The sequence below is a fragment of the Streptomyces sp. NPDC028289 genome (genome assembly GCF_055565975.1).
In genome coordinates this window covers 483287-540957 of record NZ_JBVHTI010000005.1, presented here as the reverse complement: position 1 = coordinate 540957, position 57671 = coordinate 483287, and the positions used below count along the sequence as shown (strand labels likewise).

The following is a 57671-nucleotide window of genomic DNA, read 5'->3' as shown; positions in this document are numbered from 1 at the left end:
AGCGGTCGGCGACGACCACGGCGTCGGTGCCCAGGCCGCTGACCTTCGACCAGCTCGCTCCCTTGTCGGTCGAGCGGTACGGGGCCTGGCCGGCCTCGGTCCACACGATGGTGGAGCCGTCCGCCGCGAGCGCGACATGGCCGCTGTTCGCGCTGCCCACCGGCTCTGCCGTGAAGCCGTTCCAGCTGCTGCCGCCGTCGGTGGAGTAGGCGCCGTCCTGCGCGCCGCCCGTGCCGACGCGGACCATCACCGCGGGGGCCGACTGGGCGAAATCGATGTCGGTGCTACTGCTCATCAGCGGGTTCTTCAGCCGTCCGGCGGGCACCTCGGTCAGGGAGTCGTGGCGGAAGCCGCCTTGGTCGCCCATGGAGGTGATGACGGTGGCGCCGCCGGGAGGGGCGATCGCGTCCGCCAGCGAGGTCTCCTCCAGCCCGCGGGCCCCGGAGGTCCAGTGGCTGGTGCCGCCGCTGTCGGAGGCGCTCGCGTCCTTGCTGCGCCAGATGCCGTTGCCGGTGCCGTACAGCACGTGCCCGGAGTCGAAGGGATCGATGGCCAGCGCGGTCATCCAGTGTCCGATGCCGGTACCGACGTAAGGAGCGGCGGAGGCGTCCCGCACCGACTTGTCGGCCAGCGCCTTCCAGGTCGTACCGCCGTCGGTGGTCCGGTAGAGCTCGTCCCGGGGCCACCAGCGGTCGAGGGTGGTGACCATCACCGTGGACGGCTTCTGCGGGTCGACGGCCAGACCGGAGAACCCGTAACTGCCCTGGGACGGGGAGATGTTCTTCCACGCTCCGCCGGACGGCGTGTACTTCCACACCGAGCCCGCCGTCGCGTCGTTGGGGCCGATGTCGTTGCTGTACGTCAGGTACAGCGAGCCGTCACCGGAGACGACACCGTGCTGCGGCATCTGGCCGGTGGGCCGCCCGGAGACGGCCTGCCAGCTGTTGCCGCCGTCGGTGGAGCGGTACAGGGAGGTGTCCTTGTCGTTGACGCCGACGTAGACCGTGTTGCTGCCGGCCGGGCCGTACGTCACGAAGGAGATGCCCGCGCCGCTGCTCGCCCCGTCCTTGACGGGGAACGAGGAGACCTGACGCCATGTCACACCGTAGTCGGTGCTGCGCCACAGGCCGTTCTTGCGGGTGCCCAGCAGCAGGGTGCCGTGGTTCGCGGGGTCGATCACGAGCCGCTCGCCCGCCCCCCGGCCGGGTTCGTTGCCGCCCACCTTGAACGGCAGATCGGTCCGCTGGAAGGTACGGCCCCGGTCGGTGGAACGCAGGATCGCGCCGTTGCCCGCCCACTCGTTGGTGTAGGTGCCCGTCGAGAGGTAGAGCCGGCCCGGGTCGACGGGGTCGGTGGCCAGCGCGTCGATGCCCAGCAGGTTCCAGTCCTTCTCACCGAGCCAGTCGGTCAGCGGGATCCACTGCTCGGCCGCGGTGTCCCAGCGGTAGGCGCCGCCCATGTCGGTGCGCGCGTACAGCAGACCCTTCTCCCCCTGGTTGAACACCAGCCCGGTGACGTAACCGCCGCCCACCACCTGGGCGTTCTTCCACACATACGGTCCGGCCGCGGCCGTGGTCTGAGTGCTGCCGGTCCCGGACGCCTGGGTCTCGGCCGTTTGCACCAGCTTCCACTGCTGGTTGGTGCTGCCCCTGCCGGGATACTGGATGATCGGCGCGCCCTCGGCCGTGGAGCCTCCGGAGACGTCCAGGACCTGGCCGCTCCTGCGAGAGGTGAAAGTGACGGCGTCGGAACCGCTCACCTCGTCGATCCGCCACTCCTGGGAAGTGGAGGAGCTGTCGGTCTGCTGCTCGGCGGCGGCCGCCTGGGCGGTCGAACCGCCCACTATGCCCAGCACCTTGCCGCTGTTGCGGTTCACCAGCTCGTAGTAGCCGTCCCCGGTGGGTCTCAGTTTCCACTGCTGGTTGGCGGTGTTCTGGTCGGTCCACTGCTGGATGCGGGTGCCGTCGGCGGTGGAGAAGGCGTTGACGTCCATCACCTTCCCACTGCGTACGGAAACCAGCCGGTAGTAGGCATTGCCGTCGATCGTCGCGGCCTGCGAGTCCTCCTGCGCGAACAGGAGATACGGCACGACGATGGCGGGCACGCCGAGCAGCAGAGCGGTGGCGGTCCAGCGACGGCGGTGACGCCCGCGGCGTCCGCCGGTCGTGGGGTTGTTCATGGGGAGGTGTTCTCCTTGCATGCCGTTCACCAGAAGAGGAGTGAATCCAGGCACGGGGGATGACCGGATCCGACGCCTAGTGGTCACAGACTCCGCACAGGGTTGCCGCGAGCCGGGAACTTCTTCCGGTCACCTCGTGGTGCGGTAGGTGTTGATCAGCGTCCAGGGTGGCGTTGGTGCCCTTGGCGTCGATGGCCTTGGCCCGGAAGGACACCGAGCCTGGCGTCCCGGGCTGGTCCAGCGTCACGGACCGCTTGGCGTCCTCAGGATCCGGGTTCGTCTCGCCGAATGGGAGCGGATGAACGGGCGACACGTCCAGGGCGACAAAAGAGCGAGGCAGGAACACGGACTGTGATTCTTCCCGCGTTCCTCCGCCGGGAGCTCCGCCGGCACCTGGAGTCGTACGCCGAGCCTGGCCTTGACGGGTTGCTCTTCTTGGGAGAGAAGGGGGCGCCCTTCCGGCGCAGCACCTTCGGCCGGAAGTGGCGGAAGGCCCGTGAGATCGTCGGCATGCCTGAGGGCTTCCCGTTCTACGACCACCTCCGCCACACCGGACACACCCTGTCCACCCGATCCGGTGCCACCCTCAAGGCACGATGGCCCGCGCCGGCCAGTCCTCCGAGAAAGCCGCGCTGATCTATCAGCACCCCCGAGACGACGGAGAGTGGGAAGTCGCAGACGGTCGTCCCCGACGATCACCGTTCTGGCACGAATCTGGCACGCGGCAATAGATCACCGCGCACAGCAAAGAGGCCCGGGTCGATGACCTGGGCCTTCTCCATGGAGCGGGTGACGAGAATCGAACTCGCGCTCTCAGCTTGGGAAGCGACGGCGCTTGGAAGGTCATGCAATCGTTGACCTGCGCTTATGTGGCGTAGCGGCCGCCTCGCGAGGACTGGTTCGCACCGCTGTTGACCGTGGTTGTCCGCTCTTATGGGCACGCTGTGGGCACGGCTTTGAAGCGCGGCAGGCCGAGTGCCAAAGGGAACGGGCGCCTTTCTCGGCTCGATTGGCTCGCATGTCCAGCCCGGGGAGCGCTTCGCGAGTGCGGAGCCATCCGGGGAAGCGTCCCGCCAGCACCTGGCTCACTTGCCGGCTTCAGGGCCGTACCACTGGAGTGCCTGGCCGGTGACGGCGGCGATGCACTCGAAGTCCCGGTCGTGGTGCAGCAGAGTGAGCCCCTGCAGCTCGGCTGCGGCGGCCACCACCAAATCAACCGCCCCGGTGACCTGTGCGACGGCTGTGACGTGTCTCACGGGAACTCGCCCGCACCATAAGTCAGTTCAAGACGTGACCACAGATATGCGAACCCGGGTGCGAAACGGAGATCCGGACGCCTTCGCGGAACTCTTCGACGCGTGCGCCCGCGCGGTGTACAACCACGCCTTCCGGCTGACCGCCGACTGGTCGCTGGCCGAGGACGTGATGTCGACGACCTTCATGGAGGCGTGGCGGCGCCGGGCCTCGGTTGAGGCCGAAGGCGGCTCGCTGCGGCCGTGGCTGCTGGGCATCGCTACCAACGTCGCCCGCTCCCACCACCGCAGCAACCGCCGCTACCGCAACGCGGCGAGCGCCGCGGCAGCCGCGCACGCCGCAGAGGAACGGGTCGAGGACCACGCCGAGGAGACCGCCGGACGCCTGGACGACCGGCGCCGTATCAACGCCACGCTCGCCGCCCTCAGCCTGCTCAAGCGTCCCGAGCGTGAGGTCCTGACGCTGTGCCTGTGGGAGGGGATGGAGTACGCCGAGGCGGCCCGCGCCCTGGGTATCCCGGTCGGCACCGTCCGCTCCCGCCTCTCCCGCGCCCGCGCCAAGCTGCGCAAGCTCACCGACGCGCAACTACTCGGAGAAAAAAGGGAACCCACCCGCACGAACCGGCAGATAACAGGTGATCGCGGATACGCGGTCCGGTCCGCACAGGAAGGAAACCGATGAACGCCAGCCCCTCCCACCGGCCCCACCCGGCCGAGTGGACGGAGACGCAGAGTCTGCTGCCCTCCGCCGAGCGGGAACTGCCGGCGGGCCGCCACCAGTTCCACAAGGAGCAGATGATGGCCCAGATCCACGAAGACCTCCGCACCTCCTCCCGTACGTCCGCCACCTCTCCGGTCGCGTCCCTGAAGCGCCCCAACCCGTTCCTGCGCCGTACGGTCCTGCTGCCCGCCGCGGCCTTCGCCCTGGCCGGCGCGGTCGTGGGCGGCCTCGCCCTCACCGGCGGCGGGACCGACGGCGGCAAGACCGCCCTGGCCACTGGCCCCGCACTGACCACCAGCATCGGCGTCGCCGACCCCAAGGGCGCCCCCCAGCTCCTCGAACGCATCTCCCTGGCCGCCGCCGACACCTCCGCGCCCACCCCGCGCAAGGGCCAGTACATCTACATCGCCTCGAAGGTGGCCGACACCTACATCAAGACCGTCGGCGACAAGAGCGAGGCGGTCAGCAACGAGCTGCACTCCCGCCAGGTCTGGAACTCCCTCGACGGCAGGGACGGCTGGCTGATCGAGGCCGGCGAGACCAGCGACAAGGGCATCACCCTGAAGAGCGACGTCCCGTTCAGCGGCGCCTACAACGCCTTGGCCGAGCTGCCGACCGACCCCGACACGCTGCTCCAGCGGATCTACCGCGAGTCGGACGCCGTCCGGGACCCCGAAGTCCCGCGCGACCAGGCCGCCTTCGTCGCGATCGGCGATCTGCTGTTCGAGAGCTACCCGCCCGCCGAGGTCGGCGCCGCCCTCTACAAGGCCGCGGCCAAGATCCCCGGCGTCGTCTCGGTGGATGACGCGGTCGACGCCACGGGTCGGCACGGGGTCGCGATCGCGCGGGAGAACGACGGCGAGCGCACCGAGTGGATCTTCGACAAGAAGACCCTGCGGTTCCTCGGCCAGCGCATCGTGGTGGTCAAGGCCACGGCGGGCGATCCCCTCAAGGTCGGTACCGTCACGCACACCAGCGCGATCACCGAGCGCGCGGTCGTCGACGCCGCCAAGCAGGTGCCCGGGCAGGTGAGCTGAATGCGCGACAGAACCACAAGCGCCTCGCTGGCCGCCCTGCTGGTGGCGGGGCTGATGACGGGCGTCTCGGTGGCGGCCACGGGCTCCGGCCTCGGCGTGCGCGCGCAGGACACCGCCACCGTCGCGGCGCCCGGCGGCTCCGCCCTCGGCGCGCGGACCGCCGGCTCCGCCTCCGCGGCCGGCCGGTACGTCACCCTCCTCACCGGCGACCGGGTCCGGCTGGACGCCCGGGGCCGGGTGACGGGCGTACGGCGGGCACCGGGCCGTGAGCACGTCCCGGTGTCCGTGCGCGGCGTCGGGGGCGATCAGTACGTCGTTCCCGCCGACGCCGCCGCCCTGATCGGCCAAGGCGTCCTGGACATGCGGCTGTTCGACGTCAGCGGCCTGATACGCGCCGGCTACGACGACACCCGGCGTCGCACGCTCCCGCTGATCGTGTCGTACGAGGGCAAGTCCGCCCAGCGCAGGAGCACCCAGAAGTCACTGGTCGCGGAGGCGGACGCCACCGTGCGCCGGGAGCTGCCCAGTGTGGCGGGCGCCGCGATCACTGTGCCCAAGGCCGGGGCCGACGACATGTGGCAGGCCCTCACGGAGGAGCAGGGAGTCGCGCGGGTCTGGCTGGACGGCCGGTTCAAGGCGCCGGCGGACGAAGACGGCGCGAAGGCCGAGGAGCTGGGCGGCGGCGTCGCGCAGATCGGCGCCCCGGCCGCCTGGGCGGCCGGATACGACGGCAAGGGCGTCAAGGTCGCCGTCCTGGACACCGGCGTCGACACCTCACACCCGGACCTCGCCTCGGCGGTGACGGCAGCGAAGGACTTCAGCGGCACCGGCAGCACCGACGACATGGCCGGCCACGGCACGCATGTCGCGGCGACGGTGGCGGGCTCGGGAGCCCGCTCCGGCGGGCGCTACAAGGGAGTCGCACCCAGCGCGAAGATCCTCAACGCGAAGGTGCTGAACGACGACGGCGAGGGCACCGACTCGTCCGTCATCGCCGGCCTGGAGTGGGCCGCCGGGCAGGGCGCCAAGGTGGCCAACCTCAGCCTGGGCCAGGCCGACACCCCGGGGGAGGACCCGGTCGAGGCGGCGGTGAACGCCCTCTCGAAGAGCACCGGCATGCTCACCGTCGCCGCGGCCGGCAACGAGGGCCCCGAGGCGGGAACCGTCGGCTCCCCGGGGGCCGCGGAGTCGGCGCTCACCGTGGGCGCCGTCGACGGCGAGGACCGGCTCGCCGACTTCTCCAGCACCGGCCCGACCGCCGACAGCGCGCTGAAACCGGACCTCACGGCGCCGGGCGTGGCCATCGTCTCGGCGAGGGCGGCGCACGGCCACATGGGCGACCCGGCTGCCGACGGATATGTCTCCATGTCCGGTACGTCGATGGCGACGCCGCATGTCGCGGGGGCGGCCGCGATCCTCGCCCAGCGGCACCCCGACTGGACCGGCGCACGGATCAAGCAGGCGCTCACCGCGTCCACCACCCCGACCACCGGCGCGACCGGCTACCAGCAGGGGACGGGCCGGGTCGACGTGTCCAGGGCACTGGAGGGGGCGGTGGCGAGCGAACAGACCTCCGTGTCCTTCGGCAAGCAGCTGTGGCCCCACACCGACGACCGGCCGGTCACCCAGCACATCACCTACCGCAACGACGGCGACCAGCCCGTCACCCTGGACCTGACGGCCACCGCGACCGGCCCCGGAGGCAGCACGTCCCCCGAAGGCATGTTCACGCTGAGCACCACTCAGCTCACCGTCCCGGCGGGCGGCACCGCCGGCGTCGACCTCACCGCGGACACCCGCGTCGAGGCGGCGGACGGCGCCTACTCGGGCACGCTGGTCGCCACCGCGAGGAACGGCGCCGAACCCGCTGCCGTACGGACCGCCTTCGGCGTCGTACGCGAGGCCGAGGTATATGACCTCACCCTGAAGTTCCTCGACCGCGGCGGCAAGCCCGTGAGCGCTCCGCTGACCGAGATCCTCGGGTACTCGGGCACGTACTGGACCACGAACCTCGCGGACTACGAGCAGATCTCCAAGGGCGTGTACCGGGTGCGGGTCCCGCGCGGCGACTACGTCGTGGACACCGTGCTGGAAGACGCCGAGGGAACCTCCGCGCTGGTCCGGCCCCGGCTCTCCCTCACCGGGGAGACCACGGTCGTCTTCGACGCGCGCAAGGCGAGGCCGGTCCGGATCACCGCGCCGCAGGGCGCGAAGATGTCCGACGGCCAGCTCAACCTCGCCGTGGGCACCGGGGACACCGGGAGCGAAGCGCACAACAGCACCCTGTTCTGGGGGACGTTCAAGAACCTGCGCACCGCGACCCTGGGACCGAATGCCCCGGCCGGGAGGCTCAGCACGCAGCTTGGCGGCCTGTGGCAGAAGGGCAGCACCACCTACCACCTGCTCCACAACCTGCCCGACCGCTTCCCCACCGGCTATCGGCACACCACGCGCATGAACGAACTGGCGCTGCTGAAGCGGAACTTCGGCTCGTCCGTCGCGCACCGCAAGGGCATCGTCAACGTCATGTGGAGCGGCCCCACCCTGTCGCTCGGCACAGTGAGCGACCCCTTCCCGCTGCCGACGACCGCGAAGATCTACGTCACCACGCCCAAGGGCTTCCAGTGGACGGCCAACCTGGGCCAGCGAAACCCCTCCGGAGACGACGACGTCTTCTACGGCACGGAGAGCGCGAGGTCGTACCAGGCGGGCCGGACCTACGCGGCCACGTACAACGTCGGTGTCTTCAGCCCGATCACCGGCGGCCCGTACGGCGCACGGCGCGACGGCGACACCCTCGATCTGTGCGTCCCCGACCTCGCCGACGGGGCAGGACACCCCGCCTCCTCCACAGCGAAACGCCACACCACGGTGACCGCGGACGGCAGCACCCTGCTCGACAACGACGGCGACCTCTGCCAGACCGTGGAGAAGCTCCCGTCCGTCCCGGCCCGCTACACGATCCGGACGAACCTGACCCGCCCGCCAGGCGTGGCCACGACCACGAGCCGCCTGACAGCCACCTGGACCTTCACGTCCAGCCCGTCCGACTCCGGCGCGCTGCCCCTCTCCACGGTCCGCTTCCACCCGAAGCTGACCCCGACCGGCACGGCCCCCGCAGGCCGCCGCACCACGATCCCCCTCTCCCTCCAGGGCCCAGCCGCCACCCACCTGAAGTCCCTGACGGTGAAGGTCTCCTACAACGCCGGAAAGTCCTGGTCCCCCGCCCCGGTGACCACGACCCACGGCAAAAGGACCATCACCCTGACCCACCCGGAAAACGCCCGCTCGGTCTCCCTCAAATCCATCCTGACCGACACCATCGGCAACACCTACGCGGTGACGATCCTGAAGGCATACCTCCTGACCTGACGTGGTCCAGACACTCCTCGACGCGGTCACGCATCACCTGGAGCACTTCGCCGCTGCCGACCGAGACACACGCTTTCGTCGATCCGCAGAGGCGGGCAACTGCGGCGGAGGGACGACTGGGTGAAGGCTCGGAAGGCTGCGGTGTCACGGCCGAGTTGCACTTCCACGACCTTCGGCACACGGGCAACACGCTCGCCTCGACGGCGGGAGCCGGCACCCGGGAGCCGATGACGCGCATGGGCCACAGCAGCTCCCGAGCCGCGCTGATCCACCAGCACATGACCAGCGACCGGGACCGGGCCAGCGTGCGAAGTGCCACAGGGACGACCCCGCGCACCACAGCGAGGAGGCTGCTGAGGGCTAATGGTGCGGTTGCGGTGCGCGACCGGGCCACCGGTCTAGACAACAAAGAACCCCCTGGTCTCTGACCTGGGGGTTTCACATGGAGCGGGTGACGAGAATCGAACTCGCGCTCTCAGCTTGGGAAGCGACGGCGCTTGGACGGTCAGATAGCTCCTGAGCTGGATGTATGTGCCCTCGTGCGGCGCCCGAGAGCACAGCCTCGCACCGCTGTTCACCGCGGTTGACCGGTCTTAAGGGCACGCTATGGGCATGCCCTCGGTCCGAATGTGCGCGAGAGCGTCATTCCGGACTCGATCCCGCCCAGGTCATGGAAGCGGCCGACAGCCGGGCGCCTCGTTGCACGAGCACACCGGTCTTCCCCACCCGAACGGGCCCAGGGCGGTACCCGTTCGGGTAGCAGAGGATTCAGAGCTGCGGCGCCACCTCGTGCAGTTGTTCATGCACGGCCCTCAGCATGCCCTGTGACCACGCCTACCGCACGGTGACGTAGTCCCCGCTCGACGACTTCGCCCCAGAAGTGGAGTTCCCCTGATACGTCCACCGCCACGTCCCCGGCTTGGTGGCCTTCACCGTGGTCCTGAGCGCCCCCGTACCACTCGAAGTCACCTTCTTGACCGTTGTGTACGAGGAAGCGCCCGCCGCCTTGAACTGCAGGCTCACCGTGCGGCCCGCGTACCCCTGGTACGTGTGGGTGTTCCAGTTCGCCCGTGTGATCCGTCCGGTCACGGTGAGCGTCTTCCCGGCCGCGACCGGCTCCGGCGAGGCGTTGACGGTGACGCGTGTAGCACGCTTGACCTGCAACGGGAGGTTCACGTCGTCGGTGTCCTGAGCGTCACCGGCGAGAAAGACCTGAGCGGCGGTTTTCCACGTACCGGCGTCCTCGTTCCCGAAGTCGACGTGCCGCGGGTCGATGTACAGCCATTCATCGAAGTCGCAGATTCCCTTCGCCTTGTCCACGACCTCGCAGTCGCTGGTGATGACGGAGCTGTACAGCCTGTCCCCCGAGTCGGGCTTCCCCCGGTAGGGGAACACCTTCGGCCCGAAGTCGAACTTGAGCTTGGTCGTCATCCGGAAGGCGGCCCGCACCTCGACCTCCTCCTTGACCCCGATCACGATCGGCTTCCCGCCGTTCACCGTGACCCGGCTGAACGAGACCCCGCCCTCCGCCGCCCCGGCCGGCACCGTAGCCACCCCTGTGAACACGATCGCCGCTCCACCGGCCACTACCGCGCCCCACATCGTCTTCCCCATCTTCGAACCCGTCCTTCCCCCTGCAGTCTGGACCGAGCGCGTGGTCGCACCGGCCAGAGGCTCATCCCCAGCGGCTAACTGTGGGACAGGAGACAGCTGTTCGCGGTTGTACGCGGCGCAGCAACGATTTGATCACCACGGCACCGTTCCGGCCCGGTGCGCAGGAAGGGACCCCGATGGCTTCAAGGCAGCCGGACTGGACGAGACGGTGCGGGCGGAGAGGCCGAAGAACACGGGCGCAACGCCGCACACCACAAGGAGGGAGTACACCGAAAGCCGGCCGGTCGGTTGTGGCGCGCACACCGTGCACCGGTCTGGTCGACAGGCAACCTCCCGTTCATCGACCCGGGGGTTTGTCATGGAACGGGTGCCACGAATCGCACTCGCGCTCTCAGCTTGGGAAGAAGCCCCCGTGCCCGCTCACCCGCTCGAACAGCCGCGCTCGTCCTGCCCAGGACCGGCGGAAGTCCGCCCACGGCTACGCCTGCACAGTCACCGTCCTGCGTCCTCAGCGAGCCGCTGCGGCCAAGCCGGGCGGTCGGCTTCCTTGTCCGAAGAGAGCGCGCGAGGTAATGGAAAGCTCAAGCGTCTGCCGTGCAATGCCCTTCCGGTGATCAAGTTCTTCCCTCAACGGCGTAGTCGGCAGCGGGACGTTCGTACTTTCGTGATCCGGCCGCCTGATCTGCCGTACTCTTCCGCCAACTCCAGCTGACAGGTGACTGGATCTGAACGGCTGTGCGGGTCGGCGTGCGACGCCTCCTACGGCCCAGGGGGAGCACGTCCATGAGCCGCAGGCGACTGCTGGTGAGATCCGCTGCCGTCGTCTCCGTACTGTTCGGCGGTCTCGGTACCGGCGTCGCCCACGCCACCACCGGCACAGCCCTGTACGTCGACGACGACGCCGCCGGTTGCAGCGACACCGGACCCGGCTCACAGGCGGAGCCCTTCTGCCAGATCCAGCCGGCCGCGGACTCGGCGGGCCCGGGGGACACCGTCCACGTGGCACGGAACACGACCCGGTACGCCCCCGTGACCATCGGGTCGGCCGGCACCGCGGACGCGCCCGTCACCTTCGTCGCGGCTCCCGGCGACAATCCGGCGGCCACCGCCACCGCTCGCGTTCTGGCCGGGGCCTCGACACCGGCGATGACCTTCTCCGGCGCCCGGTACGTCGACGTGTCAGGGTTCAGCCTCTCGTCGAGCGGGCCGAGCACGCTGGTGTTCTCCTTGTCGCAGCACATCTCCTACGACACGGGTTCGGTCAGCACGGCCCAGGCGGCCACCGGTGCCGGCGGGACGATCGCCGTCGACGGTTCCTCCACCGGCATCGCACTCACCCGGCTGCAGATCGCCCCCGAGTCCGGTGCTCCGGCCTTCACGAGTGCGGCCGGAGCACAGGACATCACGCTGGCCGACGACACCACGTCGCTCGGCGGAGGCATATCGGCCACCGGCACCACGGGCATCCGGCTGGCCGGCGACACCATCGTGACGACCTGCGGCAACGGCATCAGCCTGACCGCCGGCACCTCCGGGTCCGTGGAGAACACCGTCGTACGGCCCGACACGACGGCATCCTGCCCGGACACCGGCACCCCCGCCGAGATCACGGTGGACACCACCTCGGCACCGCAGGTCACCGCGGACTACAACGCCGTCAACCCGCAGTCGGCCGGAACCGACTACGACTGGGCCGGCACCGCGTACGGGACCAGCCAGGCGTTCCTGACCGGTACCGGTCAGGGAGCCCACGACCTGGACCAGACGGACGTGACGCTGTCCACGCAGAGCACGCCGCTGATCGATTCCGCGGACGCCGACGCACCCGGCGAACTCGCCACCGATCTCCACGGCGCGCAACGAGTCGACGATCCCCTGGTCGCCGACACCGGCACGGGCGCCGGCGACTACGACCGGGGCGCGACCGAGGTACAGGACCCACTGAGCCTGGAGATGGCGGGCGGCACGTACGAGAACGCCTACGCAGGCATCCCCGTCACCTTCACCGCCGGTTTCGTCAACCCTTGGTCGGACTCCCTCGACGGCTACCGCTACACCTTCGCCTTCGGGGACGGCACCACGGCCACCTCCACCACGCGTTCGGTCACCCACACGTACACGCAGCCCACCACGAGCACCAAGATCTACGCCACCGTCACGGTGTACCGGCCGGACGGCACCACGATGGGCACCGAGCTCAGCTCCTACTTCCCCGTGCGTCCGCTGCCGGAGCTGACCGGGAGCCTCGACTGCCGGAGCGCCTCCATCCAGATCGCCCCCTCCCTGCCGGACACCGCCGGCTGCGCCTTCACCGCCGCCGGCTTCAGCGGCTACCCGATCACCAGTGACCTGATCACCTTCGGCGACGGCTCGAAAGCGGTCTCCGTGACCGGCCCCAAGAGTGTGGTCCGGCACACGTACGCCGCCGCCGGCACGTACACCGTCACCCAGCGGCTCACCGACTCCGGCGGACGCACCGCCACCGACACCACCCTGACCACCGTCGGCCCGTCCTACGTCGCCACCGGCCCGAGCCGCGTCCTGGACACCCGCAACGGCACCGGTGCCGCCAAGCGGCAGGTCGGCCCCGGCGGCGTGGTCCGCCTCAAGGTCCTCGGCGTGGGCGGCGTCCCGGCTTCCGGGGTGACCGCGGTCACCCTGAACGTCACCGACACCGGCGCGACCGCGAGCAGTTACGTCACGGCGTATCCGGACGGCACGACGCGCCCGGCCGCGTCCGACCTCGACTTCACCGCCGGGCGGACCAACCCGAACCTGGTCACGGTCCGGGTGGGCACGGGCGGCTGTGTCGACCTGTACAACGCGCACGGCCACGTCGACCTCATCGCCGACGTAGAGGGCTACTTCACCACTAAGGCCGGCTCCAGCTCCAGCTCCGTCGACGACCGCATGAGCAACCTCGCTCCCGTCACCCCGACGCGCGTCCTGGACACCCGCTACGGCACCGGCGCCGCCAAGGGCAAGGTCGCCTCCGGAAGCACGACGACCGTCACCCTGCCGAAGACAGGACGGGGCTCGGCCACCGTCGGCGCCGTCCTCGACGTCACCGTGACCGGGGGCACCGGCAGTGGGGTGGTCACCGCCTACTGCGGCAGTCGCCCCAGCACGTCGAACCTCAACTACCGCGCTGGGCAGACCGTTTCCAACCTGGTCGTGACGAAGGTGTGCACCGGCGGCAAGATCAAGATCTACAACAGCGGCGGCCACGTCCACCTGATCGCCGACCTCCAGGGCCTCTACACCAACTCCGTCGTCGACGGCACCTCCCCCTGGGGCAGCCCCTACGTGCCTGCCAGTCCCACCCGCTTCCTCGACACCCGCAACGGCACGGGCGCCCCGACCGGGCGGCTCGGCGCGAACCGCACCCTCACCGTGAAGGTCACCGGTGTCCACGGCGTCCCGGCCGGCGCGACCGCCGTACTGGTCAACCTCACCGGCGTCGCCCCGACCACCGCCACCCACCTGACCGCCTACGGCGCCGGCACCCTCCCGAACACATACAACGACAACCTGGGCGCCGGTGAAACCAGGCCGGTCCTGGCCGTGATCCCCCTCGACACCAACGGCTGCCTCCACATCCACAACGCCAACGGCTCCCTCGACATCGTCGCCGACCTCGAGGGCTACATCGGCTGACCGAGCCGATGAGCGCTCGGTCCCCGTGACCTCGCGGCGGGCTCGGATCGGGCCAAGCCCCTGGGGCCGCCCTGGGCGGCACGCCGGCCGAGGGGCGCCACGCGATGCGTCGCAGCCCCCCACCACGCCTTCGCTGCCGAACCACGGTTCAAGGTGCCGGACGCAACTTCCCGGGATCACATGACCCACCGCAGTTCGATATCGACCTGACCCGCCAAGGCGAAGAACGCACACCGCACGAGACGACCGACGGCACGAAGATGCGACGTTCCAGGCCGACGGCTTCGCACAACTCGTTGCGGGGCGGGATGTTCAAGTCGAGCAGTAGCCGCGCTATCCGCCCCAGCAGTTCGGGCTCGCCGCGCAGGGCGATTCTGAGTTCCAGTGCGAGCCGGCCGGTGGCGCCCGTCTCCCGGAGAATCCGCAGCCCGGTCCAGGGGCTGCCGTGCCCTTGGTCGGTACGCAATTCCCACACACCGTCACTGACGAGGTGGTGGAACGGGTAGGTGGGCGTTGTCCTGTTGGGCAGGCCGTACTCGGTCAGCAGACTCTGCAGGTCCTTCTCCACCGCGCTGTAGCGGAGTTCGCTATCGGCGTTCTGCTGGAACCGGCCGAGGGCGTGCAGGAGCGACAGCGGCTTGTGCGGGGCGCGCGTTCCGCCGCTGGTCCACTGCCTGAACTTCGCGATCCGCCCGAGCCAGTCCATGGCCGGTGATCGTAATGAGGTTTTGAGCGGAGTGAGTCGGACTCCCGATCGAGCGTCGCTGGAGCACGTGGGCCGAGGAGGTGGCGGCAGGGGAGGAGGCCAAGCCGGTGTGCTCCTTAAGGGCACGCGGAGGCATGCGGCCCTCGATTTGGTCTAGACAACAAAGAACCCCCGGGTCCACGACCTGGGGGTTTCTGCTGGAGCGGGTGACGAGAATCGAACTCGCGCTCTCAGCTTGGGAAGCGACGGCGCTTGGAGAGCCGGGTAGCTTCTGACCTGCTCTTATGTTCTCTGGCTTGGCTGCCAGAGGCGTGGGATCGCACCGCTGTTGACCGTGGTTTACCGGTCTTATGGGCACGCTATGGGCACGGAGCCGGCTCGGAGCCGCGGATGGCTCCTCCTGGCGGTTCACGAACCGCCCCGACCTTGAGAACGAGCCCCGGCCGGAGGTGCGCGGTTGCGGGAGTACACAGAGCAGATCTCAGCGGCGGCCGAACAACTGGGGGCGGAGGTGACTCGGAGCTGCCCCTGCAATGCGGGCCTGCTCAGGATGGACACCGCCGAGGCGGTAGAGCGGTCCGACGTCGGGGAGAGGGTCCGTGAGGAGGCACCGGTCATCCGGGTGCGCGAAGGCCGTGAAGTACGCCTGGGCCAGGATGCGCTTGTTGACCTCCTCCGCTACCTCCTGGCTCTCTTCCGGAGTCATCCGAAGATGGGAGGGCCTGGCAACGGCGGGGTGGCTGAAGACCAGCAGGGTGCGCCGGCCCACGGGCATGACGATCTCGTCCACTCTGGCCAAGCCTCGATTCCGAGTACTTTGGACCTGGATGAGGGTCTTGGTCTGCCGGAGCGCTCGCTGTCCTCGGCGTCGACGACTACGGGTCCGCGGACGTGCCTGCGGGATCACGGGATCAGGCGTGTCCTCCTCGTCATCGAACGTGACGATGGGCTCGTCGCAGGTGAGCAGGGATCCGTCAGTCAGTTCCATCACGGTCAGGGGCCTCTGGAGCAGGTGATCGGAGAGAGGTTCGGCCAGCTTTCCCAGAAGACTCACGTGTTCGTTGGGATGGCTGGTGACCTCAAGAGTTCTGAAATCCCGGAGCATTTCCCGGTAGGCGGCGGTCTCCTGGCGTCCGGCGCCGACGGGGTCGTTCAGTCGCATGACGCGGACGTAGAAGTCCGACATGAGCTCGATCTCACGACGCTTGCGGGGGCCGCGGACATATTGGAAGGCCACGAAGATGCAGAGGTCTGTCTGGTCCTCGGGCGTGATCGGCCGTCCCCAGGTCACGGACGAGGTCACGCGGCGCAGCGCGCTCGCCGCGCTGCCCTCGATCTTCTGCAGCGCCTGTTCCATACGCCCGTCGGGCTCACCGTGGATGTTTTGGAAGGTGTAGAAGTCGCGAATGGCAAGGTCGCTCTCCTTGCGCAGCCCAGGCAGCGGGGACCTGCGGTCGCGGACCCACAGTTGGTTCTGGGCGTTGGCGAACCTGCGGAGGTAGAAGGCGGGCACCGTGTGGTGCCGCGCTCCTACCTGCTGGCTCGGGTCGGCGTTCTCCGGGTCCCACTCGTCCATGCCACGAGCGTCGCATGAGGCACTGACAATCAGCTGTTGAGCTGGGCGGCGTCGGTCAGGCCGGTGCGGTCGGACGCGGATTGCCGTAAAGGACCTGTCTGGTGTGCCAGTCGCGGTGGTTTGCGGCGACGGAGCGCGACGAAGCGCTGTGAGACCAGGATGCGGTGGTCGCCGACGGACGGGACTGGGTCGCCGACGACGGGGAATGCCGGCCGGCGACGGTTCAGTGCCGGGTTCCTGCGGACCAGAGAGTGGTGCCCTGGTAGACCACGCTGACGTCGCCGTCGGTACCGAAATACAGGTAGGCGCCGTCGTGCCCGGAGGTGACGGAGCTCCAGACACCCCAGGTGTCCTTGTCGTAGACGACGAGGTTGCCGTCGGCCTGCATGATGGCGCGGTATCCGGTGCCCGAGGTGCCCGAGGACCATCGCCGGTGGTGATTCTCGTCGTAGATGACGAGGTTTCCGTCGGTCTGCATCGTCATGGTCGTCCGGTTGGTCTGCCAGGACTCCCCCGGCATCAACTGCTGGTCATGTCGCACGGTCAGCGTGGTCCATTCGGGCGAGGTTGATGCCGCCTCGCTCGGGGCCGGGGCCGCCACCTTGACCGTAGGGGCCGTCGTCTTCGTCCTCCCAGCGCCGAGTCCGGCCGAGGGGGTTGGTGACGGCAGCACGGCGGTCCGTGTGGGTGAAGACGAAGAAGCCGCCGCGGCGGGGGCTCGGTGCGGGGTCGGTGATGTCAAGGCCGCGGAGGACGCGTACGGCTCGGCGATCGCGGTGCTGCCGGCCCCCGCACGGGGCTGCGTGTCGACGGCGGAGTCCGCATCGAAGGCCGCGCGTGTGGCCAACCCCGCGGTCACGAGGACGGCGGTCCCGGCGAGTATGGCTCCCGCTCTCCGGGCGCCGGTGCCCTTGCCGGTTGCGACGGTTCGGAACAGGCGGCTGCGGACGGTCGTGGCACCGGCGGCTTCGAGTGCGTCCGCGAACTCGGCGGCATCGGCCCAGCGCCCCTCCCGCTCGGGATCGAGGGCGCGTCGTGTCACGCGCCGGACTGCCGCCGGCACCTGGGGGCGCGGCGGCCCGGGCCAGTCGAGTTGTTCCGTCGAGCCCGGCAGGCTCCCGGTCAGCAGCTCGTAGGTGAGTACGCCCAGGCCGTAGACGTCGGCCCGCTCGTCGACATCGACCAGTCGGTCCTCCGGAACCTGCTCCGGAGCCATGTAGCCGGGTGAACCCACGCCCTGCGTCAGTCCCGAGGCGTGCGCCAGGCTCTTGGCCAGGCCGAGATCGGCCACCAGTAACCGTTCACGGCCGCCCGACACCGTCTGGAGCAGGATGTTGGACGGCTTGATGTCACGGTGCACGATGCCGACCGCGTGCAGGTCGGCCACGCCCCGTGCGGCCTGCACCGCGAACCGCAGCGCCTGGTCGACGGCCAGGGGCCCCTGGGCCACTCGGTCGGCCAGCGTGCCGCCGTCGGCGTAGGTCATGACGAAGTACGGCCGCCCGTCCGGCAGTTCACCGATGTCGTACACCTGCACCACGCGGTCCGACGCGGCCTGGCGCAGCAGCCGGGCCTCGTCCAGGAAACGCTCCCGGAGGTCCGGCCGGTGCACCCACTTCTCCGCCATGACCTTCACCGCGACCGGGGCATCGAGCAGGTCGTCGTAGGCGAGCCAGACCATGCCGAAACCTCCGCAGCCCAAAAGGCGCTGCAGGCGGTGACGTCCGACAGTGACGAGTGTTGACATGAGGGCGGAACTCCAGCGCAGTTGCCGTTCGACATTCGACCGGACCAAGAGGCGGCGGACTCGGCGCCTGGCTGCCGCGCCGCCCTTGAGCGACGTCCGGTGCCGGTCACCTCCTCGCACCGCGGAGACGGTGAGGGCACCTTGCCGGGCACCCTTCCGGCATACCGGGTCCTGCGACCGCAGCTGCCTGCGTGTCAGTGTCCACGCGTGAGGCAGCCGCGCACAACGTGCACAGGACCAGCATGATCTCCATTTTTTGGGCACCGGCACAACGGCCTGCCGGTAGCGCGATCTCCGATCACGGGCCCTGCGTGCAGGGGACGCCGCACCTCACAACCGGCTGCCCGTACGGATGTCGGTCAGGCCGCACAGTGCGCGGTCGGCGCCGTCGACGGCCCACTCGGTGCACTGATCCTCCAAGCGTTGCTGCCGGGCGTCAGTCCGGACCCGGGCCGAGCATGCGGCGCGAGAGCTCGGCGAACTGGAGCAGTTCGGGCATGGTCCGGTGCTTGGAGTAGGCCAGGGCGACCATGCGCGGTGCGACGCCCTCCAGCGTCAGGTAGACGACGTCGTCACGGCGGTAGAAGCCGGCCATCCCGGCCGGCATGACGTAGCACCCGGACCCGAAGGCGACGGTCTGCAGGCATTCCTCGATCGTCGCCGGGAAGCGTCCGGCGTCCCCCGGCAGCGCCACCGGATCGAGCGGGACACGTCCGCGCCACTCCGGTACGTCCCGCGGATCCTGCAGCAGGGTCATGTCCCGCAGATCCTCGACGTGCACCGCCTTGAGTTCTGCGAACGGATGCTCACTGGACAGCGCCACCACACGGGGCTCCGGGAAGAGCGGGACCACCTCGAACATGCCCTCGGGCAGGGGCAGTCGGACATAGCAGACGTCGACCCGCCCGTCGAGCAGGAAGTCGACCTGGTCGGTGACCGAGGTGTGGACGACATCGATGTCCAGTTGCGGCGCCATCCGGGCGAACTCCCGCACGATGGGGGTGACGATGACACCCGGCATGAAGCCGATGGTGAACTGGTTCACCTCCCGGTTCGCCGTCCGCACCCGCTGCTGCACCGCCTGTGCCATCGCCAGCATCGGCCGGGCGTCCTCCAGCAACTGGTGCCCCGCCCGGGTCAGTACGGTGCCCTGCCGGTCGCGCAGGAAGAGGACCACGTCCAGATCCTCCTCCAGCGCACGGATCTGGCGGCTGAGCGCCGGCTGCGTCATGTAGAGGCGGCTCGCCGCCCGCACGAAGCTGCACTCCTCGGCCACGGCCACGAAGTAGCGCACCCGGCGTATGTCGAGGTCCATGCGGCTCATCGTAGCCACGCCCATCACGGCATATGCCGAAACGGCTTCAGAATCGAACAGATAGGCATTGGCGCGGTCCCCCTCGACCGGTCCACCATGGTCGGACCGAGGGGAGAAGCCACAACGTCCGTCGCTGTCAAAGCAGTTGTGCGGGACGTCGGGCTCGCGGGGACGGCTGGCCACCGTCGTGGGCCGGGGTACACCCACCGTCGAACGGGAGCAGCCGCGGGGCGATGGGCCCTTCGCCCGTCAAGCGTGGACGCGGTCACACGACCGTCTCCCCGCGGGAGCACGCCCGCGCCTTCGGGCACCTGCCCCGCATCCGGCCCGCGGGGCAGATACGCCCCACGAAAGGAATCACCATGGGATCACACCCGCACCGGGGCAGGGCCACGCCGTCCACCGGACACACCCGGAGCGCCGCGGCATACGACGGCACGGCACAGCGGTCGGTTCTCTCCCCGGTACGTGCCTGTCCGTCATGACCGGCAGATCCGAGCGCGCCGCCGCCGCGGCAGCGGCTTTGCGCGACCTCCTGGAACACGTCGACGCCGATGCCGTGGCCCATCGTGTGGAATCCGTACTTCGCCACACGCCCGAATACGTGCGCTCGGCGCGCGATTGCGGGGCCTCCGCTCTTCGTGCCTCGCTGCACCGGCACGCCGGCCTGCTCCTGCACTGGATGGTGCGGGGCACGCCTCCGGACTCGTACGTCCTGTCCGAGATGTACGAGCAGGCGCGAGAGTGCGCCGCCGCCGGACAGCCGTTGGACGGCGGCCTGCTCCTCCATCACCGGGCCGCGAGCGCCTTCTGGGACGCCGTGCTCGGCCTGGCCGCCGAAGAGGAACGCGGACAGCTGGCGGACTGGACCGACCAGGGGCGGCGTCACATCGACAGCTACCTCGACGTGGTCACCCGGACTTTCACGCAGGCATACGCGGACCAGGCCGACCTGCCGTCCACGCAGGGCGACCGCCGGGCGCGCACCCTCTTCGACCGCCTCTGCGCCCGCCTTCCCCTCACGGTGGAGGACCAGGAGCGCGCCGCTCGGCTCGGCTTCGATCCGACACCCCCGTACGTGCCCTTCGTCGCGCTGCTCGACAGGTCCGCCCCTGCCGAACGCGCCGAGCTGGCGGCCCGCCTGCGCACCGCCGGAGCCCTGGCCTTCGTCGAGGACGCCCGCGTCACCGGACTCACCGGGCCCGCGTTCGACTGGTCTTCGTTCATGGCCGACCGACGTCTGCTCCTGGCGCAGGACCCGGCGACCGGGCGAACCGGCCTCCAGACTGCCGTCGACAACCTGCGTCTGCTGGTCGTCGTCGCATCGCGGTCCCATCGGCGTGGGCATGTCCGGGCCGAGGATTTCCTGCCTCAGCTGCTCCTGGCGCGCTCTCCCGAACTCGCCGACGCGGTGACTCGCCGTGTCTTCGGCCCGCTGGCGGGCGGGGACCACGCCGAACTGACGACGACCCTCGCCTGCCTGGCCGAGAACCAGTTCGACAGTGCCTCCACCACGGCTGACCTTCACCTGCACCGCAACACCCTGCTGTACCGGATCAAGCAGATCGAGAAGCTCACCGGCCTCGACCTGCAGAGGCACGGCGACCGCGCGCTGGTGTGGCTCGCGGTCGTCTGGGCGCAGGTCTCCTCCCGACCGGTCGGATCGCGATCCGTGCGGAACCACTGGCTGTCGGCCGCATCCAACGGCGCTGACCCAACAGGCACGTTCACTTCAGGAAGCGAGCAGCGATGAGAAGCCGCCCGACGGAGGCTCCGGCAGGGTTGGTGCCGATCCAGCGCCAGGTCGAATCGGACCCGCGTCTTGCGATCAGTCCGGCAGCCACCGATTCGCCGCGTAGCAAGCGTCCGCACCATGCGGCCAGACCGGGCCCGCGACCGCACGCCGACGTCATGAGACGGCTCCCCACGGCCTCGATATCGGTGGCCGTGGACGCCGCGGACCCGGTGACACACGCCGGGCTGGCGGCCGGGCTGAGCCGCGGACCGAGAGTGGCGCTCACCGCGGTGGGGGAGGCGGACGTCGTGGTGGCCGCGGTCCAGACCGCCGACAACTCCACGTTGGAAGCGCTGCGCGGTCTGCCCATGCCGCCGCCGGCCCGGATCGTGCTCGTCGTCAGCGACGGCTGGTACGCCGACCTGACAGTGGCGGCCCACAGCGGCATACGGGCCGTGCTCTGGCGGGCCGAGGCCCAGCCGCAGTCCCTGATCCGCGCCGTGCTGGCGGTCGCCGCCGGCGAAGCGCTGCTGCCTTCCGCGGTACAGGGCGAACTGCTCGACCAGGCGGACCGCCTCCAGCGCAACGTGCTGGTACCCAAGGGCCTGACGCCGTCCGGCCTGAACACACGCGAGATCGACGTGCTCCGGCTGGTCGCGCAGGGCCTGGACCTCGCCGAGATAGCCGACACCATGTGCTACTCCGAACGCAACATCAAGAAGATCCTCTACGGAGTCATCAACCGCCTCGGACTGCGCAACCGCGTCCACGCCGTGTCCTACGCCATCCGCAACAAACTCATATGAGCCGGCCCAGTGGGCCGTGATGGCCCGCGGGAACCGGCCTACGAGCTCTGATCGGGTGGCGTGATCCCGAGGTCGACGCGCATGGTGTGGCGCATTTTCCAGAGGGAGTCCCACAGCCGATTCATGCTCTCCCGGGCGGCTTCGACGCTCTCTCCCGGTTCGGCGATACCTCTGTCGAGCCGCATCAGCAGGCCGTAAAGATCTCCAAAATGACGGTTGGCGGTGCTGGCTGCCGCCATGACAGCGTCAGGCAGCACCATCTGGGCCTCCGCGTGACGCAAGCGATGGTCCCGGCGTGATCGGTCCAGTTCTGCGCGCAGTTCCTCGGTCACCTCGTCCCTGTCGAGAGCGTGGACGAGCTTCGTCATCACGTTGACGAAGTCGCGAGTACCGGCGTTGAGAGCTGCGTAGCAGGTGCGCCGCGCTTCGAGCTGAGCCTGGCGAGTGACGTATTCGCGCTCATCTGCCTGGAGTTGTCTCGCATGCTGCAGCTCACGATCCCTGGCGCGGTTGGCGCTGCGCTGGGTGAGCAAGGCGGATGCGAGGGTGCCACCGATACCCACTATCGCGACCATGATCTGGCTGATTGAGCTGCCCATACCGCCCCCGGCTCCGTTCGGCTCGCCGGGACTTTACCCACCCAGGTCAGGCGTGCCGCCCGTCCTGGGGGTCTCCACCTCATTGCGCGAGAGCGGGGGCGCCTTCCGGCTGCTCGGGCAGGTCGTCCTGGCCGCGGAACGACAGCAGGCGTGAGGGAAGGAGCCAGAGGCAGGCGAGGGTTCCGCCGATCGCGCCGACCCACAGGGCCACGGGGATTCCTGCTGTCGCGGCGATGAGGGCGCCGGCGACCGAGCCCAGCGGCCGGAGGCCGAAGCTCACGGTCTGGTACGCGCCCCGGGTCTGTGAGCGGAGGTGAGGGGGCACCACCAGCGCGAACACCGAGCCGACGGAGATGTCCTGAACGGACTCACCGACGCCGCCCAGCAGTGTCGAGGCCAGGACCAGGGCGAAGACGAGGCTTCCGGTGGCGCCGACGGCGGGGATCAGGAGAAGCGGAGCGTGCGACAGCACGCAACCGACCAGGAGCATCCGCCCCAGACCGATGCGGCGGGCGAGCCAGGATGCCAGGGCCGCGCCGGCGAGTCCGCCGATGGCCTGCACGCTGAACACGAACCCGATCTGGGCACTGGTCAGGGACAGCTTGTGGACGTAGTACCAGACGAGCACCGACAAGAAGAGCATGTTGAAGAAGTTGCCGGTGGCGGTGACCGACAGGGCCGTCCTGATCAGCGGATTTCGTCTGATGAAGGCCAAGCCAGGGCGACGGTCACGGCTCTCTGTGGAGCCGGGTTCGTGGCGGCGCTCCACCGGGCGCAGTCGGAGGAGGAACAGGGCGGCCGTGACGGCGGTCGCCGCGTCCACGCCGATCGCCGTCGGCACACCGGCGAGTTGGACCAGGAGTCCGCCGATGGAAGGTCCGGCCAGGATCGCGGCGGTCTGGCCCGTGTAGGAGGCCGCCTGCCCGGCCACGTAGAGCTCGGACGGCAGGGTGGTGGCGAACAGGCCGCTTTCGCTGACATTCGACAGCACCGTGCACAGGCCGATGACGGCCAGGATGACGGCCAGCTGGATGAGCGAGAGCACGCCGAAGGCTGTTGCGATCGGGACGCTGCTCAGGGCGGCGACCCGCAGGAGATTGGCGCCGGCCAGGAGCCTGCGGTGGTAGCCCGTACGGTCGGCGAAGGAGCCGGCCGGTATGGCCAGGAACAGGCTCGGGAGCCAGATCACGGCCGACAGGACGGCACTTTGGACGGCGTCGGCGCCCAGGACTTCGATCGCGGCCAGCGGCAGGGCCACCGAGGAGATGGCATCGCCCAAGGCCGCCAGAGTGGTGGCAGACCAGAGGTTTCTGAACGCGGAATGGCGCAGTGGCGCCGGCACCGAAGGACGAGGGGCCCGCAAGGTGGTGGATCCTGTTTCTCGCGATGACGGATATGGCGCGGAATGTGCGGCCGCTCCGGCCCCGAACAGGTATCCGGAGCGGCCGATAAATTTACCAGGAGTGCTGCTTCTTCATCTCTCACCTCCGCTGCTCGTGAACTCTCTTCCATAAGGGAGTCGCTGGGAAAATTATCGAGGAATTCGCCGCGTATCGCTAATGCCGATATTGTCGTCACCCATGCCGGATCGGCATTGACGGACCGGTACCGGGAATTCAGAGAATCAGGTAGAGCGTGAGCAGCGTGGCGCCCGTGGCCATGACGTAGACCTCGAAAGCGCCGCGAAGGGCCGCCGGGGCGTTGCGCAGCTCCATGAAGTACAGGCCGACCAGGCGTACCTTGATCAGCGCGATCGCCACGACCGCGCAGCCGATCAGGGTCGACGTGCTGCCTTCGATGCCCAGCAGCCAGCTCGACAGCGTGGCCAGGACGAGGACCGGAAAGACCCACATGTGTCACGCCACCAGGTAGAAGAGCGGGAAGAGGACGAGCCAGAGCAGGTCCACCATGTGCCAGTAGGCGGCCGCTCCCTCGGCGGCCAGCAGTTGGCCCCGGCTCAGGGCCGGCCGTCGGGACAGGACGATGAGGACTGTCAGCGCGCCAATCCCGATCGCAAGGTGGGCCAGGTGGATTCCGGTGAACACGAAGTAGTACATGAAGAAGTCGTTGCTGCTCGGTGTATGTCCACCGCGAATTACCAGCACGTATTCGCATGCCTTGACGGCGGCGAATCCGAGCGCGCACAGGAGCGCCCATGGCAGTGTCCGCGCGGGTCTGCCGGATCGCAGCTGCCGCAGCCCGCGAGCCACCAGCGCCGACGCGATCAGCAGGAGCAGTGTGTTCAGGAGTCCCAGGTCAGGATGGAGGGCCTGCTGCGAAGCCCGGAACATCCTCGGGTACCGGCCGTGCAGTACCGCGATGAAGCCGAAGAACACCGAGAACATGATCATGTCGCCGAGGAGGAAGACCCAGAGACCGGGCTCGCCGGGGATGTGGCGGTGGCGTTGGGGCGCCGAGTGCCCGGTCCGGGCTGCCGTGGCGGTCATACCGCCGGTTCCAGGACGGCCGGCGCCCGGTCGTCGTCCATCCGGCTCGCGGCCCGCACCATCAGGGTCGTCATGACGAGGAACCAGGCGCCGAAGGCACCGGCCGCGACCCAGAACGAGAGGATGCCGTTCCAGGCGAAGGGGCCCGTCTTGAAGAAGGTCAGCAGGATGCTCGGCAGGAAGAGGAAGGCCATCCAGAAGTTCAGGTACGCGGCCCAGCGGGGCAGGAGCGGCGTCGGGCGCTTGTCGGCCAGGATCGCCACGCCGACCACGGTGGCCTGCCCGATGGCCGGAAAGGCGTTCATGACCAGGGTGATCCAGGCCGTGTCGTTGAGCGCCATCGTGATGTCGGGCGAGCGGTCCGGCCGGTAGGCCGTCGCGGTGAAGATCAGGACCGGTACGAAGATCGCGGCCACGTTCGCGGCACCGCAGACGAGTTGTATGGAAGCCAGTGGCTCCAGCCGCGGGTCGATACGTCGGATCAGGCTCGACAGCGCCGCGACGAAAGGTGCGGTCGCCACGGCGCCGACGAGCATGACCACGAGGCCGGTACGGATCGAGTTGGCGTGGTCCGTGTAGAAGGCCGCCACCCGCTCCGCCGACCAGCTCGGCGCCATCGGCGGTATCCAGTGGGCGATCAACAGGGCGGCGAAGAACAGCGCGATGAACAGGTAACCGAAGCTCGCGCAGACGGTCAGGATTCGGCGGGACATGAGGGAATCTCCTGGTTCCGGAAGGGACGGGTACGGAGCGGGCTTCGCTGCGCGGACCTGAGGACGTAGGGGTGGGAATGTCCTCCTGGCGACGTCAGGCCGGTGCGCTCAGGTACGGGAACACGGCGCGCAGCGTCCCGGTGGCGTGGCCGGCGTCCAGGCCCATGGGGACGGGAGCGTTCAGCACGATCTCGAACATCGCCTCGGGAGCGGACTCGGTGAGTCCTCTGCCGTTGCGGGCATTCGCGCCGAATTCAGCTTCGGTGCCCACCTGGTAGCGCAGGACGTCCGGGAAGATGACGTCCCGCGTCGCGGCGCCGTAGCCCTCCGGGTCGGAGTGCGTTTCGTTGGCCGACACGAGGCCCGCGACCTTCCGGCGTACGAGTTCTCCGTAGTTGTCGAGGTCGTCCTGTGGGTCAGTGGCGTTGTAGTCGTCGAAGCCGGCCTCGGTGACGTCGAACAACGTGCTGACGAGCGGTTTCGCGCACCGGTTGATCTGCAGCCAGCCGCCGTGGTGGTCGTCCAGCGCGGTGGTGGCCCAGACGCCTATCGTCCCCGATCCGACGAGCTCGTCCGGTACTTCGAGGACGATGGCGGTGACGTTGGTGCCGGCGAACAGGTTCGAGGCCCGCTGCGGGTCGAACGCGGAGAGGTCCACCGCCGCGCCGCTCCGGAGCGCGGTCACGACCGCCGTGACGACGGTGCCGTCGAGGTAGAACGGGTCTCCGGCCCGGCCGACGAAGACGTTGACGCCGTCTGCCGTGGTGACGATCTCCTGCGTCCTACCGGTCGCCACGAGGGCTCCCGAGGCGTGGCGGTCGGCGGCCTCGGCACCGGTGAGCCGGTCGAGCACCCATGCTTGCCGGCCGTCCGGTTCGGTGGCGAGGAATCTGAACCGGAACGTCAGATCCTGCACCGCGTCGTCGTCGGCGTCGATGTGGAACTCGTACAGGGCCTCGGGGTGGATGCCCTTGTCGGCCGACACCGGGTTGGTGTTCATGACGAGGACCGTGCCGGTCCGCCCCTTGAACAGGTAGACATCGCTGATGTCCAGGCGAGGGTCCTGTCTTGCGGCAGCTGAATCCTGGTGGTGGGACATTGATCGGCCTTCCGTGAGGGCAGAGCGGGGCAGGGCACGGCGACGCCGTGCCGACTTGGCATTTGTTGTGTGCACAGCAATCGGGAGGTTCGGTCCTGCGAACCCGAGGAAGCTGCTGCGGTACCGGCCACCTCGATCGGTCAAGCGCGGCTCGTCGCACGGTGTTCGTTCAGGGCCTGCGCCGAGCCGGTCGCCTGACGATCGCCGCACTCAGGCGCTCAGGCGCTCAAGGCCGTCGCCGAGCAGGGTGTTACTGCCGCTGCGCCGGGCACCCCGAGGTCGAAGTGGGTCACGTCGAACATCCTGACCCGGAGCGGTCATTCGTCGCCAATGCCTATCCGCTGGTTCTGCATGCCGGTTCGGCATAAGCCCCCTTGCGTGCACGTGATGCGGCTGACGAGGTTCGCGAATTCGGGATGGATCACACGGGACCGTGCCGCTGCTCCTTCAGCCCCGCCGTGCGGACGTTCGGGGTGGTTGTGTGTCGGCGCGCGTGACGTCCGTACGAGGCAAGTTGCGGGGCAGCCTGCACGTGAGTGCGTAGATCACCGCACCGACGAGCGTTTCGTCCACCATGCGCCACAAGAACTTCACCGTTACCGTTCCTTCGTGTTCAGGGGCCGCCGTGCGGCCTTGCTCCGGACGCCCAGCAGGTGCTCTCAGGGCCGTTTCGCATCGCGTCGAACGGTGTCGGCAGCCCGTTCGGCGACGGCCAGGACAGTCGCGTTCACTCCGGTGTTGGGGATGGACGGCATCACAGAGGCATCCGCGACACGCAGACCCTCGACGCCGTGCACTCTCAGGTCCGGGTCGACGACAGCGAGGTCGTCCATCCCGATCCGGCAGGTGCCGACAGGGTTGTAGAAGGTCGCCGCGTTCCTGCGGATGTAGGTGACGAGGTCGCCTCCCTTTCCCGGAGCGGTCTCCCGAGCACCCCATTGCCCCCAGGCGGGCATGCGGCCGATCTCTCGCGCGATGCCGAGGGCCACGAGCATGGCCGACACGTCGGCGCTGTCGGCGAGGTAGTTCGGGTCGATCAAAGGCAGCCGGCCCGGGTTCGAGCTCCTGAGGCGCACCGTTCCCCGGCTCGCCGGCGCCGTGTGAGCGAAGGCGACCGTGTGTCCGTACTCGGGCGTCCCGACGTCCGCGATGTCCGCCGGAGCGTCGAGCAGCATCAGCTGGACGTCCGGAACGGCTGTCGCGCCGCTGTGCACCAGGGCACCGACCGTACTGAAGCCATGGCTGGTGGTCAGTTGCCGCCCTGCTTCGAAGACCACAGGGCACTGCAGGTGGTCGTGCAGATTGGCGCCGACTCCGGGGAGATCGGCCAGCACCGGGATCCCGACATCACGCAGATGTGCCGAAGGACCGACACCGGAGAGGAGCAGCAGGTGAGCGGAGCCCACCGTCCCGGCCGCCAGTATCACCTCGTCGCGCGCCTCGACGCGTTCTACTGTGCCGAAGGAGGTGTATTCCACGCCGGTGCAGCGTCCGTGCTCGATCACCAGGCGGCTGACGTCCGCCTCCGTGGCCAGGTGCAGATTGGGACGGTCCAGCACCGGGATCAGATAGGCGTCCGCGGCGCTCTGCCTACGGCCACCCGCCCCCGCCAGGTCGCACCAGAAGGCGCCGTGCTGCCGTTCCCCGTTGATGTCGTCGGTGAGATCGTGACCGGCCTCGGTGAGAGCGCCGAGGAACGTCAGCGACCCGTCGTCGAGCTGGGTCGTAGGTGCCGCCCACACCGGCCCGATGACACCGCGCAGGGCGGGGTTGCGGCCTATCGCCGTCTCCGTCCGGCGAAAGTACGGCAGCAGCTCGGGGTAGCTCCAGCCCTTCGCACCGTTGTCCGCCCATCCGTCGTAAACGGAGCGGTGCCCACGGACATGCATCATCGCGTTGATCGAACTCGATCCTCCGAGGACCCGTCCGCCGGGCCAGTGGTGACTGCGCGACAGCGTCCCGGGCTGCGGTGTCGTCCAGCGTGACCAGAGGATCTCCTTGGCCGGGATGAGCGGGAACCCGACCGGAAGGTGCATGGCCGGCGGTCCGAGCGCCGAGCCGGTCTCCACGAGCAGCACCTCTGCCGCCGCGTCCTCGGACAGGCGCGCCGCGAGAACACAGCCGGCCGTTCCGCCACCGACGACCACATAGTCATAGGCAGTCATCTCTGTCCCACCCGACGGCCGATCAACCCGAGAGCGCTCCGGCTTTGTCGCGCTGCGGCGCAGGACTGAGATGCATGGACATCTGTCCCGGCAATCTGCACGTGTAAGCCGCGATGACGCATCGTCCAAACCTTTTCTGTCAGTTCAGGTTCCTTCTGACAAAGAGCTTTGCGGGCCAAGGCTCATCACGCCAATGCCGATTCCCGGAACCGTAATGCCGATCGGACATGGCGACAGGACAGGGTGGTTCTGCTCACCCACCCGCGCACCTCTATGCCGAACCGAGCGCCGCAATCACGATCTTGGCGAACTGGTCGATGGACGGCATCTTCCGGTTCTTCGCGTATGCCAGCGCCACCATGCGCGGGGCAACCCCTGTGAGCTGGACGTAACGGATGTCGGGGCGACGGTAGAAATCGGCGAGGCCGGCCGGGACGACGATGAACCCGGTGCCGGACGCGACGGCTTCCAGGCTCTCCTCGATAGAGGTGGGTCGTTCGGCTTCCGGAGGGTTGCGCGCCGCTGCCGCGTCGAAGTCGGTGCCGCGCCACTCCGGTACGTCCGCGGAGTCCTGGAGCAAGCGGTACGGCGTCAGCTCCGTGATGTGGACGGTCTGCGCCTGGGCCAGCGGATGTTCGTCGGAGAGAGCCGCAACCCGCGGCTCGGGGAACAGCGGAACGATCTCGAAGATGTCGACCGGCAGCGGCAGCCGGACGAAGCAGACATCGACACGACCGTCGAGCAGATAGTCGACCTGGTCGGTGGGCGCCGTGTGCAGCACCTGCACGTTGACCTCCGGCGCCAGCGCCCGGAACTGCCTGACGATCGGGGTGACTATGACACCCGGCATGAAGCCGATGGTGAAGTGGTGCCCCTCACGGCTGGCGAGCCGGACTCGCCGCTGCAGAGCCAGCGATGCCGCGAGCAGCGGCCGTGCGTCCTCCAGCAGCTGGCCGCCGGCCCGAGTGAGCGCCGTACCCAGCGGGCCTCGCTGGAGCAGCGACGCTCCGAGATCGTCCTCAAGGGCACGAATCTGTCTGCTCAGTGCGGGCTGCGTCATCTTCAGTCGTTCGGCGCCACGCACAAAACTGAGCTCTTCGGCAACCGTCACGAAATAGCGGAGACGCCGGAGGTCGATATCCATGACGCCATGTTAGCCACGCCGCTTTTCCTGTCGAACTGCGGTCCGGAAAGGCCGCCTTGGACTTTGGCAATGCCCAACCGGCATGACTTGTGCGCGAATCGGCATTGGCGCTACCGAGCATCCATGACCATGATTGACTGGCGTAAAGTGCCCTCCGTCGGCGGCTGGTTGCCCTGCCGTGCACGCAGCTCTGTCCGCATTCTCCGCCGCGCACCGACGGTGCCGACGTGAAGTAATTCCGCTCCGCCTCGGTGCGGCAACGGTTGAAGACTTCACGGTGTTCAGCACTCGGCAAATCCCCGAGTTTTATGGTCCTGCGGCCGGGCGCGATCCGGCTCGGATCACCTGAGCCCGGTGGTCCGTCGCAACGCCGCCTGAATCAGACGATCCACCAGGTCTCCGTACCCGATGCCACTGGCTGCCCACATCTGCGGGTACATCGAGACGGGGGTGAAGCCGGGCATGGTGTTGATCTCGTTGATCACGAATCGTCCCTCCTCGGTGAGGAAGAAGTCCGCACGGACCAGCCCCTCGCAAGAGGCCGCCTCGAACGCCTTGACGGCCAGTCGGCGCACCTCACTGGTCTGGCTGTCGGTCAGCGCCGCGGGGACCACTCCGGGGGTGGATTCGAGGTACTTCGCCTCGAAGTCGTAGTACGCGCGTGCGTCGGGCGCCGGGATCTCGGCCGGCACGCTGGCTCGCGGTCCCTCGGGGAACTCAAGCACTCCGCACTCGATCTCGCGGCCCTGCACCAGGGCCTCCACGATGATCTTCGCGTCATGCCGGTGCGCCTCCGCGATCGCGTCCGCCAGCCCCGGCGGCCCGTCGACCCTGGTGATACCTATCGAAGAGCCGGCGCGTGCCGGTTTCACGAACAGCGGCCAGCCGTACACATCGGCGAAGCGGCTGATTCTCGCGCGGGCACCCGCCGCGTCGGACTGCCACTCCCGGGGTCTGATCACCAGGTACGGCCCGACCGCCAGGCCGAACGAGCTGAACACCCTCTTCATGTACTCCTTGTCCTGGCCGACCGCCGAGGCGAGAACGCCCGCGCCGACGTAGGGGATGCCGGACAGCTCCAGCAGGCCCTGCATGGTGCCGTCCTCGCCGTACGGTCCGTGCAGTACGGGAAAGACCACGTCCACTTCGCCGAGGACCTTCGGCTCCGTACCGCGTTCGCTGCGGACGACGGTCCGGTCGGTCGGGTCGACGGAGACGACGATGTTGCCCCGGTCCGAATCCGTGAGCTGCTCGACCGTGGGCTGCCGCCGGTCGACCATCGCCATGCGCTCGGGATCGTCCGCCGTCAGGACCCAGCGTCCGTCCTGGGTGATGCCGACCGGCAGGACGTCGTACTTCGTCCGGTCGATGGCTCGCAGCACGGCCCCCGCGGTCACGACGGATATGCCGTGCTCCGAGCTCCGGCCACCGAAGAGGAGCACCACCAGCGGCCTGCGGCGCGATCCGGACGGAGGGGAGGTGGGTTGTTCGGTCATGGTTTCTGCTTCCTTCGCTGTGCGGCGCCGACCTTCCGGTCGGAGGCCGGCGCCGCACACTGGTGGACCGAGGTCCTCGGTTGTCCGGTCAGCTGGTCAGCGAGGACCGGGATACGGGGAAGTCGAAATAGGTGGACGGGTAGGGCTCGGCGGCGAAGGTGAAGTGCCACCATTCCTCGGCGAGATTCACGAATCCGAGGGATTCGAGCTCGTTCTTGAGCAGCAGTCTGTTGCTGTGCTGGACTCCCACGATGCGCGGGTCGAGCGTGTGCGCGAGCGTGTCGAAGCAGTCGTACCCGGTGCCCATGTCGATCGAGTTGTCCGGGAACCTCTGCGCCGCCGGGGCGTAGCACGGCTCAAGCTCTTCCCCGGGAACGTAGGGACGCGTCGGGTGGACCGGCAGCTTCACGAGCGTGAGGTCGATCGTGCTGCCACGGCTGTGCCCCGACTTCGCCGCGATGTACCCGTCGGCGAAGAGGTCGGCCTTGTCCACCTGCGGGTAGAACTCGCCCTTCATCTTCAGGTCGGTCAGGTCCTTGGCCCAGTCGACGAACTGGTCCACCGCGCGCTGCGGCCGGTAGCAGTCGTACACCTTCAGCGTGTAGCCCTGCGTCAGGAAGTAGCGCTCGGCCTTCGCCAGGGCTTGTGCCGTCGGGGCAGTGACGATGCACAGCGGTTCGGCGTAGCCGTTGATCGGCGTGCCGATGAAGTTGTGAGGCGTGGCGTAGCGGATCTCCTGCAGAATCGCGGGGGCCACGTCGTGGAGCGCCACGAAATCGGCGGGTGCCTTGTCTTCCGTGTCGGCGGCCTGCGCGGTGACCGAGGCGCTCGTCACCGTGACAAGGACGGCCGCCAGAAGTGCCAACAGCATGGGGACGCGCATGCGCACATTGTTGATTATCACTATGCCATACCTTCTACTTTATATATGGGCTTGATATATGGGCGGAGAATTTCCCCAGACCCGCGAACGGTGTCAACGAGAGCGCCATGACGAAAATACCGAAGAACAAGGTGCAGTGCAGGAGGCCGTATTCGCCGACGAGTAAACCCGTGACCAGTACCGGAACGCACATCGACGTATAAGTGATGGTGTAGATGGCGGCCATCAGGCCCGCCCGTTCCGTCGCGAGGACGTTCGCCGTCACCAGACGGACGCCGCCCTGGAACGCGGGGCCGAATCCCGCACCGGCCACCGCGGTCCCCAAGTACAGGGCTGCGGCGGAGTCGCGGTGCGCGGCCAGCAGCGTGACGGCCACCCCCGTCGTCAGAAGCAGCGAGCCGACCAGAGCCGTTCGGCCGGCGTCGGCATGCCGGGTCAGCAGCACAGCGGGTACCGCACTGGCGGTCAGCAGGGACACGACCAGCCCGTCGGCGGCCGACGACGCCGATCCTGTGATGCCCTGCACCAGATCGGGGCCGAGGGACAGATAGAAACCGCCCAGAGCCCAGACGGCCACGAACACGGGTGCGGTGACGAGGAGGGCTCGGCGACTGGACCGGGGAGCGCGGATGCGCGGTCGCAGTGAAAGCCAGGCCCCCGGCCTCGGCGGCCTCGACTCCGGAAGGAAGGCCAAACCCAGCATCTGCGCGGCCAGCGCGCTGAACAGCAGCGTGTACACGCTGTTGAGATGAGCCGGGATCAGGTCCATAAGCAGGCTAGTGCCGATCGTCCCCAACGCCATGCCGATGAGCGGTGCGATGCTGACGAACAGAGGTCCCCACCGCTTGGTCACGTCGAGCAGGGCAGCGCCCAGTGCACTCGTCGCGGCACCTGTGGCCAGTCCCTGAAGCGTCCGGGCGAGGATCAGCGAGGTCACGCCGCCGGCCTGCAGGAAAAGCAGCATGGACAGTGCTTCGAGGGCGAGAGCTGCGCCGATGACCGGCCGTCGGCCGACATGGTCGGAAAGCGCGCCGACGGTCAGGAGCGCGACCAGGACGCTCAGGCAGTACACGCCGTAGACCACGGTGACTGTGCCGGAGGAGAGGTGCCAACTCGCCTGGTAGACGCGGTAGAGCGGGGTGGGCGCACTGGAGGCGACGAGGAACGTGGCGAGGACGGTCGATAAGAAGACAGCCGACCTGCGGCGGACAACCGCGTCGTCGGCCCACCCGCCGGGCGGCCTGGCCCTTGCCTCGGACTTGGCATGAAGCTCTTCGAGCATCGTTGTTCGGCTCTCTGTACGGGAAGGGCGGAGTGGGACACGCGAGCGGCAACCCAAAGGGCGCGCGTCACTTGGCCTGTCGGCAGGCCGTGCTCTCCATGGCTCCGACGCCGCAGGCGACTCGACGGGCATCAGGGCGGCCTCCCGCCGAGGGGGACCGGGGGAGGCCGACGGGGACCAACGTAGGGCTCCGGGTGACGTGCTCACGGCTGCCGTAGCCCATCGGGTACCGACGGGACCTCGGCAGGGACCGAACGGACACTTCGGCGCGGCAGGTGCGGCGGACGAGGCGGCGGCGGGCTGGTGACATGCCGATCCGGCATCGGAACGACCCCAGTCGGTATGGGCGGTATCGGCTGGACCTGACCGAGAATCGGCGGGCGGGTCAGGTCTGCCTCTGCCGCCCGGCGACCCGCCGACGCCCGAGCAGGCCGGCCTTCGCCAACGCCTCCAGGCCCAGGTCCGGGCGCTGCAACCCCGGAGGACGAACACCGAACATGACTCCCCTCAGCATCGCCCAAGGTCCCGTCGGTCTCGTGGAAGAGCTCGTGGAAGAGGAGGACGTCACCTATCCGGTGAGCATCGTGCTCACGCTGCAGCGCGAGCGGACGGCGTCGCTGCTCCGCGCCATGCGCAGTCAGCGGGTGCTGCCCTCCCAGACGCACACCTGGGGCTCCGAGCGGGCTTACGGCGCCCTGCTGCACGAGGCCGGCCCCCACCTCACCGTCCTGGACGTACCCGGTTCGCAGTGGAGCGACGGCCTGGAGCAACGCGTGCGTGCGCTCAGCAACATCGCGTCGGTGGTCGTACTCATACCGGATCACACGGATTCCGTACGGCTTCTGCTGGCGGGGGCCGCCAATGTCCTCCCCCGCGACTCGCCGCCCAGGGAGCTCGCCAGCAGAATCGCCGCAGAGCGCCGATGGCTGGACATGCGGCGCTCACCGCGGCGGCGGGTCACGGATTCACCGCCGTTTCGCGCTGTCCGCCCCCAGCAGCATTCCCAGCAGGTGCTGTTGGACATCCTCTGTTCCGCCTCGCGGCCGTGGTGCTGTCACGATCTGTGCCTCCTGCTCGGCACGGCCGGGGAACCGATGAGCCGCCGAGCGCTGCAGGGCAGAATCGTGCGGCTCAAAGAGCGGCTCGCGCGTGACGGGCTTGCGGTCGACTGCACGACCCAATGGGGGCGCACGACGTTCCTGGGCCTCGTCGAGGAGTCCGCGGAACCGCCTGGGCCGTCGGAGCGCGTCAGGCACTGAAGGGACGACTGAACGGCCCCGATCCCAGGATGGATGCGTCGCCCCCCCCACCCACTGAACTGCGGCTTCGCGAGCCGGAGATGAACGGACCGACGGAGAAATGAACATGGACGAACGAGCGACGGAACCGGGCGAAGAGGCGGAATCGGAGGAGGCTGTGAGGGCCGCACTCCTGAACGCCTGGACAGCGGGCTGGACGGCAGGGGATCGAGGGTGGGACGGACAAGCGGCGGGAGCCACGTCGCGTCCGGTGTCATGTGCCGTCACGCGTCCTGGACCGCGTGGGGCCGGCCCTCACCGGAGACTTCGTGGCATCCCCCCGCAGGGCGGCTTACCGGGCTCCTGAGCATGTCCTCGGCAGGCCGCCCCCCGATGAGGGATCAGGTGGGTATGTTCCACCGCTGGTTGACAGCGCTGGTGCAGCTCGTGATCTGGAGCTGGGTGAGAGCGGTGGTGTAGTTGGCGGTGCCATCGAGGCACTTGCCGGACTGCGGGTTGTAGATCGTGCCGTCGGCGCGCGCCTGCCAGTTCTGGCCGCCGGAGCCGTCGCAGTCGTACAACTCGACGACGGTGCCGTTCGCCGTGCCCCCGTCCTTGACGGCCATGCACTTGCTCTCAACCGTGATCGTGCCGTTGAGGTTCAGCGTCCACTGCTGCGAGTTCGTGTCGTTGCACCAGTACAGCTGGACCGGGTTGCCGTTCGTGGTGTTTCCCAAGCGGTTGTCCACACACATCCCGGCGGAGTTGCTGATGGGGCCCGTCGGGTTCTTCTCGTTGGTCAAGGAGAACCCGCTGTTCGGCGTCAGCACCGCGTAGGACAGATCCGAGCAACCGAGGTCGGACGACTTCACCGTGGTCGCCACGCTCGAATTGGCCTCCGTGACGGCCGTCCAGCCGCCGCCGTAGGAGGTCTGGTACCTGAGCCCCGTGGTCTGGAACACCGCACCCTTAGTCTCCGCACAGTACTGGCCCTCGCCGGTGGTGGAGTCGTAGTGCGTGTAGACCTCCATCATGTCCCAGCCGCCGCCGGAATTGCCGAGCTTGCTGGTGTTCGCGCTCTTGAAGAAGGTCTCCCATTCGTGCGTGTCGTAGTTGTAGAGGTACGAAGTCCACTCGTTGGTCGCCGCATTGGTCTGAACGTCCTGGACCAAGTACGACGGCCGGCCGTTCACCTTCTTTGTGTAGGTGTCCAGGAAGGCGGAGTCGACGACCAGGGCGCATAGATGGTGTCGTCGCCGGTGACCGGGATCGAGAGATTCACGCTGTGAGTGGCCTGCGCGCCGTGCAGGGTCCCGCCGGTGGGAAAGACACCCCAGTAGGCGTGGTACTTCCCGGTCCAGGAGGACAGGGCGTCGGTGGTGGCATCCGTGGCGGACGGCGCGTCCTCGTAGACGCCGACCGGGCTCTGGTGCCGGGAGGCGTTGAGCTCGTAGAACCGCCGGGAGACCTCGGCGGGCGGTTCCCTCCGAGCCGCCGCCCCCGTGGTGCCGGGGATCACGCGCTCGCTGTGCCGGGCATCAGGCGCGGGTGAGCCGGAGTCCGGCTGGGCGGAGGCTGCCGCTCCGGAAGGCCGGGCGGGGGCCGCCGCTTCGGAAGCAGGTGTCCCGGTGGTCAGCGCCAGCACGGCGACAACCCCCACCAGGGCAGAACTCAGCTTGCGTATGCGCACTACTTGTCCTATCTGGATGTACACATGGCGGTGCCCGAGAACGGGCTGTGGGGTGACCGTTGTGTCCGACGCGGCCTGAGCGGTCGCCGAGACCGGCGCACCGTCGTCGCGACGTGGGAAGGCACGGGCCGTCGGCGGTTCAGTGCTCGTGCAGGTCATTCGCGGCCGCAATCCGCGTCCGCGACCTGGGCCGCGGGTCGTAGTGAGAGACGTCGTATCCGCCGTTGCCGTAGGCGGGGTAATACGGGTCGCCGATGCCCTCAGCGAGCGCGCCCGGAGCGATGAGTCCGTAGTGCACTGAAGCTCCAAGTCGCGGACGAAGGGCAGGGGTTCTCCCACTGCGGGATCAGATTTCGGCATGCTGACGACGCCACCGTCTTCACATGGTCGTCGTCCGGTCACGGCGATGCCGACCGCCCCCAGACGACCGTGCCCGTTCGTACCCGTCCCAGTGCCCACACCACCGCGCAGGTGAAACAGATACCGGCAATCAAGCGCGCCGGACAGCACGGATGCCGCCCAATTGCCAGCAGCTCTGCCCGCTTTAAGCGAGGGAAATGCGGCGCTGGAAATATCGAAGAACGGCGGGAGAGACCACCGGCTCATGCCGGATCGACATGGAAGGAAGCAGGATTGGCATTAGCCTTCCGCCGATGCAGCCGCCATAGTCGATTCTGCGAAGCGCCGTCGGCCGCAACAAATGCGGTTTCCCTGCTTCTGCGGACCGCGCCGCTTTCTCTGCCGATCAGGCTCGACAACCCGAGAGGAACAACACCACATGAAGTCCACCGCTCGAATCAAAGCGCTGGCGACTGCCGGAATTGTGAGTGGCGCGGTCGTGGCCTCGCTGGCCGTGACGAACGCGAGCGCCGTCACGACCCAGGCAAACGACCACGCCGTCGCCTCGCAGGCGGCGCACCGCGCGAAGCCGACGGTGGTCCTGGTCCACGGAGCGTTCGCCGATTCCTCCAGCTGGAACAGCGAGACCGGCTACCTGCGACGCCACGGCTACCCGGTCCTCGCGATCGACACCCCGCTGCGCGGCCTTGCCTTCGACAGCGCCTACGTTGAGGCACAGATCAAGACCGTCAAGGGCCCCGTCGTGCTGGTCGGCCACTCTTACGCCGGAGAGGTCGTCAGCCAGGTCGCCGCGAAGACGTCGAAGGTCAAGGCCCTCGTGTACGTGGCGGCTCTCATCCCCAAGGCGGGAGAGGCCGCCGGATCCCTGATCGGACAGTTCCCCGGGTCGCAGCTCGTTTCGGAGAACTTCCGCACCGTTCCCCTGCCCGGCGGTGACACCGACGTGTACCTCAAGGCCGACAAGTTCGGGACCGTGTACGGCAACGGGCTGTCGAAGTCGGCCATCCAGGTCGCCTCGGTGACTCAGGAGCCGGTCGCCCTCTCGGCCTTCACCGACAAGGCCACGGTGAATCCGCCGGCGAAGACTCCGAAGTGGGCGGTCATCTCGACCGAGGACCACGCCGTGCCGACGGCCGCCCAGAAGTTCGAGGCCAAGCGAGTGGGCGCCCGCATCATCTACACCCGCTCCGGCCACGATGTTCCGTCGATCAGCCCGGGAGCGGTCGACCGTGCCATCGTCGCCGCCGCCGACTCCGTGCACTGATCAACCCCTTGAGCGGAGCGCCCGTTTGACCGACGCGGGGCTTCCGGCGGCCGTGTCATGGCCTTCCTCACCGCTGTACAGGCACTGGCGATGACTCTCTACTGCCGCCCCGGACGGTGCAGGACTCGCAGCCGCAGACAGTACAACTGACGGCTCCCGCAGGCCCGATGCCTGCGGGAGCCGTCCCGTTCTCTCAGCGGTGACCTCGTCCCCGTACAGGACCGCGGCGCATGAGCGCCGCGTTCGCAAGCGGCTCGTCATATCCGAGCGCCCGCAGTGGGGAGTCTCGCGCTCGGGCGGCTGCGGCATGGACGGGCAGGGAGCACCTCGGCTTCCTGGACGGAGTCGGCGGTGACGGCCACGTCGACATCGTCGGCTTCGACGGCCCGGAGGTGCACGTGGCCCGCAACCTCTACGACCCGGAGCGCCTGCGCGTGCGTCTGCCAGGGTGACGCCCCGTGCCGACACTTGTACTCCGCTTGGCCACCGGGCCCTCATGGCCCAAAACGAGATGCCGGGCACCAGCCGGGGTGGCTACCATCCTCGTCGTGCAGGTGCGCAGGCAGCGGATACTTCGCCTTCCAAGCGGGTAACGCGGGTTCGAATCCCGCCGTCGGCTCCGGCCGGCGTCGTCCAGAGGCCCAGGACTCCTTACGTCTCCGCCGCCGACCCTGATCTCTGCACGTCACATAGGCACTCGGCTCCGCGCCCTCACCACCGTACTCACGTCGGGGGCGTGAGGCGCCTGGCAGCAGTGGTTGCGAGCCAGGCTCAGACCCCGTCGAGGATAACGGTCGGTCGTCGTGGAGTTGCCTCCCCGTGTCCTTCTTGTGGTTTCTTGCGGCTTGCCCGTTGTTGATCACGGCCGTCGTATCGATCTGCTCCCTCTTCGCAGCGTTCACCTCCGACGCCGAAAGGGCTCAGGGAGCACTTGAAGTCGTCAAGCTGCTCCGTGGACACCTCCCGCGTCTGCGGCTATAGCTTGACCGCCGGATCAATTCGGCCCGAAGCAAGCTCGGCGGGGTTGCTGCCCTTGAACTGCGGCACGACATGCTGAGCGTTCGAGTCTTGCAGCGCCGGCCACGTACCTAGGATGCCGATGCCATGGACAGGCTCCCCGCCTTCCAACTCTGCTGGTGAGCTGTTGGACGGTGCGGGACCTCAGAGGAGGCACCGTCCAACCTCCGAGACGAGGCGAGGGAACTCGCTGTAGCCACCGGGAGCGCTCTTGGCGCTGCATGGTCGGGGTTTAAGGCAAGGATCGAAGTCCTGGGTTGCCGCGTCCTACGTGATCAGTCGAAGAACAACGTGGCCCATGGGAGCCCAGTGACAACGCCGCCGTGGTGTGAACATGCACCTCGTCGGCCGATGGAGCTGGACGGCCAGCCGTCGCTGCAGTGAGCGGGTGAAGGCATTTCTACCCGGCTGACCTCGGTAGGCGCCTGATCTATGAGGGTGGCCTCGGCGATGAAGTCGTTGTCGAAGCACTCCTGGTGGTCGAGAACCATGCGTGCAGCCTGACCTGCCAGGTCGCGCTTCTTGGCGTACGCCGTTTCTATGTCCAGCTCGGTGGCCGATGTGGTGTCGAGGGTTCCGAGATCGTCGGGGAGCTTGGTGCCGAGCTGCAGGATGCTGGTGTTCGGGTCGCCGGCGAACACCAAAGGAATCCGTACGGCGCGGGCCCTGTCGCTCAGCGCAAGGGCCTCGGTTCGGTGTGGCCGGCACATGGACTCATGCTGATCGCCCTTCCAGGCATCCCAGACACCGACGCCGAGGCCAACAAACACGGCCAGGGTGACGAGCGAGAGCACGACTCTGATCGTCCGCTGTTCTCGTTCTGCCTGCTGCCTCGCCCTCTCGGTCCGAGCTTTTGCCTCCTCGGCGGCAGCTTCACGCTCAGCTCGGGTGGCGTGGTGCCGACAGCCTCGGCCGATCTCCTGGGGGAGCTTGCAGGGCGTCCCATTCTTCGTGGGACGCCCACAACGCGATGACGTTCGGCGTCTTCGAGAACGGTCGTACCTCGTGGGCATGGCGCGCATTGTGAACCACCCGCTCATGCTGCCGCTGCGGAACGACCGAAGTGCAGTCCGGATGGTCGACAGCTGCGTGCCAGCCCGCAAGTCGCCCTTTGCGTAAGCGACTTCACGATCATTTGCACAACTTATGGCGCAGGTCACACAAAATGCGTCTCGCCATTTGAGACGAACCAGGGCAGGGGTGGCCGGAGAGGCGTCCGGACGCCCCTGAAGTGACCGCTCAGCCTCGACTTAGGGCACGCGGAGGGCACGCCGCCCCCGAATTGGACTAGACAACAAACAAACCCCAGGCCACTGACCTGGGGTTTCTGTCTGGAGCGGGTGACGAGAATCGAACTCGCGCTCTCAGCTTGGGAAGCTGATGTTCTACCATTAAACTACACCCGCGTAGAACGCCGACCGGGTCGGTGTCTGAACGCTCGCTCACTGTACCTCATGACGGACCCCCGGTGCTCGGACCGTGGGGTTCGTGCGCGTTTCAGGGGGTGGCAGAGGGGTGGGATCCGGGTGCGGGCGACCGGAGTTGGGGCGTACGGTGGAGGTGTGGGAGAGGGGCCCGGTAGGCCGGAGTGCCGCCTGGAGAGCCGTCCCTTTGATCCCGTAATGTGGCTTTCCGTCGTCACGGCAGTAAGCCCGACGCGGCTCCTGGGGAAGGGACTTAAGGGACTTGATGGAACAAACCGTCGTCCGCTGTGCCGAAGGGCACGTGTTCAGCACCGCTTCGTTCCCGATGCAGCAGGCCGAGCGGCTCGGCCCCGGCCGGCTCGTGCGGTGTCCCAAGTGCGCCCGGCTGCGCAGCGTCGTGCCGGTCGCACTTGAGAAGCAGCAGTAGCGGAGAAGAAGAGAGACAGCAGTAGCACGGGCGCGCGGACTCGTCACGATTGTCGTGGGTCCGCGCGCCTTGCGTATCCTCGGGGCGTGCTTCTCTCAGACAAGGACATCCGGGCCGAGATCGACGCCGGGCGGGTACGGATCGATCCCTACGACGAATCCATGGTGCAGCCGTCGAGCATCGACGTCCGGCTGGACCGTTTCTTCCGGGTGTTCGAGAACCACCGGTACCCGCACATCGACCCCTCCGTCGAGCAGCCCGACCTCACCCGGCTCGTGGAGCCCGAGGGCGACGAGCCCTTCATCCTCCACCCCGGTGAGTTCGTGCTCGCCTCGACGTACGAGGTCATCACGCTGCCCGACGACCTCGCCTCCCGACTGGAGGGGAAGTCCTCGCTGGGGCGGCTCGGGCTGGTCACGCACTCCACCGCCGGGTTCATCGACCCCGGGTTCAGCGGGCACGTGACCCTTGAGCTGTCCAACCTCGCGACCCTCCCCATCAAGCTGTGGCCGGGCATGAAGATCGGGCAGCTGTGCATGTTCCGGCTCTCCTCCCCCGCCGAGCACTCCTACGGCAGCGAGCGCTACGGCTCCCGCTACCAGGGGCAGCGCGGGCCCACCGCCTCCCGCTCCTACCTCAATTTCCATCGGACGCAGGTGTGAGAGGCCGGTCATGAGCAGTGACAGTCCCGTGCGGGAGAACCTGAGCTACGAGCAGTTCGGCGCCGCCGTGCGCGAGCTCGCGCAGACCATCGCCGACGACGGGTTCGAGCCCGACATAGTGCTCAGCATCGCGCGTGGCGGCGTCTTCGTCGCCGGCGGGCTCGCCTACGCCCTCGACTGCAAGAACCTGCATCTGGTGAACGTCGAGTTCTACACCGGGGTGGGAACGACCCTCGACATGCCGGTCATGCTCGCGCCCGTCCCCAACGCCATCGACTTCAGCGACAAGAAGGTGCTGATCACCGACGACGTCGCCGACACCGGCAAGACGCTGAAGCTGGTCCGCGACTTCTGCCTCGAAACGGTCGCCGAGGTGCGCTCCGCGGTGATCTATGAGAAGTCCCACTCCCTCGTGAAGTGCGAGTACGTGTGGAAGCGGACCGATGAGTGGATCAACTTCCCGTGGTCCGTCCTGCCTCCGGTTGTGAAGAGGGCCGGGCAGGTTCTCGACGCCTGAGAGGACGGCCGGCGGACTGTGCGACATCACGTGAGTTCCCCTGAGCCCGGCTGAGTCCCCAACCCTGTGGCCAGGGGGTTCCTACTCCTTCGTGTGCTCTGCGGCTCTGTGACGTAACTTCGGGATTCTTGAAGCGTTCTCACTTCGTCCGACCGATCCGCAGTCGGACCGAAGGCGAGGAGGCTCGGGTTAGTGGCGCTGGCGGTCGTACGGGACCTGCGTGATCACTGGGCGCCCGCGTCGGCGGAGGAGCTGGAGCGGTTCGAGACCGACGTGCTGTCCGGGTTCGTTCTGGCGCGGGCCTCGGCGGGGCTGGCGGACGGCACGATCCGCGGGGACGTTGGGCACTTGGAGCAGATCAGGACCTGGTTCGGCCGACCGCTGTGGGACATGGAGCCGGCCGACGCAGACGCGTACTTCGGGAAGGTGCTGCGGAACTCACCCAGCGGCACCCGGCTGGCCCGGTCGCAGGCCCTGACGACGTACTTCCTGTTCCTGGAGCTGCGGCACAAGGTCGAACTCCACCGGATGACCGGCCGGGTGGTCGAGTGCCCGATCGACGAGATGAATCGGCCGCGCGGAGCCAAGGACGCTCAGCTGCGGATCCCGCCGACCGAGCCGGAGGTCGGGACGCTGTTCACCGGCTGGGGCGGTGAGCTGGCCACCTGCCGCAAGTTCGCCCCTACCGCTAGGAACTACACCGCCTCCAAGTTGATGTCCCAGGTCGGCCTGCGGGTCAGTGAGGCGTGCAAGCTCGACCTGACGGACATCAAATGGGACCTGGGACGCTTCGGCAAGCTCCACGTCCGCCACGGCAAGGGCTCCCGCGGCTCGGGCCCGCGGGAGCGGATGGTCCCGCTGATCAATGGCGCCAGCCGCACGCTGCGGTGGTTCATCGAGGACGTGTGGGGCCAGTTCGACGACGACCACACCCGCCCGGGCGCCCCGCTGTTCCCTTCCGAGCGGAAGAACGCCGACGGCTCCTCGCGCCGGGTGGGCGACGACGCCCTGCGCGGTGGGCTCAAGGACGCGGCCAAGGTACATCTGCCGGGGTGGGGCGAGAAGCTGACGCCGCATGTCCTGCGGCACTTCTGCGCGTCCCAACTCTATGAGAACGGGCTGGACTTGCTTGCAATTCAGGAGGTTTTGGGACATTCCTGGATCGCCACGACGATGCGATACGTCCATGTCCAGCAGACCCGGGTCGAGGACGCCTGGGTCGCCGGGACCGAGCGGGCCGCGAAGCGGCTGGAAGGGCTGATCCGATGAGGTGGAACCTGCGGCTGACCGCCGCGAACAAAGGTGTCTGGAAGGCGTCCGAGCTCCAGCGGGGCCTGGCCGAGCACGGGTTGGTGATCTCAGCGGGGAAGATGTCCGGGCTGTGGTCCGGCCAGCCGGTCTCGCTCAAGCTGGAGGACCTGGACGTCATCTGCGTGGTCCTTGGCTGCGAGATCGGTGACCTGTTGATCCCCGAGCCGGAGAAGGTCCGCAGCCCGGGGCAGGCAGAGGTGGCGGAGCGGGCCGCGGTTGGCGCGGGGATTGCCGCACGAGGGGTGGTCCCCAAGCGCCGGGATGGCCGGTCGCTGCCGCGGGAGTGAGCCGGTGGCACGGTTCCCGAAGGGTTACGTCAAGCCCACCGACTCCTGTGATAGCTGCCTGGCCTGGGGAAATTTCAGCGGCCGCCTCTGTCCCACCTGCTACATGTTCGGCCGCGGCCACGATGCGGCCGCATGCACCGGCTGCCGCCGGATCCAGCCGGTGAAGTGGAACTACTGCCGACTGTGCTGGTGCCAGGCCCGCCTCAGTGCGAAGGCCGTCGCCGGCCAGCCGCCGGACGAGACGGACGTGCGGGAGCGGCTCGCCGCCGTCCGGCACCACCAGTTGTTCTTCATGGGCATGCACTACCGCAGAAGACCGACGCCCTCGGCGCGGCGACGCGGAGGGCGTCGGGGAGCCCCACGCAAGCCGCCGCCCGCACCGGCCTGGCGCCCGAATCCCGGCTGGCGGCAGTTACCGCTGTTCGAGCAGATCCCTCGCGACTACAGTCGGCTCGCCCTGACCGACGCCGGCCTGGCCAGCCCCTGGCTGACCTGGGCGAAGTACCTCACCCACCAGCTCGCCGAGGCCCGCGGCTGGGGGCGCAACATCCGGTTCGCCGTCAACCGTGGCCTGGCCCTCGTCCTCACCGGCTACGTCGAGGGCGACGTCATCCGGCACACGGAGATCTTCGCCCCGCTGCGGGTCCTAGACCTGCCGGTCGGCCACACCGTCACGGTCTTGGAGGAGATGGGGATCTTCGAGGACGACAGCGAACCCTCCTTCGAACGCTGGCTCGCCGAGAGGCTGGAGGGTCTCGCACCCGGCATCCGCGCGGAGGCCGAGCGCTGGACCCGCGTCCTGCGCGACGGCGGCCCGCGCAGCCTCCCGCGACGGGAGGGTACGGTATGGCTCTACCTCAACAGGGTCCGCCTGGCTCTGTTGGAATGGTCGAATCGCTACGACCATTTGCGGGAAGTGACCCGCGAAGACGTCCTCACTTACATCAAGACACTGCACGGCCACCAGCGGCATGACCAACTCGTCGCCCTGCGCTCGCTGTTCACCTGGGCCAAGCGGAACGGACTGGTCTTCCGCAACCCAACCAGCCGGATCAAGGTCGGGCAATACGAATACGCCGTACTGCAACCACTCATCCCCGAGCAGGTCGACCGCTCCGTCGCGGCGGCCATCACCCCGGCGACCCGGCTCATCCTCGCCCTCGCGGCGGTCCACGCAGCCCGGGTCGCCCAGATCGCCACCCTCGTGCTCGACGACGTCGACCTCGGCAACCGCCGGCTGACCATCGCCGGACGCGCCCGCCCGCTTGACGATCTCACCCTGAAGCTGCTGCTGGACTGGCTGGAGCACCGGCGCAGCCGGTGGCCGAACACCGCGAACCTCCACCTGCTGATCAACAACCAGACTGCCAACACCACCGGCCGAGCCAGCAACCACTGGATGAGTGCTGCCCTGCGGGGACAGGGCGCGACCTTGGAGAGACTCCGCGTCGACCGTCAGCTCGAAGAAGCCATGGTCAAAGGCCCCGACCCACTCCACCTTGCCGAGGTGTTCGGACTCGACGAGAAAACCGCGATGCGCTACGCGGACTCCGCACGTGCCCTGCTGGAGCAGGCCGCCGAGACCGCCCCAGCGACTCCACCACCAGGCCGACGTCCCCCCTGACATCGGGGCACCGCACCTGCGGGCTCCCGTCGAATCACGCCTGACTGTAAACGGATTGGAGACAATGCGCCGTACGGGAAAATAGGCTCCGAGAGAGGTTGATATGCCTGAGGACCCAAGCGCATCCACGCCACAGACTGACAGTGACGCAAGGCAGGAACCGGAACCGCAGCCTGAGCCGGGCCCAGTACAGCCATGGGCGCCGTTACGGGACCGGACGCATTGGGCGACGCTCGTGGTTCTGCCGCTGCTAGGGGCCATCTCATTCTGGGCAGTTCAAGGTCTGTGGGGATGGATCTGGGGCGAGATCTCCGGGCCACCCGGGCTGACGGCGTACACACCGGGCCCCACCCCCTGCACACCAGCAACGCTTCCCCTCGTACTGCAAGCGAAGACCGACGAGGCCATCGTGGTCACCGGCATCAGAGTCAACGTCCTGTCCGCCGAGGCTCTCCCGAAGGACGGAGAAGAGCTTTCCCCTCCGGATAATTGTGCAGTTACTGCACATGAACCCATGTTTGATGTAAACCTTACGCAAACCCCTGTCTCTGTTGTGCCAACGACCAGAAGGGCCGAACCCGATCGCACAGACTTCCCCTTCACAGTTTCCGCCGACCATCCGAAACAACTGACACTCAGGATCAATCCTGGAAAGCGTGATGTCCGGTTCTCCCTAAAGGTCGAGTGGGTCGCCGACGGTGAGTACGGCAGCGCAATTCTCGACAACGGCGTTGATCGTGATCCCCGCAAAGGTCACGGCTACCGCGTAACAGGGTGAGGTGATCGGCTACGGGACGCACCCCCAGCGAGTTGATCGCGAACCTGCGGGTTCACACCCCAGAATCGGAACATCGCACCCGCGGGTTCGGGCTGAAGGGCCTTCAGTTGCCTTGAACCCGCGGACCTCTTGGGGGTTGAGGAACATCCGTGTCAGATCGTGCGCTAAGCCTTCGTCGGCCCTGGTGGGAGGCTGACGGGGCGTCGGTCCCGAGACGGGGCTGAAGTCTTCCCACGGATAACGCCCTATTATCTGCGGGAGCTTGGTTCGTCACCTGCGGTGACGTTCTCCGGGCCGTACGTGAAGCGGCCCTGTTATCCGTGGCAAGGGGGAAGCCGTGCCCACCGTCGTGCAACTGCCGACCGGGAAGGCGTTGACCGTCCGCGCGGCGGCGGACGCCTTCCTCGACTCGCTGCGCAATCCGAACACGGTCCGCAGCTACGGAGTCGGCGTCGGCAAGACCGCCCAGCGGATCGGGGAGGCCCGCCCGCTGGGGTCGGTCGCGGACGACGAGATCGGCGAGGCCCTGGAACTGCTGTGGGGCACCGCGGCAGTCAACACCTGGAACGCCCGCCGGGCGGCAGTGCTCTCCTGGCTGGGCTGGTGCGAGTCGTACGGCTACGACGGCCCGGCGGTCCCGGCCTGGACGAAGCGGCTGGCGGTGCCGGACTCCGAGACCCCGGCCCGCTCGAAGATGGCCGTGGACCGACTCATCGCCCGCCGCGAGGTCCACCTGCGGGAGAAGACGCTGTGGCGGATGCTCTACGAGACCGCCGCCCGCGCGGAGGAGATCCTCGGCGTGAACATCGAGGATCTGGACCTCGCCGCCCGCCGCTGCCCGGTCAAGGCCAAGGGCGCCCGCAGCAAGGCCCGCCGCCGCGGTCAGGCGCGCGAGGACTTCGTGCTGGAGACCGTCTACTGGGACGCCGGCACTGCCCGTCTCCTGCCCCGGCTGCTGCGCGGCCGCATCCGGGGGCCGGTGTTCGTCACCCATCGCCGCCCAGGCCCGGGGAAGGTGGTCAGCCCGCGCGACGTGTGCCCGGACACCGGCCTGGCCCGCCTCTCCTACGGCCAGGCCCGCGCCCTGCTCGACGAGCACACCGCCGTGCGTGGGCCGGGGACGGGCTGGGACCTGCATGAGTACCGTCATTCCGCGCTGACCCATCTGGGCGAGCAGGGCGCCTCCCTGCTGATGCTGATGGCGAAGTCGAGGCACAAGAAGCCGGAGAACGTCCGCCGTTACTTCAAGCCGTCCCCCGAGGCGATCTCGGAGTTGACCAGTCTGCTCGCACCTGGCGACAGCCGCCGGTGAATGTGCGGTGCTGCCGAGACCGGTGCGTATCCGCGTCCGCGTCTCCCCCGATCCGATGCGGGCCGTGGTGGGACTGGGGCACTTGCTATAATCCACGAGTCGGCCTTCGGCGCCCCAGGTTGGGTGCGCGCGAAGGCTTTTTTCATGCCTTCTGACACATCTGCCTCCGGCACACCTCCCACCACCTACCGTGACCTGCTCCGCAACCGTGAATTCGTCGGCCTGTACGCCAGCTTCACACTGACGGTCGCAGCGAGCACCTTGTCGGGCTTCGCGCTCGGCACGCTGGTCAACCAGCAGACCAAGTCCCCGTTCCTGACCGCCGTGAGCATGTACGGTGCCACCTTCGCGACGGTACTCGGTGCGCTGACGCTGATGTCGGTCGCGGACGGAAGCCGTCCTCGCCGGACCCTTGTCGCGCTCCAGTGCGTCTCGCTCGTAGGTGTTGCCGCACAGGCGGTTCCAGGGCTGCCGCTCGCCGCGCGGTTCGGTCTGCTCCTTGTACTGGGGTTCTTCCAGTCCCTGGGAACGGGCACACGGATGGGGCTGCTCGCCGAGGTAGTGCCGACCTCCGCCTATGCACTGGCACGTTCGCTGATGAACATCACCTCGGGAGGCATGGCCATCCTCGGCTACGCCATCGGCGCCGTACTGCTGCGGTACCTGAGCCCGCAGGAGGTCTTCGCCGTCGCGACCGCCCTGACCGGCGGTGGATTGATCATTGTGGCGGTGACGGTCCGGGAACGCTCGATCCGTCTGACCCGTCGCCCTGGACTGCGCCAGACCTGGACGACGAACATCGAGCTTTTCTCCCACTCCGGCCAACGCGCGCTGCTGCTGAACCTGTGGGTCCCCAATGGCCTGATCGTTGGCTGCGAGGCCCTGTTCATCTCCTACGCCCCCCATCACGCCGGCGTCTTCCTGGCCGCCGGATCGGCAGGCATGCTCCTAGGTGACCTTGCGGTCGGGCGGCTGTTCACCGCCGAGCAGCGGCGCCGCTACGCATTCGCCCTGCGACTGCTGCTCGCCGCCCCCTACCTGCTGTTCGCCGTCCACCCGCCCGTGCTGGTGGCGACAGCCGCGGTGTTCATCGCCAGTGCCGGCTTCGCTGCCACCCTGCCGCTCCAGGAGCAGCTTCTGGAGTTGACCCCTGATCCGGTCCGTGGCCAGGTCCAGGGAGTTGAGTCCGCCGGCCGGATGACGTGGCAAGGTATCGGAGCCGCGATCGCTGGCGGCATTGCCCAGCACTTCACTTCTGCCACGGCCATCACCTTTGTGGCCGCCGTCTCCATCGCCATCACCGTCTTCTCCCGGCCCTTCGTGGTCCGCGCCCGAGCCGTCCGTGTCCAGGCGGCCAACGCGTAGAGCTCCCACGACGGTGCGAGCGGCGGGCGCGGCCAGACGCGCCCGCCGCGTCTCGCTACTCGTCGACAGCGTCCGGAGCACGGAGGGGCCGCAGGCCGCCGGGCAGGTCGGGGAGCTGGAAGGAGTACCGGCCCAGCATGTTGATGTGGTGCCGCACGAACGGGGACAGGCGGGCGACGTCCTCGTCGCGGACGTCGAAGCCGTCCGCGCGCAGCTGGTTCACTGCGGCGTCCATGTACCGGGTGGTGAACAGCACCAGGGCGTTCAGGACGAGGCCCAGCGCCCCGATCTGGTCCTCCATGCCGTCCTGGTAACGCTGGTAGAGCTGCCCCTGCCTGCCGTGGAAGATCTTCCGGGCGAGCGCGTGGCGGCCCTCCTGGAGGTTGGCCTGGCTCTTGATCTGGCGGCGGTAGCCGGGCTCGTCGGCCAGGCGCAGGATGTGCAGGGTCTTGGAGATCCGCCCGTAGTGCGCGATCGCGTCGCCGAGCGGGGTCGGGCGCCCGTCGCGCGACAGCATCCGGATGACGTCGTAGGCGCGCACGGCGCCGGTGTGGATGGAGCCGATGATCCGCAGGATGTCCTCCCAGTGCCGCTCGATGCGGGCGAGGTCGATCCGGCCGCGGGCGGCGTCCTGGAAGGCGCCGTAGTCGGCGGTGCGGTCGATGCGCCACATCTTCTGGTCGGGCAGGTCCGCGAGCTGCGGCGCGTACGCGAACCCGGCGAGCGTGAGCAGGCCGAAGACGATGTCGCTGTACGAGGCGGTGTCGGTGACGATCATCTCCGGGCGCTTGCCGCCGTCGCGGTCGTAGAGGACGTCCAGCACGTACAGGGAGTCGCGCGGGGTGCCAGCCACCACCTTCCCGCCCAGCCCCGCCGCCTGGTCGTTGATCATGTTCAGCCAGGTCGCGCCGCCCCGGCGCCCGAAGTACTTCGGGTTCGGCCGGGCGTACACGCTGGGGACGGGGACGACGAACCGCATCCCGTCCACGGAGGCGACCAGGCCGCCGCCCCACGCCTGCGCGAGGCCGATGGACGCCTGGTAGTCGATCAGCGTGGCGTTCGCCGCCCGGTACATCGCCAGCCGCAGATAGGTCTGGTCGACGTGGGACAGACGCCCGTACTTCACCGCGTCCGCGGCTCCGATGACCGGGGTGTAGCCGACGTTGCAGCTGTGCGCGACCAGCAGCGCGGCGATCGTCACGTGCAGGTCCTTCAGCCTCGCCTCGCTGCCGGTGACCGAGGTGAACGCCTGGTCGGCGCCGGTCCACGAGAACACCTCCAGCAGCGCCTCCGGCAGGTCGACACGGGGCAGCATCGCCTCTACCGCCTCCCGCAGGTCCCGCAGGGAGGCGGGTTCGGGCTCCGGCTCCAGGGCGGCGAAGTGCAGCCGTCCGTCGTCGTCGAACACGATCTGGGAGTTCGTCGGCACCCGGGCCGCGACCTCCCGGTAGGTGCCATCCAGCAGCGCGGCCCGCGCGGCCAGGTGCTCCCCGGCCGTGGCGGGCAGGTTGAGCGAGGCGAGCACGGTGGGCTTGGTCTGCTGCCACGCCTCCCCGTCGAGGAGCTTGGCCCGCGGGTCGCCCCACTTGGAGGAGTTCTTCGCGAACACCTGCTTGCTCCGCAGCATCCGGTGCAGCTGCTCCAGCACGCAGAACGCGTACGCCTTCCAGTCCACGGTGCCCGGCTCCAGGTGCGGCGCGGACAGCACCAGCCGCCGCCACGACCCGGCCAGAAGACCGGTGTCGATCTCGGCGGGGCCGACCTTCTTGCGGCCCATCAAATCCGGCAGCGACTTCAGCGCGTTCAGGACCGGCAGGCCCTCTGGGGTGGCGTCGAAGTCGACCACGTCCACCAGCAGTTTCAGGAACGGCCTTACGACGGCGAACCGGGTGACCAGCTGGGTCCGCCATGCCTCGTCCGCGTCCGAGTCGAGCGGCGGGGTCAGCTCGAACAGCGCGGCGATCGCCGCCGCCAGCTCGTGCCGCGGCACCACCTGCTCGATCCGCGCCCACATCGCCTCCAGCGTCTCCACCTCGGGCGGGGTGATCTCCCCGGTGTCCGTGTCGACCTGCTCGCTCGTGGTGTCGAACACGATCTGGAACGCGGTGGCCAGCTTCGCCGAGGCCCGCTCCACCCGCGGCAGCGTCTTCAGTTTTTCCTTCATCGTCTCCCGCTCGGCCCTGGCTAGCAGCTTCGTGGCGATGAGTACTTCGAGCAGGTCCAGGGCGTCATCGACCGCGCGGGACGTCAGGTAGACGGCGGTGGCCAGCAGCGTGGCCAGGCGCCGGGAGTCGCTGTGCCGCCTGAGCAGCGACGCCTTGCCGTCGATCCCGTACCGCGACAGCTCCGCGAGTCGCCGTGGCGGTATCGCGGACACGTCCACCTCACCCATCCCGAAGGCCGTGATCTCGTCCGCCCTCTGGAGCGCCCACTTCATCTGCGGCCCGGAGATCCGCACCGGGCCCCGCCGCAGCCGGTCCAGCTCCGACACCCGGGCGCCCGGCGGCACACTCAACAGGGAGTCGAGCACCGCCCGCTGACCGGTGCTCAGCAGGCCGTACAGGGTGTCCCACAGCCGGCTGTTCGCCGCCTCCCTCACCGTGCCCACCAGCCGGGCCAGGCGGCTCGCCCCGGGCAGCAGCACCCGGCGCTCCCGCAGCCACCCGCCCGCCGCGTCGAACAGCGACTTCGGCCCGTCACCCGTCGTCCAGGCCCGCGCGTCCAGCCACTCGCTCAGCTCGTCCCGCACCTCGGCGAAGTCCCGCCAGCCCCCGGCCTCCTGGATCTCCCCGGCGTGCGTACGCGCCGTCCCGTCCCGCTCGCCGTACTCCTTCAGACACGACGCATCCGCGATCCCCAGCTGCTCAGCCAGGTACTCGGCGACCTCCGCCGGCACCTGCCGCGGGTCCGGCATGAACCGGCCCAGGTACCGCACACTCGTCAGCTGGACCGCGAACCCGAGACGGTTGTGCGCACGCCGCTTGGCCTGCACCTTCTCCAGATCCGAGTCATCCAGAAAGAAGTACCGCTCCAGCTCCGCACGAGACGGCGCTCCGTTGAACGCCGCGTACTGGGCTGCCTGTTGATCCGACAGGAACTCGACCGCCACCAGGGCCTCCGAAGATCGACAACATCGACCCGCGAAGGCTCCGCCGTACGATCAGCCCAGGTCAAAGCGCCGAACAGGACCCCGAAGGCTTAGCGCACGATCTGACACGGATGTTCCTCAACCCCCGACTTCGGCCGATGTGCGAAGGGCCCCGGCACGGCTGCCGGGGCCCTTCGTGTGCGTGCGGTGCTAGAACGTGCCCAGCTTCACGATCGACAGCAGGGCGATCAGCTGGATCGCCGACGCGCCCAGGGCCTTCGGCCACGGCAGGTCGTGGGACTTGGCGACCATGAGGGTGAGCAGGGTGCCCGCCGCGACCCAGGTGGCCCAGCCGAGGAGCTGGACGAAGCCTGCGTCGCCGCCGAAGAACATGGCGAAGAGGAGGCGGGGGGCGTCGGTGATCGACATGATCAGCATGGAGAGGCCGACCGTCGGCTGCCAGGCTCCGTCGCCACCGAGCTGGCGGGCCAGGGTGTGGGTCACCACGCCCAGGACGAAGGCGGAGAGGACCATCGCGACCGCCGTCACGAGGACGATCGGGACCGCGTTGGTGAGGGTGGCGTTTATCGCGTCCGCGCGGGCGCCGTCGAAGCCGAAGACCGCGAGCAGGCCGTAGAGGAAGGTGACGATGAGGGCGGGGCCCCACATCGTGTAGTCCCGCATCTGCAGGAAGGTCTGGTTCGGGGCGAGGACGATCCCCTTCAGCAGGTCCTTCCAGTGCAGGCGCGGGCCGATCGGGCCGGACGGCGCCGCCGAACCGGCGTGGTAGGTCGCGCCCTGCGTGTAGGCGCCGGCCTCGTCGACCGAGAAGGCCTGGGTGTGGCCCGGCTGGTTCGCCGCGTACGGGTCGGGGCTGCCGGAGCCGTATCCACCGCCGTAGCCGTGGTCGTCGCCGAAGTACTCCGGACCGTCGCCGCCGCCCTGTCCCGGGTGGCCGCCGCGCGCCTGCGCCTGCGGCCAGCCGGACGCGCCGCCGTGCTGCGGGTACGGCGGCTGCGGGGCCGACGGGTACCCGTACGACGGTCCCGCCGGCCGGCCGCCGAAGCTCTGCGGCGGTGCCTGCTGCCCGTACGCGGGTTGTTGCGGTCGCGCTTGCGGGGCACGCTCGTTCCGGCCGCCGCGTCCGTTCCTGAATCCAGCCACGTCATCGAACGTACCCGGTCCCGGAGATCCGTGTGGCGGGCTCGGGCACCCGAGCCCGCCATTGCCGCAGACCTGTGACATCCCCTAAGGGGAACCCTCAGGGCCCTGTTGATCGCTGTCGCTCACTGCCCGAACAGGGAACCCAGCTGCGCCGACGTCCCCGACACGCCCACCGACGTCGCGTGGAAGGACACCGCGCCGGTCGTGGTCAGGCCCGTGGCGGAGCCGGGCAGGGTCCATACCGCGCCCTGTCCGCCGTTCTCGTGCCGGGCGCCGACCGCCAGATCGGACCGATGGTCGCCGTCGAGGTCGGCCAGGCGGACGGCGGAGCCGAAGAAGTCGTCGTCCTCGTTCAGGTCGGGGATGCCCGGGGTGTTCTGGGTGTACCGCGTCGAGCCGACCCCCGTCAGCCCGGCCGCGGAGCCGCGTAGCAGGGTGACCGTGCCGGTCTGCGAGGCCGTGGTGACCGTCTCGTAGGGCGTGCCGACCGCGACGTCGTCGTAGCCGTCGCCGTCGGCGTCACCGACGGCGAGCGAGTCGCCGAACGAGCTGGTGCCCTGGGCCCGGGTGGCGCCGGGGACGCCCGGGCTGTCCTGGGTGATCGCCGCCTGCGGGGTGGGGCTGATGCCGTGCGGGCCGCCGAGGTACGTGATGACCTCGCCGGGTCCGGCCTTCGAGCCGTAGACCAGGACTCTGGCGGTGATGACGTCGTCGTAGCCGTCGCCGTTGACGTCGCCGGCGACGACCGGCTGCCGGCCGTCGGTGACCAGCGTCCGCTGGGCCTTCGGCCGGGAGTCAGCGCCCAGGTACACCACCTGGCCGTCGAAGGGTTCGTCGGACTCCCCCACGATCGTCCCGCTGACGACGAGGTCGTCGACGCCGTTGCCGTTGATGTCGCCGGCGGCCAGGGACCGGACGCCGTAGGAGTCGCCGGTGCGGAACGAGGGCACCACCCAGGTCCGGGACGCGGCCCCGGCGGTCTTGGTGAAGCCGCCCCGGAAGATCTGGACGTCGGCGCCGGTGCTGCCGACGGCCAGGTCGGCCCGGCCGTCCGCGGTGAAGTCGCCGACGGCCAGGGACAGGCCGAAGCGGTGGTGGGAGGAGCGGGCCGGGTCGGCGACGACACGGCCCCCGGACAGGCCCTTCCTGCTCCCCCAGAGGATCGTCACCGACCCGGCCTCGCCGTCCTCGCCCTCGGAGCCGACGACGAGGTCGGCGTACCCGTCCCGGTTCAGGTCGCCGGAGGCGAGTGCCGAGCCGAACTCGTCGCCCTTCTCGGCGGTGCCGGGGACAGCCGCCGAGTTCTGGGTGACGACGGTACGGTTCGACGCCTTGATCCCGGACTTGGAGCCGTAGGTGACGACCACCGCGCCGGCGTCCGCCCTGCCGCCGACCGTGGCTCCCGGGGCGGCGGTGGCGAGGTCGTGGTAGCCGTCGCCGTTGAAGTCGTCGGCATAGCGGGCGGGCGCGGCGGAGGCGGGGGTGGCGAGCGGGACGAGGCCCGCGGTGAGGAGTGCGGCGAGGGCCGCCGCCGTACGGACGCGCATGATCAGCCTTCCAGTACGTCGCCGAAGTAGGCGGTGCCCGACGGGCCGCCCAGGGTGGTGCCGGTGAAGGTCTTGGAGCCGCTCGCGGTGATGCCGGCGGTGGTGGACTTGAAGAGCCAGACGGCGCCGGCGCCGCGGCCCTCGCCGTAGGCGCCCGCGACCAGTTCGGCGCGGCCGTCGCGGTTGGCGTCGGTGAGGCGGACCGAGGAGCCGAAGAAGTCCTGGGACTGGGCGGTGCCGGGCACGCCCGCGGTGTCCTGGGAGAAGAGCTTGGCGCCGCTGCCGGTCAGGCCGTTCGCCGAGCCGCGCAGCACGGTGACCGTGCCCGCCTGCTTCTTCGTGCCGAGCGTCTCGGCGTAGGCGCCGACGGCGATGTCCGCGTACCCGTCGCCGTTCACGTCCCCGGCGGACAGGCTCCAGCCGAAGCCGTCGTTCTTCTCGCCCTTCTCCGGGACGCCCGCCGTGTCCTGGGTGATCCGGACCGGGGTACGGCTGCTGAGGCCGCCGGCCGCTCCGTAGGTCACCGTGACCGCCCCGCCGAGGCCGCCGTTCGGCTCGTCGGCCGACTTCTCCATGAAGTTGCCGGTGATGATGTCGCCGTAGCCGTCCTTGTTGACGTCGGCGATGACCGCGTCGTAGCCGCCCGCGAGCTTCTTGCCGACCTTGAGGGTGCCGGTGGCGGAGCCGGTGTAGAGGACGCTGCGGGTGCGGTAGCCGCCGGATGAGGTCTCCTCCTGGCCCATGACCAGCAGGTCGGTCCTCCCGTCGCCGTTGACGTCGCCCGCGATCAGTTTGTCGGCGTAGATCGTGGTCTGGGCGACGGTGTCGATGCCGACCAGGGCGGCCGCCTTGCCCTTGCGGGTGAAGGGGCCGCGGAAGATGTTCAGGGACGGCGTGGAGTTGTTGCCGACGGCCAGGTCGGTGTGGCCGTCTCCGTCGAAGTCGCCGGCCGCCAGTGCCCAGCCGAGTTCGTTGCGGTACCTCGGCAGCGGCGAGGAGAGGTTGCTGGCGCCCTTGAGGCCGCTCGCGCCGCCCCAGAGCACGGTCACGTTGCCGTAGGAGTCGGTGGTGCCGATCCGCTCGCTGTGTACGCCCACGACCAGGTCGGTGTAGCCGTCGCCGTCCAGGTCGCCGGTGGTGAGCCGGTCGCCGAAGTAGTCGCCGGAGGCCGGGTTGCCGGGGACGCCGGTGGTGGCCTGGCTGATGATCTGGCGCTTGGTGGTGTCGAGGCCGTTCTTCGTGCCGTAGACGACCGCCACGTAGCCGGCGCCGGACTTGCCGGAGACCTTGGCGACGGGCGCGGCGATCGCGAGGTCGCGGTAGCCGTCGCCGTTGAAGTCGCCGGACAGGCCCGAGGGGGCGGCGGTGGCGGTGGCGGCGGGCAGGGCGGTGAGCAGGCCGGTGGTGAGGGCCGTGGCGAGGAGCAGGGTGGTGCGCTTGTGCATGGATTTCCCCCGTGAGGTGGTGAGGTGACGCGACGTCACGTGATGCGTCCTCTTGGTGCGGGCGCGTCAGCCGGTGAGGCCCGCGCCGAACGCGCCGTACGTGCGGGACAGCCCGAAGGTGCCCGGGCCGAACGACTTGGCGCCCGTGGCGGTGATGCCGGAGGCGCTGCCGCGCAGGGCGGTGACCGCGCCGACGCCCTCGTCCTCGAAGCCGGCCGCGACGGTCAGGTCCGCCTTGCCGTCCTTGTTGACGTCCGAGAGCACGAGGTCCGAGCCGAAGTAGTCGATGGACTCGTTGGTGCCGGGGACCCCGGGGGTGTTCTGGGAGATCGTGCGGGCGCCGGTGCGGGAGACGCCGTCCGCCGAGCCGTTCATCAGCACGACGAGACCGGTGTCCTCGGCCGCGCCGATGTCCTTGAAGACGACGCCGATGGCGAGGTCGCCGTAGCCGTCGCCGTTGGTGTCCCCGATGGAGACGGAGCCGCCGAAGCCGTCGCCCTCCTTGTCGGTGCCGGGGACGCCGGTGGCGGACTGGGTGAGCTCGGCCATGGGGGCGTCGCCGTTGACCGGACCGCCCTTGCTGCCGCGGATGACGACGACCTGGCCGCCGAGGGTGCCGGTGTGGTCGTCCTCCTTCGCGAAGACGTTGCCGATGGCGATCTCGTCGTAGCCGTCGCCGTCGATGTCGCCGCGGGCGAGGGAGGTGCCGCCGTTCAGCGGGCGCGGCTTGGTCGTGACCACGCCCGTGGACGCACCGAGGTAGGCGGCGCCCTTGGACCAGCTGCCGGACGGGTCGGAGGTGAGCGCGGTGCGGTAGGTGAGGACGAGGTCGGCCTTCTTGTCGCCGTTGGTGTCGCCCGCCGCGAGCGCGTCGATGCCGAACTCCGCCTTGTCCGGCGTGGGGACCTTCTGGGTGCCGCCGGTGGTGCCGGACTTGGTGAAGCCGCCCTTGACGATGTAGGCGTACGACGCGGCCGTTCCGGACGCCAGGTCCGCCCTGCCGTCGCCGTTGAAGTCGCCGGCGGCCAGTACCGAGCCCCAGGCCTCGTGCTTGGCCGCCGAGGGGTCCTTGACCGTCGTGCCGTTCTTCAGGCCGTTCGCCGAACCCCACAGGATGGTGACCGAACCGCCGTCGGTGTCCGTGCCGTTGTCCTCGCCGGGCGCGCCGACGGCGAGGTCGGTGTAGCCGTCCTTGTTGAAGTCGGCCACGGCGAGCGCGTCGCCGAAGAAGTCCTCGGTCTCGGCGGTGCCGGGGACACCGGCGGTGTTCTGGCTGACGATGGTGCGCTTGGCGGGGTTGAGTCCGGAGGCGCTGCCGTAGACCACGGCGACGTACCCGGCCATGTTCTTGCCGCCGACCTTGGCGTAAGGGGCGGCGAAGGCGACGTCGCCGTAGCCGTCGTGGTTGAAGTCGGCCTTGTAGGCGCGGGCCGTGGCGGCGGACGCGGCGGGGGCCGAGAGGGTCAGCAGTCCGCCGGTCAGCGCGGCGGCGGTGACGGTCGCGAGGGCGAGGCGGCGGTGGTGGTGTCCGTTCACGAGGGCGTTCACGGGGAGGGGGCTCCTGGGATCGGCGGCATGGGTGCCGGAGGTGCGCGGGGCGCGGGT

44 protein-coding genes, 1 tRNA gene and 5 pseudogenes (1 of these 50 cut by a window edge) are annotated in these 57671 nt (G+C 68.9%); 20 read left to right on the top strand and 30 right to left on the bottom strand.

Features of this window, described 5'->3' with window-relative positions; all coding sequences use genetic code 11:
- Together ACZ4UV_RS27215 and ACZ4UV_RS27210 are read right to left on the bottom strand one after the other, a co-directional pair.
- Positions 1-2179: the 5' portion of an RICIN domain-containing protein gene (locus ACZ4UV_RS27215; protein ID WP_467841343.1), read on the bottom strand. 473 nt of this gene lie to the left of the window's left edge; 2179 of the gene's 2652 nt are visible here — the first part of the coding sequence; its start codon is at positions 2177-2179; its stop codon lies off the left edge, out of view.
- 76 nt (positions 2180-2255) lie between these two features.
- Positions 2256-2426 carry a hypothetical protein gene (locus tag ACZ4UV_RS27210; protein WP_451021746.1) on the bottom strand — a complete coding sequence of 57 codons (171 nt, stop codon included), beginning with the start codon at positions 2424-2426 and terminating at the stop codon, positions 2256-2258.
- A 6-nt stretch (positions 2427-2432) separates the two neighbouring features.
- On the opposite strand from ACZ4UV_RS27210, the pseudogene ACZ4UV_RS27205 reads away from it, so the two are divergent.
- Positions 2433-2910, top strand: a pseudogene (locus ACZ4UV_RS27205) (tyrosine-type recombinase/integrase); the annotation flags it as partial.
- Between the two features lie 354 nt (positions 2911-3264).
- Here ACZ4UV_RS27205 and ACZ4UV_RS27200 read toward each other — a convergent pair.
- Positions 3265-3402, bottom strand: a pseudogene (locus ACZ4UV_RS27200) (PIN domain nuclease); the annotation flags it as partial.
- 67 nt (positions 3403-3469) lie between these two features.
- On the opposite strand from ACZ4UV_RS27200, the gene ACZ4UV_RS27195 reads away from it, so the two are divergent.
- The 4 genes and pseudogenes from ACZ4UV_RS27195 to ACZ4UV_RS27180 all read left to right on the top strand — a co-directional run.
- Positions 3470-4114, top strand: a complete 645-nt coding sequence (locus ACZ4UV_RS27195) for an RNA polymerase sigma factor (RefSeq protein ID WP_037797897.1) — start codon at positions 3470-3472, stop codon at positions 4112-4114.
- Positions 4111-5190, top strand: coding sequence for a CU044_5270 family protein (locus ACZ4UV_RS27190; RefSeq protein ID WP_388909027.1), 1080 nt, complete (start codon positions 4111-4113; stop codon positions 5188-5190). The genes ACZ4UV_RS27195 and ACZ4UV_RS27190 overlap by 4 nt, the downstream gene beginning before the upstream one ends.
- Entirely contained in the window at positions 5191-8562 is a 3372-nt protein-coding gene (locus ACZ4UV_RS27185) for a S8 family peptidase (RefSeq protein WP_388909029.1), read from the top strand. It begins immediately after the preceding gene.
- A 13-nt stretch (positions 8563-8575) separates the two neighbouring features.
- Positions 8576-8990 (top strand): annotated as a pseudogene (locus ACZ4UV_RS27180) (hypothetical protein); the annotation flags it as partial.
- Between the two features lie 406 nt (positions 8991-9396).
- On the opposite strand, the gene ACZ4UV_RS27175 reads toward ACZ4UV_RS27180, so the two are convergent.
- Entirely contained in the window at positions 9397-10176 is a 780-nt protein-coding gene (locus ACZ4UV_RS27175; protein ID WP_388909031.1) for a hypothetical protein, read from the bottom strand.
- A gap of 783 nt (positions 10177-10959) precedes the next feature.
- On the opposite strand from ACZ4UV_RS27175, the gene ACZ4UV_RS27170 reads away from it, so the two are divergent.
- A complete protein-coding gene (locus tag ACZ4UV_RS27170; protein ID WP_450897502.1) occupies positions 10960-13833 on the top strand; it encodes a PKD domain-containing protein in 2874 nt (957 codons plus the stop codon).
- A 268-nt stretch (positions 13834-14101) separates the two neighbouring features.
- Here the strand turns inward: ACZ4UV_RS27170 and ACZ4UV_RS27165 are convergent.
- The 5 genes and pseudogenes from ACZ4UV_RS27165 to ACZ4UV_RS27145 all read right to left on the bottom strand — a co-directional run.
- A pseudogene (locus tag ACZ4UV_RS27165) lies at positions 14102-14539 on the bottom strand (phosphorothioated DNA-binding restriction endonuclease family protein); the annotation flags it as partial.
- A gap of 481 nt (positions 14540-15020) precedes the next feature.
- Positions 15021-16115: a DUF4238 domain-containing protein gene (locus ACZ4UV_RS27160; RefSeq protein WP_351709438.1), complete on the bottom strand. Its 1095-nt coding sequence runs from the start codon at positions 16113-16115 to the stop codon at positions 15021-15023.
- A 55-nt stretch (positions 16116-16170) separates the two neighbouring features.
- Positions 16171-16288, bottom strand: a pseudogene (locus ACZ4UV_RS27155) (phosphorothioated DNA-binding restriction endonuclease); the annotation flags it as partial.
- A gap of 50 nt (positions 16289-16338) precedes the next feature.
- Positions 16339-17862 (bottom strand): protein kinase domain-containing protein, encoded by a 1524-nt coding sequence (locus ACZ4UV_RS27150; RefSeq protein ID WP_467841337.1) that lies wholly within the window; start codon positions 17860-17862, stop codon positions 16339-16341.
- 436 nt (positions 17863-18298) lie between these two features.
- Entirely contained in the window at positions 18299-19177 is an 879-nt protein-coding gene (locus ACZ4UV_RS27145; protein ID WP_467841335.1) for a LysR family transcriptional regulator, read from the bottom strand.
- 481 nt (positions 19178-19658) lie between these two features.
- Here ACZ4UV_RS27145 and ACZ4UV_RS27140 point away from each other — a divergent pair, with 481 nt between their 5' ends.
- Together ACZ4UV_RS27140 and ACZ4UV_RS27135 are read left to right on the top strand one after the other, a co-directional pair.
- The gene (locus ACZ4UV_RS27140; RefSeq protein ID WP_467841332.1) at positions 19659-20930 is read left to right on the top strand and encodes a PucR family transcriptional regulator; all 1272 of its coding nucleotides are present in this window, start codon (positions 19659-19661) and stop codon (positions 20928-20930) included.
- A gap of 158 nt (positions 20931-21088) precedes the next feature.
- Positions 21089-21718, top strand: a complete 630-nt coding sequence (locus ACZ4UV_RS27135) for a response regulator transcription factor (protein ID WP_350775933.1) — start codon at positions 21089-21091, stop codon at positions 21716-21718.
- Positions 21719-21756: 38 nt separating this feature from the next.
- Here the strand turns inward: ACZ4UV_RS27135 and ACZ4UV_RS27130 are convergent, their stop codons facing one another.
- The 11 genes from ACZ4UV_RS27130 to ACZ4UV_RS27080 all read right to left on the bottom strand — a co-directional run bounded on the left by ACZ4UV_RS27130 (position 21757) and on the right by ACZ4UV_RS27080 (position 33546).
- Positions 21757-22317, bottom strand: coding sequence for a hypothetical protein (locus ACZ4UV_RS27130; RefSeq protein WP_467841329.1), 561 nt, complete (start codon positions 22315-22317; stop codon positions 21757-21759).
- 79 nt (positions 22318-22396) lie between these two features.
- Positions 22397-23659, bottom strand: a complete 1263-nt coding sequence (locus ACZ4UV_RS27125; RefSeq protein ID WP_467841326.1) for an MFS transporter — start codon at positions 23657-23659, stop codon at positions 22397-22399.
- Positions 23660-23933: 274 nt separating this feature from the next.
- Positions 23934-24170 (bottom strand): cytochrome C oxidase subunit IV family protein, encoded by a 237-nt coding sequence (locus ACZ4UV_RS27120; RefSeq protein ID WP_350775927.1) that lies wholly within the window; start codon positions 24168-24170, stop codon positions 23934-23936.
- A gap of 3 nt (positions 24171-24173) precedes the next feature.
- On the bottom strand, positions 24174-24764 hold the full coding sequence (locus ACZ4UV_RS27115; protein ID WP_467841323.1) for a cytochrome c oxidase subunit 3: 591 nt from the start codon (positions 24762-24764) through the stop codon (positions 24174-24176).
- Entirely contained in the window at positions 24761-25477 is a 717-nt protein-coding gene (locus tag ACZ4UV_RS27110; RefSeq protein ID WP_350775920.1) for a hypothetical protein, read from the bottom strand. Before ACZ4UV_RS27110 ends, ACZ4UV_RS27115 begins: the two co-directional genes overlap by 4 nt.
- Before the next feature lie 94 nt (positions 25478-25571).
- On the bottom strand, positions 25572-26576 hold the full coding sequence (locus ACZ4UV_RS27105; RefSeq protein WP_467841320.1) for a DUF4331 family protein: 1005 nt from the start codon (positions 26574-26576) through the stop codon (positions 25572-25574).
- A gap of 659 nt (positions 26577-27235) precedes the next feature.
- The gene (locus ACZ4UV_RS27100; protein WP_467841318.1) at positions 27236-28741 is read right to left on the bottom strand and encodes a GMC family oxidoreductase; all 1506 of its coding nucleotides are present in this window, start codon (positions 28739-28741) and stop codon (positions 27236-27238) included.
- 271 nt (positions 28742-29012) lie between these two features.
- A complete protein-coding gene (locus ACZ4UV_RS27095) occupies positions 29013-29885 on the bottom strand; it encodes a LysR family transcriptional regulator (RefSeq protein WP_350775914.1) in 873 nt (290 codons plus the stop codon).
- 341 nt (positions 29886-30226) lie between these two features.
- Positions 30227-31381 carry a D-alanine--D-alanine ligase family protein gene (locus ACZ4UV_RS27090; protein ID WP_467841313.1) on the bottom strand — a complete coding sequence of 385 codons (1155 nt, stop codon included), beginning with the start codon at positions 31379-31381 and terminating at the stop codon, positions 30227-30229.
- 88 nt (positions 31382-31469) lie between these two features.
- On the bottom strand, positions 31470-32264 hold the full coding sequence (locus ACZ4UV_RS27085; RefSeq protein WP_350775910.1) for a M15 family metallopeptidase: 795 nt from the start codon (positions 32262-32264) through the stop codon (positions 31470-31472).
- 34 nt (positions 32265-32298) lie between these two features.
- Positions 32299-33546, bottom strand: a complete 1248-nt coding sequence (locus tag ACZ4UV_RS27080; RefSeq protein WP_467841309.1) for an MFS transporter — start codon at positions 33544-33546, stop codon at positions 32299-32301.
- A gap of 536 nt (positions 33547-34082) precedes the next feature.
- On the opposite strand from ACZ4UV_RS27080, the gene ACZ4UV_RS27075 reads away from it, so the two are divergent.
- Complete coding sequence (locus ACZ4UV_RS27075) at positions 34083-34805, top strand: response regulator (protein ID WP_467841306.1); 723 nt, start codon at positions 34083-34085, stop codon at positions 34803-34805.
- A gap of 380 nt (positions 34806-35185) precedes the next feature.
- Here the strand turns inward: ACZ4UV_RS27075 and ACZ4UV_RS27070 are convergent, their stop codons facing one another.
- The 3 genes from ACZ4UV_RS27070 to ACZ4UV_RS27060 form a co-directional block, all read right to left on the bottom strand.
- The gene (locus tag ACZ4UV_RS27070; RefSeq protein WP_467841303.1) at positions 35186-35977 is read right to left on the bottom strand and encodes a ricin-type beta-trefoil lectin domain protein; all 792 of its coding nucleotides are present in this window, start codon (positions 35975-35977) and stop codon (positions 35186-35188) included.
- Positions 35974-36474, bottom strand: a complete 501-nt coding sequence (locus ACZ4UV_RS27065; RefSeq protein ID WP_467841301.1) for a hypothetical protein — start codon at positions 36472-36474, stop codon at positions 35974-35976. The genes ACZ4UV_RS27070 and ACZ4UV_RS27065 overlap by 4 nt, the downstream gene beginning before the upstream one ends.
- A 139-nt stretch (positions 36475-36613) precedes the next feature.
- Entirely contained in the window at positions 36614-36772 is a 159-nt protein-coding gene (locus ACZ4UV_RS27060) for a hypothetical protein (RefSeq protein WP_350775963.1), read from the bottom strand.
- Between the two features lie 480 nt (positions 36773-37252).
- On the opposite strand from ACZ4UV_RS27060, the gene ACZ4UV_RS27055 reads away from it, so the two are divergent.
- Together ACZ4UV_RS27055 and ACZ4UV_RS27050 are read left to right on the top strand one after the other, a co-directional pair.
- Positions 37253-38098 carry an alpha/beta hydrolase gene (locus ACZ4UV_RS27055; protein ID WP_467841298.1) on the top strand — a complete coding sequence of 282 codons (846 nt, stop codon included), beginning with the start codon at positions 37253-37255 and terminating at the stop codon, positions 38096-38098.
- Between the two features lie 230 nt (positions 38099-38328).
- Positions 38329-38550 (top strand): hypothetical protein, encoded by a 222-nt coding sequence (locus ACZ4UV_RS27050; protein ID WP_467841296.1) that lies wholly within the window; start codon positions 38329-38331, stop codon positions 38548-38550.
- Positions 38551-39390: 840 nt separating this feature from the next.
- On the opposite strand, the gene ACZ4UV_RS27045 is transcribed toward ACZ4UV_RS27050, so the two are convergent.
- Positions 39391-39909, bottom strand: coding sequence for a hypothetical protein (locus ACZ4UV_RS27045; protein WP_467841293.1), 519 nt, complete (start codon positions 39907-39909; stop codon positions 39391-39393).
- A gap of 538 nt (positions 39910-40447) precedes the next feature.
- A tRNA-Gly gene (locus ACZ4UV_RS27040) sits at positions 40448-40521 on the bottom strand.
- A gap of 283 nt (positions 40522-40804) precedes the next feature.
- Here ACZ4UV_RS27040 and ACZ4UV_RS27035 point away from each other — a divergent pair.
- The 9 genes from ACZ4UV_RS27035 (at position 40805) to ACZ4UV_RS26995 (ending at position 48822) form a co-directional block, all read left to right on the top strand.
- Positions 40805-40966 (top strand): hypothetical protein, encoded by a 162-nt coding sequence (locus tag ACZ4UV_RS27035; RefSeq protein WP_351494045.1) that lies wholly within the window; start codon positions 40805-40807, stop codon positions 40964-40966.
- An 86-nt stretch (positions 40967-41052) separates the two neighbouring features.
- A complete protein-coding gene (gene dcd / locus ACZ4UV_RS27030; protein ID WP_046726946.1) occupies positions 41053-41628 on the top strand; it encodes a dCTP deaminase in 576 nt (191 codons plus the stop codon).
- Positions 41629-41638: 10 nt separating this feature from the next.
- The gene (locus tag ACZ4UV_RS27025) at positions 41639-42145 is read left to right on the top strand and encodes a phosphoribosyltransferase (RefSeq protein ID WP_451015812.1); all 507 of its coding nucleotides are present in this window, start codon (positions 41639-41641) and stop codon (positions 42143-42145) included.
- 192 nt (positions 42146-42337) lie between these two features.
- Positions 42338-43414 carry a tyrosine-type recombinase/integrase gene (locus ACZ4UV_RS27020; protein ID WP_467841288.1) on the top strand — a complete coding sequence of 359 codons (1077 nt, stop codon included), beginning with the start codon at positions 42338-42340 and terminating at the stop codon, positions 43412-43414.
- Positions 43411-43743, top strand: coding sequence for a helix-turn-helix domain-containing protein (locus ACZ4UV_RS27015; RefSeq protein ID WP_467841285.1), 333 nt, complete (start codon positions 43411-43413; stop codon positions 43741-43743). Before ACZ4UV_RS27020 ends, ACZ4UV_RS27015 begins: the two co-directional genes overlap by 4 nt.
- Before the next feature lie 4 nt (positions 43744-43747).
- Positions 43748-45367, top strand: a complete 1620-nt coding sequence (locus tag ACZ4UV_RS27010) for a hypothetical protein (protein WP_467841282.1) — start codon at positions 43748-43750, stop codon at positions 45365-45367.
- Positions 45368-45776: 409 nt separating this feature from the next.
- Complete coding sequence (locus ACZ4UV_RS27005; protein ID WP_467841279.1) at positions 45777-46145, top strand: hypothetical protein; 369 nt, start codon at positions 45777-45779, stop codon at positions 46143-46145.
- 337 nt (positions 46146-46482) lie between these two features.
- Complete coding sequence (locus ACZ4UV_RS27000; RefSeq protein WP_467841276.1) at positions 46483-47457, top strand: tyrosine-type recombinase/integrase; 975 nt, start codon at positions 46483-46485, stop codon at positions 47455-47457.
- A gap of 123 nt (positions 47458-47580) precedes the next feature.
- Complete coding sequence (locus tag ACZ4UV_RS26995; protein ID WP_467841273.1) at positions 47581-48822, top strand: MFS transporter; 1242 nt, start codon at positions 47581-47583, stop codon at positions 48820-48822.
- 55 nt (positions 48823-48877) lie between these two features.
- On the opposite strand, the gene ACZ4UV_RS26990 is transcribed toward ACZ4UV_RS26995, so the two are convergent.
- From ACZ4UV_RS26990 to ACZ4UV_RS26970, 5 genes are all read right to left on the bottom strand, one after another.
- A complete protein-coding gene (locus ACZ4UV_RS26990) occupies positions 48878-51931 on the bottom strand; it encodes a Tn3 family transposase (protein ID WP_467841271.1) in 3054 nt (1017 codons plus the stop codon).
- A gap of 189 nt (positions 51932-52120) precedes the next feature.
- Entirely contained in the window at positions 52121-53155 is a 1035-nt protein-coding gene (locus ACZ4UV_RS26985) for a Yip1 family protein (protein WP_451015811.1), read from the bottom strand.
- A 41-nt stretch (positions 53156-53196) separates the two neighbouring features.
- Positions 53197-54621, bottom strand: a complete 1425-nt coding sequence (locus ACZ4UV_RS26980) for an FG-GAP-like repeat-containing protein (protein ID WP_451015810.1) — start codon at positions 54619-54621, stop codon at positions 53197-53199.
- 2 nt (positions 54622-54623) lie between these two features.
- Entirely contained in the window at positions 54624-56066 is a 1443-nt protein-coding gene (locus ACZ4UV_RS26975) for an FG-GAP-like repeat-containing protein (protein WP_451015809.1), read from the bottom strand.
- A gap of 66 nt (positions 56067-56132) precedes the next feature.
- Positions 56133-57671, bottom strand: a 1539-nt coding sequence (locus ACZ4UV_RS26970) for an FG-GAP-like repeat-containing protein (protein ID WP_467841266.1), incomplete at its 5' end; no start/stop codon positions are given.

Bases quoted from the DNA above. Each gene is read 5' to 3' on its own strand.
- ACZ4UV_RS27175 (WP_388909031.1), bottom strand. From the start codon at position 10,176: ATGGGGAAGACGATGTGGGGCGCGGTAGTGGCCGGTGGAGCGGCGATC.
- ACZ4UV_RS27150 (WP_467841337.1), bottom strand. From the start codon at position 17,862: ATGTCAACACTCGTCACTGTCGGACGTCACCGCCTGCAGCGCCTTTTG.
- ACZ4UV_RS27105 (WP_467841320.1), bottom strand. From the start codon at position 26,576: ATGTCCCACCACCAGGATTCAGCTGCCGCAAGACAGGACCCTCGCCTG.
- ACZ4UV_RS27110 (WP_350775920.1), bottom strand. From the start codon at position 25,477: ATGTCCCGCCGAATCCTGACCGTCTGCGCGAGCTTCGGTTACCTGTTC.
- ACZ4UV_RS26980 (WP_451015810.1), bottom strand. From the start codon at position 54,621: ATGCGCGTCCGTACGGCGGCGGCCCTCGCCGCACTCCTCACCGCGGGC.
- ACZ4UV_RS27035 (WP_351494045.1), top strand. From the start codon at position 40,805: ATGGAACAAACCGTCGTCCGCTGTGCCGAAGGGCACGTGTTCAGCACC.
- ACZ4UV_RS26985 (WP_451015811.1), bottom strand. From the start codon at position 53,155: ATGTCACAGGTCTGCGGCAATGGCGGGCTCGGGTGCCCGAGCCCGCCA.
- ACZ4UV_RS27100 (WP_467841318.1), bottom strand. From the start codon at position 28,741: ATGACTGCCTATGACTATGTGGTCGTCGGTGGCGGAACGGCCGGCTGT.
- ACZ4UV_RS27120 (WP_350775927.1), bottom strand. From the start codon at position 24,170: ATGTGGGTCTTTCCGGTCCTCGTCCTGGCCACGCTGTCGAGCTGGCTG.
- ACZ4UV_RS27135 (WP_350775933.1), top strand. From the start codon at position 21,089: ATGAGACGGCTCCCCACGGCCTCGATATCGGTGGCCGTGGACGCCGCG.
- ACZ4UV_RS26975 (WP_451015809.1), bottom strand. From the start codon at position 56,066: ATGCACAAGCGCACCACCCTGCTCCTCGCCACGGCCCTCACCACCGGC.
- ACZ4UV_RS27170 (WP_450897502.1), top strand. From the start codon at position 10,960: ATGAGCCGCAGGCGACTGCTGGTGAGATCCGCTGCCGTCGTCTCCGTA.
- ACZ4UV_RS27015 (WP_467841285.1), top strand. From the start codon at position 43,411: ATGAGGTGGAACCTGCGGCTGACCGCCGCGAACAAAGGTGTCTGGAAG.
- ACZ4UV_RS27055 (WP_467841298.1), top strand. From the start codon at position 37,253: ATGAAGTCCACCGCTCGAATCAAAGCGCTGGCGACTGCCGGAATTGTG.
- ACZ4UV_RS27090 (WP_467841313.1), bottom strand. From the start codon at position 31,381: ATGACCGAACAACCCACCTCCCCTCCGTCCGGATCGCGCCGCAGGCCG.
- ACZ4UV_RS27080 (WP_467841309.1), bottom strand. From the start codon at position 33,546: ATGCTCGAAGAGCTTCATGCCAAGTCCGAGGCAAGGGCCAGGCCGCCC.
- ACZ4UV_RS27115 (WP_467841323.1), bottom strand. From the start codon at position 24,764: ATGACCGCCACGGCAGCCCGGACCGGGCACTCGGCGCCCCAACGCCAC.
- ACZ4UV_RS27145 (WP_467841335.1), bottom strand. From the start codon at position 19,177: ATGGACCTCGACATACGCCGGGTGCGCTACTTCGTGGCCGTGGCCGAG.
- ACZ4UV_RS27095 (WP_350775914.1), bottom strand. From the start codon at position 29,885: ATGGATATCGACCTCCGGCGTCTCCGCTATTTCGTGACGGTTGCCGAA.
- ACZ4UV_RS27190 (WP_388909027.1), top strand. From the start codon at position 4,111: ATGAACGCCAGCCCCTCCCACCGGCCCCACCCGGCCGAGTGGACGGAG.
- ACZ4UV_RS27140 (WP_467841332.1), top strand. From the start codon at position 19,659: ATGACCGGCAGATCCGAGCGCGCCGCCGCCGCGGCAGCGGCTTTGCGC.
- ACZ4UV_RS27085 (WP_350775910.1), bottom strand. From the start codon at position 32,264: ATGCGCGTCCCCATGCTGTTGGCACTTCTGGCGGCCGTCCTTGTCACG.
- ACZ4UV_RS27160 (WP_351709438.1), bottom strand. From the start codon at position 16,115: ATGGACGAGTGGGACCCGGAGAACGCCGACCCGAGCCAGCAGGTAGGA.
- ACZ4UV_RS27025 (WP_451015812.1), top strand. From the start codon at position 41,639: ATGAGCAGTGACAGTCCCGTGCGGGAGAACCTGAGCTACGAGCAGTTC.
- ACZ4UV_RS27050 (WP_467841296.1), top strand. From the start codon at position 38,329: ATGAGCGCCGCGTTCGCAAGCGGCTCGTCATATCCGAGCGCCCGCAGT.
- ACZ4UV_RS27185 (WP_388909029.1), top strand. From the start codon at position 5,191: ATGCGCGACAGAACCACAAGCGCCTCGCTGGCCGCCCTGCTGGTGGCG.
- ACZ4UV_RS27130 (WP_467841329.1), bottom strand. From the start codon at position 22,317: ATGGGCAGCTCAATCAGCCAGATCATGGTCGCGATAGTGGGTATCGGT.